This is a genomic window from Roseovarius litoreus (assembly GCF_900142765.1).
GTDB lineage: Bacteria > Pseudomonadota > Alphaproteobacteria > Rhodobacterales > Rhodobacteraceae > Roseovarius > Roseovarius litoreus.
Genome location: NZ_FRCB01000009.1, coordinates 57,196 through 113,122, shown reverse-complemented (window position 1 = coordinate 113,122; position 55,927 = coordinate 57,196). Strand labels below are relative to the sequence as shown.

The 55,927-nt window shown below is 63.5% G+C and carries 57 protein-coding genes and 1 pseudogene (2 of these 58 running past the window's edge); 31 read left to right on the top strand and 27 right to left on the bottom strand.

Annotated elements, in window-relative coordinates; translation table 11 throughout:
• From arfB to F3H35_RS15785, 4 genes are all read left to right on the top strand, one after another.
• Positions 1-231 carry the 3' portion of an alternative ribosome rescue aminoacyl-tRNA hydrolase ArfB gene (gene arfB, locus F3H35_RS15800; RefSeq protein ID WP_149780506.1) on the top strand. Its footprint begins 189 nt before the window's first position, so the window shows 231 of its 420 coding nt (coding positions 190-420); its start codon lies beyond the left edge, outside the window; it ends in the stop codon at positions 229-231.
• Positions 232-277: 46 nt separating this feature from the next.
• Positions 278-523, top strand: a complete 246-nt coding sequence (locus F3H35_RS15795) for a type II toxin-antitoxin system ParD family antitoxin (RefSeq protein ID WP_149780505.1) — start codon at positions 278-280, stop codon at positions 521-523.
• Positions 520-810 carry a type II toxin-antitoxin system RelE/ParE family toxin gene (locus F3H35_RS15790; RefSeq protein WP_149780504.1) on the top strand — a complete coding sequence of 97 codons (291 nt, stop codon included), beginning with the start codon at positions 520-522 and terminating at the stop codon, positions 808-810. The genes F3H35_RS15795 and F3H35_RS15790 overlap by 4 nt, the downstream gene beginning before the upstream one ends.
• Before the next feature lie 191 nt (positions 811-1,001).
• Positions 1,002-1,616, top strand: coding sequence for an NYN domain-containing protein (locus F3H35_RS15785; protein ID WP_149780503.1), 615 nt, complete (start codon positions 1,002-1,004; stop codon positions 1,614-1,616).
• Positions 1,617-1,620: 4 nt separating this feature from the next.
• Here F3H35_RS15785 and pncB read toward each other — a convergent pair whose 3' ends face one another.
• The 6 genes from pncB to F3H35_RS15755 form a co-directional block, all read right to left on the bottom strand.
• A complete protein-coding gene (pncB, locus tag F3H35_RS15780; protein ID WP_149780502.1) occupies positions 1,621-2,913 on the bottom strand; it encodes a nicotinate phosphoribosyltransferase in 1,293 nt (430 codons plus the stop codon).
• A 99-nt stretch (positions 2,914-3,012) separates the two neighbouring features.
• Complete coding sequence (locus F3H35_RS15775) at positions 3,013-4,008, bottom strand: helix-turn-helix domain-containing protein (protein ID WP_149780501.1); 996 nt, start codon at positions 4,006-4,008, stop codon at positions 3,013-3,015.
• 54 nt (positions 4,009-4,062) lie between these two features.
• Positions 4,063-4,635 carry a sarcosine oxidase subunit gamma gene (locus F3H35_RS15770; RefSeq protein ID WP_149780500.1) on the bottom strand — a complete coding sequence of 191 codons (573 nt, stop codon included), beginning with the start codon at positions 4,633-4,635 and terminating at the stop codon, positions 4,063-4,065.
• Positions 4,628-7,576, bottom strand: a complete 2,949-nt coding sequence (locus tag F3H35_RS15765) for a sarcosine oxidase subunit alpha family protein (RefSeq protein ID WP_149780499.1) — start codon at positions 7,574-7,576, stop codon at positions 4,628-4,630. Before F3H35_RS15765 ends, F3H35_RS15770 begins: the two co-directional genes overlap by 8 nt.
• Positions 7,573-7,860 carry a sarcosine oxidase subunit delta gene (locus F3H35_RS15760; protein ID WP_149780498.1) on the bottom strand — a complete coding sequence of 96 codons (288 nt, stop codon included), beginning with the start codon at positions 7,858-7,860 and terminating at the stop codon, positions 7,573-7,575. Before F3H35_RS15760 ends, F3H35_RS15765 begins: the two co-directional genes overlap by 4 nt.
• 14 nt (positions 7,861-7,874) lie before the next feature.
• Positions 7,875-9,125, bottom strand: coding sequence for a sarcosine oxidase subunit beta family protein (locus F3H35_RS15755; protein ID WP_149780497.1), 1,251 nt, complete (start codon positions 9,123-9,125; stop codon positions 7,875-7,877).
• Positions 9,126-9,236: 111 nt separating this feature from the next.
• Here F3H35_RS15755 and F3H35_RS15750 point away from each other — a divergent pair, with 111 nt between their 5' ends.
• Together F3H35_RS15750 and F3H35_RS15745 are read left to right on the top strand one after the other, a co-directional pair.
• Positions 9,237-10,172, top strand: coding sequence for a GlxA family transcriptional regulator (locus F3H35_RS15750; protein WP_223228445.1), 936 nt, complete (start codon positions 9,237-9,239; stop codon positions 10,170-10,172).
• A gap of 109 nt (positions 10,173-10,281) precedes the next feature.
• Entirely contained in the window at positions 10,282-11,001 is a 720-nt protein-coding gene (locus tag F3H35_RS15745) for a type 1 glutamine amidotransferase (RefSeq protein ID WP_149780496.1), read from the top strand.
• A gap of 6 nt (positions 11,002-11,007) precedes the next feature.
• On the opposite strand, the gene zapE is transcribed toward F3H35_RS15745, so the two are convergent.
• On the bottom strand, positions 11,008-12,072 hold the full coding sequence (gene zapE / locus F3H35_RS15740; protein WP_149780495.1) for a cell division protein ZapE: 1,065 nt from the start codon (positions 12,070-12,072) through the stop codon (positions 11,008-11,010).
• 131 nt (positions 12,073-12,203) lie between these two features.
• Between zapE and F3H35_RS15735 the strand changes: the two genes are divergently transcribed.
• Positions 12,204-13,457 (top strand): MFS transporter, encoded by a 1,254-nt coding sequence (locus F3H35_RS15735; protein WP_149780494.1) that lies wholly within the window; start codon positions 12,204-12,206, stop codon positions 13,455-13,457.
• Positions 13,458-13,583: 126 nt separating this feature from the next.
• On the opposite strand, the gene F3H35_RS15730 is transcribed toward F3H35_RS15735, so the two are convergent.
• The 4 genes from F3H35_RS15730 to F3H35_RS15715 are packed head-to-tail and all read right to left on the bottom strand — an operon-like array spanning position 13,584 to position 17,008.
• On the bottom strand, positions 13,584-14,507 hold the full coding sequence (locus F3H35_RS15730; RefSeq protein ID WP_149780493.1) for an alpha/beta fold hydrolase: 924 nt from the start codon (positions 14,505-14,507) through the stop codon (positions 13,584-13,586).
• Positions 14,504-15,421, bottom strand: a complete 918-nt coding sequence (locus F3H35_RS15725) for an ornithine cyclodeaminase family protein (RefSeq protein WP_149780492.1) — start codon at positions 15,419-15,421, stop codon at positions 14,504-14,506. The genes F3H35_RS15730 and F3H35_RS15725 overlap by 4 nt, the downstream gene beginning before the upstream one ends.
• A complete protein-coding gene (locus F3H35_RS15720; protein WP_149780491.1) occupies positions 15,418-16,038 on the bottom strand; it encodes an HAD-IA family hydrolase in 621 nt (206 codons plus the stop codon). The genes F3H35_RS15725 and F3H35_RS15720 overlap by 4 nt, the downstream gene beginning before the upstream one ends.
• Before the next feature lie 4 nt (positions 16,039-16,042).
• On the bottom strand, positions 16,043-17,008 hold the full coding sequence (locus tag F3H35_RS15715) for a DMT family transporter (protein ID WP_149780564.1): 966 nt from the start codon (positions 17,006-17,008) through the stop codon (positions 16,043-16,045).
• A gap of 241 nt (positions 17,009-17,249) precedes the next feature.
• Between F3H35_RS15715 and F3H35_RS15710 the strand changes: the two genes are divergently transcribed.
• Positions 17,250-18,587 (top strand): hypothetical protein, encoded by a 1,338-nt coding sequence (locus F3H35_RS15710; RefSeq protein ID WP_149780490.1) that lies wholly within the window; start codon positions 17,250-17,252, stop codon positions 18,585-18,587.
• A gap of 75 nt (positions 18,588-18,662) precedes the next feature.
• On the opposite strand, the gene F3H35_RS15705 is transcribed toward F3H35_RS15710, so the two are convergent.
• From F3H35_RS15705 to mbfA, 5 genes are all read right to left on the bottom strand, one after another.
• Positions 18,663-19,124: a YaiI/YqxD family protein gene (locus tag F3H35_RS15705; RefSeq protein WP_149780489.1), complete on the bottom strand. Its 462-nt coding sequence runs from the start codon at positions 19,122-19,124 to the stop codon at positions 18,663-18,665.
• Complete coding sequence (gene sthA / locus F3H35_RS15700; protein WP_149780488.1) at positions 19,121-20,590, bottom strand: Si-specific NAD(P)(+) transhydrogenase; 1,470 nt, start codon at positions 20,588-20,590, stop codon at positions 19,121-19,123. Before sthA ends, F3H35_RS15705 begins: the two co-directional genes overlap by 4 nt.
• Positions 20,591-20,593: 3 nt before the next feature.
• A complete protein-coding gene (gene fghA / locus F3H35_RS15695; protein ID WP_149780487.1) occupies positions 20,594-21,427 on the bottom strand; it encodes an S-formylglutathione hydrolase in 834 nt (277 codons plus the stop codon).
• 100 nt (positions 21,428-21,527) lie between these two features.
• Entirely contained in the window at positions 21,528-22,460 is a 933-nt protein-coding gene (locus F3H35_RS15690) for an AEC family transporter (RefSeq protein WP_149780486.1), read from the bottom strand.
• A 141-nt stretch (positions 22,461-22,601) separates the two neighbouring features.
• Positions 22,602-23,579 carry an iron exporter MbfA gene (mbfA, locus tag F3H35_RS15685; RefSeq protein WP_149780485.1) on the bottom strand — a complete coding sequence of 326 codons (978 nt, stop codon included), beginning with the start codon at positions 23,577-23,579 and terminating at the stop codon, positions 22,602-22,604.
• Between the two features lie 149 nt (positions 23,580-23,728).
• Between mbfA and F3H35_RS15680 the strand changes: the two genes are divergently transcribed.
• Positions 23,729-24,346 carry a TetR/AcrR family transcriptional regulator gene (locus tag F3H35_RS15680; RefSeq protein WP_149780484.1) on the top strand — a complete coding sequence of 206 codons (618 nt, stop codon included), beginning with the start codon at positions 23,729-23,731 and terminating at the stop codon, positions 24,344-24,346.
• Positions 24,347-24,395: 49 nt separating this feature from the next.
• On the opposite strand, the gene F3H35_RS15675 is transcribed toward F3H35_RS15680, so the two are convergent.
• From F3H35_RS15675 to F3H35_RS15655, 5 genes are all read right to left on the bottom strand, one after another.
• Entirely contained in the window at positions 24,396-25,580 is a 1,185-nt protein-coding gene (locus F3H35_RS15675; protein ID WP_149780483.1) for an amino acid aminotransferase, read from the bottom strand.
• Entirely contained in the window at positions 25,580-26,437 is an 858-nt protein-coding gene (gene sseA, locus F3H35_RS15670) for a 3-mercaptopyruvate sulfurtransferase (RefSeq protein WP_149780482.1), read from the bottom strand. The genes F3H35_RS15675 and sseA overlap by 1 nt, the downstream gene beginning before the upstream one ends.
• A 78-nt stretch (positions 26,438-26,515) precedes the next feature.
• A complete protein-coding gene (locus F3H35_RS15665) occupies positions 26,516-26,797 on the bottom strand; it encodes a hypothetical protein (RefSeq protein ID WP_149780481.1) in 282 nt (93 codons plus the stop codon).
• Between the two features lie 9 nt (positions 26,798-26,806).
• Entirely contained in the window at positions 26,807-27,283 is a 477-nt protein-coding gene (smpB, locus tag F3H35_RS15660; RefSeq protein WP_007811566.1) for an SsrA-binding protein SmpB, read from the bottom strand.
• Positions 27,284-27,367: 84 nt separating this feature from the next.
• Complete coding sequence (locus F3H35_RS15655) at positions 27,368-28,459, bottom strand: CaiB/BaiF CoA transferase family protein (protein ID WP_149780563.1); 1,092 nt, start codon at positions 28,457-28,459, stop codon at positions 27,368-27,370.
• A gap of 205 nt (positions 28,460-28,664) precedes the next feature.
• On the opposite strand from F3H35_RS15655, the gene F3H35_RS15650 reads away from it, so the two are divergent.
• Positions 28,665-29,171 carry a CoxG family protein gene (locus F3H35_RS15650; RefSeq protein WP_149780480.1) on the top strand — a complete coding sequence of 169 codons (507 nt, stop codon included), beginning with the start codon at positions 28,665-28,667 and terminating at the stop codon, positions 29,169-29,171.
• Positions 29,172-29,184: 13 nt separating this feature from the next.
• Here the strand turns inward: F3H35_RS15650 and F3H35_RS15645 are convergent, their stop codons facing one another.
• Positions 29,185-29,877, bottom strand: a complete 693-nt coding sequence (locus tag F3H35_RS15645; protein WP_149780479.1) for an SGNH/GDSL hydrolase family protein — start codon at positions 29,875-29,877, stop codon at positions 29,185-29,187.
• A gap of 163 nt (positions 29,878-30,040) precedes the next feature.
• Between F3H35_RS15645 and F3H35_RS15640 the strand changes: the two genes are divergently transcribed.
• The 18 genes and pseudogenes from F3H35_RS15640 (at position 30,041) to F3H35_RS15555 (ending at position 46,079) form a co-directional block, all read left to right on the top strand.
• Positions 30,041-30,973, top strand: coding sequence for an ABC transporter ATP-binding protein (locus F3H35_RS15640; RefSeq protein WP_149780478.1), 933 nt, complete (start codon positions 30,041-30,043; stop codon positions 30,971-30,973).
• Entirely contained in the window at positions 30,970-31,731 is a 762-nt protein-coding gene (locus F3H35_RS15635) for an ABC transporter permease (RefSeq protein ID WP_149780477.1), read from the top strand. Before F3H35_RS15640 ends, F3H35_RS15635 begins: the two co-directional genes overlap by 4 nt.
• A gap of 114 nt (positions 31,732-31,845) precedes the next feature.
• Complete coding sequence (locus F3H35_RS15630) at positions 31,846-32,643, top strand: S49 family peptidase (RefSeq protein ID WP_149780476.1); 798 nt, start codon at positions 31,846-31,848, stop codon at positions 32,641-32,643.
• A gap of 168 nt (positions 32,644-32,811) precedes the next feature.
• The gene (locus tag F3H35_RS15625) at positions 32,812-33,777 is read left to right on the top strand and encodes a calcium/sodium antiporter (protein WP_149780475.1); all 966 of its coding nucleotides are present in this window, start codon (positions 32,812-32,814) and stop codon (positions 33,775-33,777) included.
• Between the two features lie 10 nt (positions 33,778-33,787).
• Positions 33,788-34,573 (top strand): annotated as a pseudogene (locus F3H35_RS15620) (SDR family oxidoreductase); the annotation flags it as partial.
• A gap of 289 nt (positions 34,574-34,862) precedes the next feature.
• Positions 34,863-36,731, top strand: coding sequence for an excinuclease ABC subunit UvrC (uvrC, locus tag F3H35_RS15615; RefSeq protein WP_149780473.1), 1,869 nt, complete (start codon positions 34,863-34,865; stop codon positions 36,729-36,731).
• Positions 36,732-36,778: 47 nt separating this feature from the next.
• Positions 36,779-37,360 (top strand): CDP-diacylglycerol--glycerol-3-phosphate 3-phosphatidyltransferase, encoded by a 582-nt coding sequence (gene pgsA, locus F3H35_RS15610; RefSeq protein WP_149780472.1) that lies wholly within the window; start codon positions 36,779-36,781, stop codon positions 37,358-37,360.
• Positions 37,361-37,364: 4 nt separating this feature from the next.
• Positions 37,365-37,610, top strand: coding sequence for a molybdopterin converting factor subunit 1 (gene moaD / locus F3H35_RS15605; protein ID WP_007811588.1), 246 nt, complete (start codon positions 37,365-37,367; stop codon positions 37,608-37,610).
• A gap of 5 nt (positions 37,611-37,615) precedes the next feature.
• Positions 37,616-38,059 (top strand): molybdenum cofactor biosynthesis protein MoaE, encoded by a 444-nt coding sequence (locus F3H35_RS15600; RefSeq protein ID WP_149780471.1) that lies wholly within the window; start codon positions 37,616-37,618, stop codon positions 38,057-38,059.
• Positions 38,060-38,249: 190 nt separating this feature from the next.
• Complete coding sequence (locus F3H35_RS15595; RefSeq protein WP_149780470.1) at positions 38,250-38,546, top strand: SCP2 sterol-binding domain-containing protein; 297 nt, start codon at positions 38,250-38,252, stop codon at positions 38,544-38,546.
• A gap of 346 nt (positions 38,547-38,892) precedes the next feature.
• Positions 38,893-39,771: a LysR family transcriptional regulator gene (locus tag F3H35_RS15590; RefSeq protein ID WP_149780469.1), complete on the top strand. Its 879-nt coding sequence runs from the start codon at positions 38,893-38,895 to the stop codon at positions 39,769-39,771.
• A 92-nt stretch (positions 39,772-39,863) separates the two neighbouring features.
• Positions 39,864-40,682, top strand: a complete 819-nt coding sequence (locus F3H35_RS15585) for a putative hydro-lyase (protein ID WP_149780468.1) — start codon at positions 39,864-39,866, stop codon at positions 40,680-40,682.
• A 32-nt stretch (positions 40,683-40,714) separates the two neighbouring features.
• Positions 40,715-41,746 (top strand): TRAP transporter substrate-binding protein, encoded by a 1,032-nt coding sequence (locus tag F3H35_RS15580; protein ID WP_149780467.1) that lies wholly within the window; start codon positions 40,715-40,717, stop codon positions 41,744-41,746.
• Between the two features lie 41 nt (positions 41,747-41,787).
• Complete coding sequence (locus F3H35_RS15575) at positions 41,788-42,336, top strand: TRAP transporter small permease subunit (protein ID WP_149780466.1); 549 nt, start codon at positions 41,788-41,790, stop codon at positions 42,334-42,336.
• The gene (locus tag F3H35_RS15570; protein WP_149780465.1) at positions 42,333-43,616 is read left to right on the top strand and encodes a TRAP transporter large permease; all 1,284 of its coding nucleotides are present in this window, start codon (positions 42,333-42,335) and stop codon (positions 43,614-43,616) included. Before F3H35_RS15575 ends, F3H35_RS15570 begins: the two co-directional genes overlap by 4 nt.
• Positions 43,617-43,626: 10 nt before the next feature.
• Positions 43,627-44,388 (top strand): LamB/YcsF family protein, encoded by a 762-nt coding sequence (locus F3H35_RS15565; protein WP_149780464.1) that lies wholly within the window; start codon positions 43,627-43,629, stop codon positions 44,386-44,388.
• A 7-nt stretch (positions 44,389-44,395) separates the two neighbouring features.
• Positions 44,396-45,085, top strand: coding sequence for a 5-oxoprolinase subunit B family protein (locus tag F3H35_RS15560; protein ID WP_149780463.1), 690 nt, complete (start codon positions 44,396-44,398; stop codon positions 45,083-45,085).
• On the top strand, positions 45,078-46,079 hold the full coding sequence (locus F3H35_RS15555) for a 5-oxoprolinase subunit C family protein (protein WP_149780462.1): 1,002 nt from the start codon (positions 45,078-45,080) through the stop codon (positions 46,077-46,079). Before F3H35_RS15560 ends, F3H35_RS15555 begins: the two co-directional genes overlap by 8 nt.
• A gap of 26 nt (positions 46,080-46,105) precedes the next feature.
• Here F3H35_RS15555 and F3H35_RS15550 read toward each other — a convergent pair whose 3' ends face one another.
• The gene (locus tag F3H35_RS15550; RefSeq protein WP_149780461.1) at positions 46,106-46,783 is read right to left on the bottom strand and encodes a DUF2848 domain-containing protein; all 678 of its coding nucleotides are present in this window, start codon (positions 46,781-46,783) and stop codon (positions 46,106-46,108) included.
• 914 nt (positions 46,784-47,697) lie between these two features.
• Between F3H35_RS15550 and F3H35_RS15545 the strand changes: the two genes are divergently transcribed.
• The gene (locus tag F3H35_RS15545) at positions 47,698-49,047 is read left to right on the top strand and encodes an aminotransferase class III-fold pyridoxal phosphate-dependent enzyme (RefSeq protein ID WP_149780460.1); all 1,350 of its coding nucleotides are present in this window, start codon (positions 47,698-47,700) and stop codon (positions 49,045-49,047) included.
• Positions 49,048-49,146: 99 nt separating this feature from the next.
• On the opposite strand, the gene F3H35_RS15540 is transcribed toward F3H35_RS15545, so the two are convergent.
• Both F3H35_RS15540 and F3H35_RS15535 read right to left on the bottom strand, forming a co-directional pair.
• Positions 49,147-49,434, bottom strand: a complete 288-nt coding sequence (locus tag F3H35_RS15540; RefSeq protein ID WP_149780459.1) for a sll1863 family stress response protein — start codon at positions 49,432-49,434, stop codon at positions 49,147-49,149.
• Between the two features lie 492 nt (positions 49,435-49,926).
• Positions 49,927-53,523 carry a hydantoinase B/oxoprolinase family protein gene (locus F3H35_RS15535; RefSeq protein WP_149780458.1) on the bottom strand — a complete coding sequence of 1,199 codons (3,597 nt, stop codon included), beginning with the start codon at positions 53,521-53,523 and terminating at the stop codon, positions 49,927-49,929.
• 127 nt (positions 53,524-53,650) lie between these two features.
• Here F3H35_RS15535 and F3H35_RS15530 point away from each other — a divergent pair, with 127 nt between their 5' ends.
• Positions 53,651-54,067: a TIGR01244 family sulfur transferase gene (locus tag F3H35_RS15530; protein ID WP_149780457.1), complete on the top strand. Its 417-nt coding sequence runs from the start codon at positions 53,651-53,653 to the stop codon at positions 54,065-54,067.
• Between the two features lie 9 nt (positions 54,068-54,076).
• Positions 54,077-54,805, top strand: coding sequence for a 2-dehydro-3-deoxygalactonokinase (locus F3H35_RS15525; protein WP_149780456.1), 729 nt, complete (start codon positions 54,077-54,079; stop codon positions 54,803-54,805).
• Positions 54,806-54,906: 101 nt separating this feature from the next.
• Here F3H35_RS15525 and F3H35_RS15520 read toward each other — a convergent pair whose 3' ends face one another.
• Together F3H35_RS15520 and F3H35_RS15515 are read right to left on the bottom strand one after the other, a co-directional pair.
• Positions 54,907-55,836, bottom strand: a complete 930-nt coding sequence (locus F3H35_RS15520; protein ID WP_149780455.1) for a metal ABC transporter permease — start codon at positions 55,834-55,836, stop codon at positions 54,907-54,909.
• Positions 55,833-55,927, bottom strand: the end of a protein-coding gene (locus F3H35_RS15515) for a metal ABC transporter permease (protein ID WP_149780454.1). 1,105 nt of this gene lie beyond the right edge of the window; 95 of the gene's 1,200 nt are visible here — the last part of the coding sequence; its start codon lies beyond the right edge, outside the window; it ends in the stop codon at positions 55,833-55,835. Before F3H35_RS15515 ends, F3H35_RS15520 begins: the two co-directional genes overlap by 4 nt.

The window sequence follows — 55,927 nt, the reverse complement described above, 5'->3', positions numbered from 1 at the left end:
TGGACCAAGGAGGGCGCGATCATCATCCAGGTGGAGGAGACCCGATCTCAGGCCCGCAACCGCGAGATCGCCCGCGAACGGCTGGCCGAGCTGATCCGCAAGGCGTTGGTGGCGCCCAAGCGCCGGGTGGCCACAAGGCCGACACTGGGATCGAAGAAACGGCGGCTGAAGGCCAAGAAGGTACGCGGCGAGGTGAAGGCGATGCGCGGGAAGGTCGAGGGGGAGGATTGAGCCGGGTACCAAGGATTGGTATATTGGGTAGCGAAGGAGACAGGCCATGGCGCGCAACACCTCGGTCGTTTTGAGCGATCACTTTAACGATTTCATAACCCGTGCGGTGGAAAGTGGGCGCTATGCGTCGGCCAGCGACGTGGTGCGTGCAGGGTTGCGGATGTTGGAAATGGAAGAGGAAAAGCTGGAGCGGCTTCGGGCGGCGATCGCCGAGGGCGAGGCGAGCGGACCACCGGAAACCTTCGATTTCGATGAGTTTCTGGCGGAGATGCATGCCAAGCATCTTGCATGAAGGCGCTCGAACTTTCCCCAAAAGCGCGAAACGATCTGGAAGATATCTGGCTATATAGTTTTTCGGAGTGGGGCCGTGCGCAGGCCGATGCTTATGTTGCGTCCCTTCGGAGCGTGATCAAAGGCTTGCAGGATGGTCAGACGGTGTCACGTCGCGCAGATAATGCCAAGCCGGGTTATCGCCTGGCAGTGGCGGAACGTCATCTGGTGGTGTTCAGACAGACGCCGGACAAGATCATAGTTATCCGGGTGCTGCATCAGCGGATGGATGTGGATCGGTGGATTTGAAGTACCGCTCTGTGCGAATCGTCGGCGCCGAAGGTGTTGCATTTTTGACTCTACACATTCTCCCATTCTTTCTTATATGCTGCCCATAGAGATTGGAAAATCTCTGAATACAAAAATAGACTCCGTACCATTCGCCGTTTATCAAAGTTTATGGGCAACCATAACGCGAATGTACGGAGTCGATTTTTTTCATGGATCATCGATATGCGATATTGATTGATGGTGGTTTTTTCACAAGAAAACTGAAACAGCGCCTGAATAAAACGCCGGATGTAGACGACGTTTTACACGCGATCGATGAGCTGAAAGAAAATGAACTTCTTTCGGGATTTGAGTTACTTAGGACGTATTATTACGATGCGTATCCTGCATCGGGTAAAGTGAAGCACCCTGTGACAAAACAAACGGTAAATCTTGCAGAAACAGACGTATTTACGCGCAACAAAGCATTTCTCCAAAAATTGGAACTGCAGCCAAACATATCTTTGCGCGCCGGAGAGCTGTCGCCGAGAGGTTACAAACTCAACTATAGGGTTATGCACCAAGATGATCTGGCCAGTCGGCCTTTGGAAGAAAAAGACTTCATGCTCGACATAGAACAAAAGGGCGTTGATCTCAGGATCGGTCTGGATATTGCCCGATTGTCTTTACGCCAAATGGTTCGGACAATCGTTGTTGTAACTGGGGACAGCGACTTCATACCCGCTTTCAAATTCGCGCGCCGCGAGGGCGTGCGAGTCATACTCGCCCATATGGATCACGGTGTGAAACGAGAGCTAAAAGCTCATACTGACGGTTTCATTTGATACCCTAAACCTCAACCGCCATCGCCTCTTGCTGGCCCACGCCGAAGACGCGTTTGTAGCGGGCGACTTCGTCAGCCGGGCCCATTGCCTTGTTGGGGTTGTCGGAGAGTTTGACGGTGGGGTGGCCATCGGCGGCCACCGCCTTGCAGACCAGCGAAAAGGGCGCGAGGGCGTCGCCTTCGGTCAGGCCACGGAAATCGTTGGTCAGCAGCGTGCCCCAGCCGAAGCTGAGTTTGACGCGGCCATGGAAGCGGCGGTGCAGTTCGATGATCTTGTCGGCGTCCAGACCGTCGGAGAAGATGATGAGTTTCTTGCGGGGATCCTCGCCACGGTCCTGCCACCAGCGGATCGCCACCTCGGCGCCGGTTGCCGGATCGCCGGAATCGATGCGGATGCCTGTCCAGCCGGCCAGCCAGTCGGGCGCGGCGCGCAAGAACCCTTCGGTGCCGTATGTATCGGGAAGGATGATGCGCAGATTGCCCGAATGCTCCTCGTGCCAGTCGGCCAGCACCTTGTAGGGGGCCTGCGCCAGTTCGGCGTCGGTTTCGGCCAGGGCGGCATAGACCATGGGCAGTTCATGGGCGTTGGTGCCGATCGCCTCGAGATCGCGGTTCTTGGCGATCAGGCAGTTGGAGGTGCCGACGAAACCGTCGCCCAGGCCCTCGCGCATGGCCTGCACGCACCAGTCCTGCCAGAGGAAGGAATGGCGGCGGCGGGTGCCGAAATCGGCGATGCGCAGATCGGGGAGCGGGCGCAGGCGTTCGACCTTTTCCCACAGCTTGGTCATGGCTCGGGCATAGAGCACCTGCAGTTCGAATTTCTCCATACGGCCGAGAACGGCGCGGGCGCGCAGCTCCATCAGGACGGAGAGGGCGGGAATTTCCCACAGCATGACCTCGGGCCATTTGCCTTCGAAGGTGAGTTCGTATTGGCCGTCGCGCTTTTCGAGATGGTAGGGCGGCAGGCGGAGGGCCTCGAACCATTCCATGAATTCGGGGGTGAACATCTGGCGTTGGCCATAGAATGTGTTGCCCCGCAGCCATGTGGATTCCCCCCGGCTGAGCGAGAGAGAGCGTATGTGATCGAGTTGCGCGCGCAGCTCGCCCTCGTCGATCAGCTCGGCCAGGCGGACGGATTTGGTGCGGTTGATGAGGCTGAACGTGACGATGGTGTCGGGCTTGTTGCGAAAGACCGACTGACACATCAGCAGCTTGTAGAAATCGGTGTCGATCAGGGAGCGGACGATCGGGTCCATCTTCCAGCGGTGATTGTAGACGCGGGTGGCGATGTCGACCATGCCGGCCTCCGGTATGTTGGGTCCGGGCCGGTTAAATCAAAGGGGGATGAGGCTGGCAAGGGCGCACGTCATCCGGCGCGCCCCCATGCGCGGGGCGGATCAGGCGGCGGCGCTGCCGGCAAAGGCGTGGCGGCGGACCTGATCGGGGGTTTGGCCGTATTTGCGGGTGAACCATTTCTTCATCAGGGTGACGTTGGAAAACCCGCAGGCCACGGAGACTTCGTTCACCGGCAGGGAGGTCTGGGCGAGAAGGCTGTGGGCGCGATCGAGCCGCAGATCGCGATAGACCTTGAGGGGGGTCTGTTCGAGCAGATCGCGGAAGCCGCGTTCGAGCTTGCGGGGGGAGACGTCGAGGAGGCCTGCGATCTGACCGACGGTCAGGGTATCCTCGAGATGGTCGAGCATGATCTGCAGCGCGTCGCCGATCACCTCGTCGCCCTGGGCCATGCGCTTGTAGCGCCAGTGTTCGCCGGCGCCGGTTTCGGCCTCGGGTTCGCTGAGGCCGAGATATCGCGACAGGGCGGCGCGGGTGAATTCGCCGTCGCGCGCGCCCACCAGCTCGACGATCATGCGCATGGCGGCGGCAGGGCTGATGGCGCTGCTCAGCGCGTTATGGTGGCAGGTGGCGCCTTGGGCCAGGTCCAGACCACGGCCCGTTTCCTCGACGCCGGGGCGGAAATTGGGGTGCACGGCAAGGCGCTTGGTCCCCAGCACGCCGGCGGCCAGCGGCACGAAGACGGCGGAGCCGACGACGCAGACGCGGGCGGCGTTGCGGATGCAGGCGCGCAGGGCGGTGAGGTGGGATTTGGCGGGGCGCCAAGGATGCTCGGTGCCGCCGATCAGGACAAGCGTCTGGTCGGGGCCACAGATCGGCGCGGCGTCGCAGGCGTGATCGTCGGCGCGCAGATGCGTCCAGCCATAGGCCTCGTGACCCAGAAGCCGGTTCGCGGAGCGCAGCACGTCGATGCAGGCTTCGGCGGCATAGGCCACGCCGCTGTCCTGACTGAGAAACACGAAATCTCCCGACAGGCTGCGACGGGCATTGCTGGTGCCGACAGCGGCGGAGGGGGCTGGTTCCAGGTTTTCAAGATACATGGTTATCTTCCTTTCCCTGTTGTGACACGGAGCCCTGAATTCCGCGTGGTTGGCTTAAGTGATGTTTTCGATCGAGGTTTCGATGGCATGCAGGAAAGAGCCTGCGGAGGAACTGGCGGATAAAAGAAGGAACGCGTCAGGCCCGGTGCGGATGATGAGCGCGCCCAGATGTTCCATCACGGTCCGCGCGGCATCGTTTTCGGCAAAGGCATCCGGGTGCAGATCAATCGGGCAGATCCGTTCCAACGCCACACGGGCGCGCGGACCGCTCAGCGACAGGCCGGTCCAGACATCGGTCTGATCGGTGGTGTAGACCTTGCCCTTGAGCTTGCCCGCCACGACGCGTTCGGCATCGGGGGTGGCATGGGTGAAGATCACCAGAGCCATGTCCAGCCCCAGCCGGACCAGCCGCGCGCCTTCCTTGGAGACCGCCGATTTCCCCGGATCGGGCAGGTCGATGCCATAGGCCGATTTGATCGCCTTCTTGGCGGCGTCCTCGGCGCCGAGGGGGAGGGCCAGCGACACGATCGCCAGATCGGCGGGCGCGGTCAGGCTCAGATTGCCGAAGGTGGTGTCATAGCCTGCAAGCGGCGGCGCGGAGGTGAGGGTGAGGGTCAGGTCAGGCACGGAGGCGCTCTCCTTCCGGGTCGATGAAATGGGCCGAGACGATCTCGACCTCAATCTCGCTGCCCATGAGCGGGTTGACGGCGCGGACGATCTCGCCTTGGCGCTGATCGCCGCGCTTGATGAAGCCGAGGCCGATGGAATGGCCCAGAGAGGGCGAATAGGCCACCGAGGTCATCCAGCCCTGATCGTTGTCCATACTGGCCTTGTCGCCGCGCGTGATGAAATGCGAGCCTGCCGCCAGCTTGTCGGCGCGGTTGACCGGCCGGAAGCCCACCAGCTTGATCGCGTCGTCGCGGATCATCTCGGGGCGTTGGCTGAGCACGGCGCCGATGCTGTCCTTTTTCTGGCTGACCATGCGGCCCATGCCAAGATTATGCGCGGTGGTCTGACCGTTGAGTTCATTGCCTGCCGCATGGCCCTTTTCGATGCGCATGACGCTAAGCGCCTCGGTGCCGTAGGGGGTGGCGTCATATTCGGCCCCGGCTTGCATCAGCACGCCCATCATGGCGTTGCCATAGCGCGCGGGAACGGCGATTTCATAGGCCAGTTCCCCCGAGAAGGAGATCCGGAAGAGCCGCGCGGGCGTGCCGCTGCAGACCGTCACCTCGCCGCAGGCCATGAAGGGGAACGCCTCGTTCGAGATGTCATGCTCGGCGTCGATCACCTTGCGCAAAAGGTTGCGGGCATTGGGACCGGCGACGGCGAATTGCGCCCAGCCATCGGTGGTCGAGATCAGGTGCACATCCAGATCGGGCCAGAGGCACTGGCGCGCGAATTCCAGCCGGCGGAACACCAGCACGGCATTGGCCGTGGTGGTGGTCATCACGTAGTGATTTTCGGACATCCGCGCGGTGGTGCCGTCGTCATAGGCGATGCCATCCTCGCGCAGCATCAGCCCGTAGCGGACCTTGCCCACGGCCAGCGTGGCGAATCCGTTGCAGTAGATGCGGTTGAGAAACTCGCCCGCGTCGCGGCCCTGAATGTCGATCTTGCCAAGGGTGGTCACGTCGCAGATGCCGACGGAATTGCGGGTGGCCGTCACCTCGCGGTCGACGCTGTCGCGCCAGCCCTGCTCACCGGGGCGGGCATACCACTGGGCGCGCAGCCAGTTGCCCACCTCGACGAAGGTGGCGCCGTTTTCCTTGGCCCATTGATGCGAGGGCGTCAGGCGGTAGGGGCGGAAATCGCGGCCACGGGACCGGCCACCAAGCGCACCCAAGGGCACGGGCGTGTAGGGCGGGCGGAAGATCGTGGTGCCGGTTTCGGGGATCGTCTTGCCGGTGCATTCGGCCATGATCGCAAGGGCCGGGATATTGGCGGTCTTGCCCTGATCGGTGGCCATGCCAAGCGTGGTGTAGCGCTTGAGATGTTCGACCGCGCGGAAGCCTTCGCGGTAGGATTGCTTGACGTCCTTGACGGTCACATCGTTCTGCTGATCGAGCCAGGCGCGCTTGGTGCTTTCGCGCACATGCCAGAAGGCGGCGCCGCGATGCGGCTCATCCTCGGCGCGGGGTGTGGCGGTGTGGCTGGCGGTGAAGCCGAGCTGTTCGATCTGGGCATTGGCGGTGGCCTGCCCCTCGGCCAGAGCGGCGGCAAGGGTGAGCGCGCCATTGGCGGCACCGGCCACGGCCATGCCGGGCGGCAGGGCGTCACCGGGCACGAAGGCGTTGATGTCGTCACGCCAGACGGGGCGACCGCGCTGGTGGCAGGTGAGGTGAACATTGGGGTTCCAGCCACCCGAGACGGCAAGGCAATCGACGGGGATCACCTGACCATCGGTGAGGGTGATCGACTTGATCCCCTTGCGGCCCACGGTATCCACCACGCCCACGCCACGGATATGGCGCGCACCGGGCACGTCGAGGGGGGCGGGGGCATCGCGGCTGTCGATCACGGCGGGCACATGAACGCCGCGCGCCGCCAGATCGGCGGCGGTGCGCCAGCCGTCGTCGTTATTGGTGAACACCGCGACCTCGTGACCCGGGGTCACGCCGTAGCGGTTGAGATAGGCGCGCACGGCACCGGCCAGCATGATGCCGGGACGGTCGTTGTTGCCAAAGGCGATGGGGCGCTCGGTGGCGCCAGCGGTCAGCACGGCGCGTTTCGAATAGATCCGCCAGAGGATCTGGCGCGGCTTGCCGCCCGCATCGGCCAGGTGATCAGTGCAGCGTTCCAGAGCGCCGTAGGTGCCGTGATCGTAGGCGCCATAGACCGTGGTGCGGGTCATCAGGCGGACATTGTCCATCGCGGCCAGTTCGGCCACCACGCCTGCGGCCCAATCGGCGCCGGGCATGCCGTCGATTTCGAGCGTCTCGGCGTTGAGGCGGCCACCGGGGCGGAAATCCTCGTCAGCGAGGATCACCCGCGCACCGGCCCGGCCAGCGGCCAGAGCGGCGGCAAGACCCGAGGGACCGGCGCCGATCACCAGAAGGTCGCAATGGGCGAAGCCCTTGTCATAGCGGTCGGGGTCGTCCTTCATCGACAGGCTGCCAAGGCCCGCCGAGGCGCGGATCACCGGCTCGTAAAGCTTTTCCCAGAAGGCGCGCGGCCACATGAAGGTCTTGTAGTAGAAGCCCGCCGAGAGGAAGGGCGACAGAAGATCGGTCACGGCCATCAGATCGAACTCGAGCGAGCCGCGATGGTTCTGGCTGGTGGCGGTCAGGCCGTCGAAGAGCTCGACCGTGGTGGCGCGGGTGTTCGGCTCCTGATGGGCGCCGGAACGGAGTTGCACGAGGGCGTTGGGTTCCTCGGAGCCGGCGGTGAGGATGCCGCGCGGGCGGTGATACTTGAACGAGCGGCCCACAAGGCGCTGCCCGTTGGCCAGAAGCGCGGAGGCGAGCGTGTCGCCGGGATGGCCCTTCATCCAGGTGTCGTTGAAGCGGAAGCTGAGTTCGGTGGCGCGGTCGACCTGACCGGCGGCGATGCGGTTCTTCTGGCTCATTTGCTGCGCCCCCGTTGGCGGGCCACGTCGCGGGCCAGTTCGACCGATGTGATCTCATGCGTGACGGTGTCGCGGGTCACCACGAGCCACGAGCGGTCGCCCTGTTCGTGATACCACAGCTCGCGGTGCAGACCGGCGGGGTTGTCGCGCAGATAGCCGTATTCGTGGAAACGCTGCATCGCGTCCTCGGCCTGCCAATCGGGACGGTCGATCAGCGACACATCGCCCAGATAGACGAATTCGGCGGCGTCGCGGGGACCGAGAAGCGGATGGTCGATGATCATCTGTCGTGCCTTTGTTAATGCAGGTTGGGCTGGTTGCCCTGCCCCTTCTCGTCGATCATGTTGCCGGTCATGAAGCGGTCGAGCCGCATCTGGGTGGCGGTGGGATGCGGCGTGTCGCGGGCCAGAAGATGCGCGTAGCAAAAGCCGCTGGCGGGTGTGGCCTTGAAGCCGCCGTAACACCAGCCGCCGTTGAAATAGAGCCCGCCGATATGGGTCTTGTCGATGAAGGGAGAGCCGTCCATCGACATGTCCATGATCCCGCCCCAGCTGCGCAGGAGGCGGGCGCGGCCGATCATCGGCATGATGGCCATGCCGCCTTCGGCCACATCCTCGACCACGGGCAGGTTGCCGCGCTGCGCGTAGGAATTGTAGCCGTCGATATCACCGCCGAAGACCAGACCGCCCTTGTCGGACTGGCTGACATAGAAGTGACCCGCGCCGAAGGTGATGACGCCGGGCAGCACGGGTTTGAGACCTTCGGTGACGAAGGCCTGCAGGACATGGCTTTCGATGGGCAGGCGCATGCCGGCCTTTTCCATCACGCGGCTGGACGAGCCGGCGACGCAGACCGCGACCTTTTTGGCGCGGATAGCACCCCGGGTGGTCTGCACGCCACGGCAGGTGCCGTTTTCGATGTCGAAGCCGGTCACTTCGCAATTCTGGATGATGTCGACGCCGCGCGCGTCGGCGCCGCGCGCATAGCCCCATGCGACCGCGTCGTGGCGCACCGTGCCGCCGCGCCGCTGGTAAAGCCCGCCCTTGATCGGGAAGCGGGCATTGTCGAAATCGAGGAACGGCAATTCGCGGCGCAATTGCGCGGCATCGGCCAGTTCGGCATCAGCGCCCGCAAGGATCATCGCGTTGCCGCGCCGCACGAAGGCATCCCGCTGCGCATCGGTGTGAAACAGGTTCAGGATCGACCGCTGGCTGACCATGGCGTTGTAGTTGAAATCCTGCTCCAGCCCTTCCCAGAGCTTGAGCGAGAATTCGTAGAACGGCTCGTTGCCCGGCAAAAGGTAGTTGGAGCGGATGATGGTGGTGTTGCGCCCGATATTGCCCGAGCCAAGCCAGCCCTTTTCCAGAACGGCCACATTGGTCAGGCCGAATTCCTTGGCGAGATAATAGGCGGTGGCAAGGCCATGCCCGCCGGCGCCGACGATGACGATATCGTATTCGGATTTCGGCTCGGGTTCGCGCCAGACGGGTTTCCAGCCCTTGTTGCCGGTCAGCCCCTCACGAAAAATCCGAAATGCAGAGTAGCGCATTGGCATCGCTTCCTATCAGTGGTCCAGTTTACAATGACCGGTCTTCGAGAAATGGACTTTTCCGAAACGGACGGTTATTTTCATTTTATGGACGAGATTGGTACAAAAACCGTGACCACCCGGCGAATCGGCATTCTGCCGGTCGAGGGGTTCGCGATGATGTCCTATGCGTCGCTGGTGGAGCCGATGCGCGCGGCGAACCTGTTGGCGCGCCGGGTGCTTTACGACATGGTCAATGTTTCGACCGGGCCTGAACCGGTGGCGAGTTCCGGTGCGGCGGTGGTCATGCCACAAGCGCGGGTGGGCGACGATCTGGATCTCGATTACCTGTTCGTGGTCGCGGGCGGCGATCCGACGGGATATGACGACCGGCGGGTGATGACATGGCTGGCGAGGCTGGCGCGCGAGGGTGTGCCGCTTGGCGGCGTGTCGGGCGGGCCGATCATCCTTGCGCGCGCCGGGCTGATGGCGGGGCGGCGGATGACGGTGCATTGGGAACATGCCGCGGCGCTTGCCGAAATCTCGCCGCATCTGCTGATCGAGAGGACGCTTTACGTGATCGACCGGGATCGGGTGACCTGTGCCGGGGGCACCGCGCCGATGGATCTGATGCACGCGCTGATAAGCCAGCATCACGGCGCGCCCTTTGCGCGGCTGGTGAGCGACTGGTTCATGCATACCGAGGTGCGCCCGTCGATCGGGCCGCAGCGTGCCGGGCTGGTCGATCGGGTGGGATCGAACACCCCGGCGATCCTCGATGCGGTCGAGGCGATGGAGGCGCATGTGGCCGAGCCGCTGTCGCTGGAGCGGCTGGCAGCCTATGCGGGCCTGTCGCCAAGGCAGTTGAACCGGCTTTTTCAGGACAGGCTGGGCCGGTCCACGATGCGCTATTACCGGGAGTTGCGGCTGGACAAGGCGCAGAGCCTGTTGCGCAATTCGCCGCTGAGCCTGACCGAGATCGCGCTGGCGACGGGGTTTGCCAGCTCGTCGCATTTCTCGCGGGTCTATGCGCAGCATTTCGGAGGGCCGCCCTCGTCCTACAGGTAGGGGCAGAAACCGGCATGGTGGGCGCGAATTGCGCAAAGCCCCGCTGGATGCTTGCCCAAGGCGCGCAGCGCCCCTACCGTTGGCGCGACCGATCCCATTGGAGGCCCGCATGCATATCCTTGTTCTGCAACATGAGCGCGTCGAACATCCCGGCATCTTCCGAAAGTTCCTGGCCGAGGATGGCCATACATGGGATGCCGTCGAACTGGATGAGGGCGAGGCGCTGCCCCAGATCGACGGCTATGACGCGCTGTGGGTCATGGGCGGGCCGATGGATGTCTGGCAGGAGGAAGCGCATCCCTGGCTGGTGGCCGAAAAGGCCTATATCCGGGAGGCGGTGGAAGAGCGCGGGATGCCGTTTCTGGGCCTGTGTCTTGGGCATCAACTGCTGGCCGAGGCGCTTGGCGGCACGGTGGGCAAATCCGGGCGCCCGGAGGTGGGTGTGCTGGATGTGATGCTGACCGAGGCGGGCGCGAGCGGCGTTCTGTTCGACGGGCTGCCCGAGGTGTTTCCGGCGCTGCAATGGCATGGCGCGGAGGTGACGGCCCTGCCGCCCGGTGCGCAGGTTCTGGCGACATCGCCGGATTGCGCGGTGCAGGCGATGAAATGGGGGACACGGGCCTATTCAATGCAGTTCCACATGGAGGTCGAGCCGGACACGGTGCGGGTCTGGGCCGATATTCCGGAATATGCGGGTGCGCTGGAGGCGGCTTTGGGCGCGGGCGCCGTGGAGCGGCTGGAGGCGGACTGCGCGGCCAGGATGACCACGTTCAACGATATGGCCGAGCGGCTGTATATCAACTGGTTGCAGGCGACGGCCAAGACCTGAGCCGGGTCAGGCGGCACCCCAGCCGTCGGATTGCATTTCGCGCAGGCGGCTGGCGGTGCGTTCGAATTCGAAACTGCCCTCGCCTTCGAGATAGAGATATTCGGGATCGGCGGCGGCCGAGCAGATCAGTTGCACCTTTGCCTCGTATAGCGCGTCGATCAGGGTGACGAAGCGCTTGGCCTCGTTGAAGTTGGAGCGGCCGAGCTGGGGGATGTTTTCCAGCACCAGCACACGCGCGGCGGCGGCAAGGGCAAGGTAATCGGCGGGGCCGAGCGGCTTGCCGCAGAGGTCATAGAAGCTGGCGCGCGCCACGCCGTTGCGGAAGGCGGGGATCGTGACCTCGCGTTTCTGGACATGCAGGGTCAGCGGCGGGGTGGGCTGCGCATCGGTCAGCTCGGTCCAGAGGGTTTCGAGCTGTGCGCGCGTGTCGGGACCGAGCGGCGTGAAATAGGTGGGGCTGCCCGAGAGCCGATCCTGACGGTAATCGGTGGGACCGTCCATCTGGTGCACGACCATGCGGGTCTTGATGAGGTCGATGAAGGGCAGGAACAGCTGCCGGTTGAGACCGTTCTTGTAGAGGTCATCGGGCGGGCGGTTGGAGGTGGTCACCACCACCACGCCGGCATCGAAAAGCGCCTGAAACAGCCGGCCCACGATCATCGCGTCGGTGATGTCGGTGATCTGCATTTCGTCGAAGGCCAGAAGGCGCAGATCGTCGGAAACGGATTTGGCGACGGGGGCCAGGGCATCCTCCACCCCGCGCTGGCGGGCGGTGTGCATCCCGGCATGGATTTCCTGCATGAAGGCATGGAAATGCACGCGGCGCGCGGCCACCGGCACGGTTTCCACAAAGAGGTCCATCAGCATCGACTTGCCGCGCCCCACCCCACCCCAGAGGTAAAGACCGGGAGGGGTTTCGGGCGCACGGCGACGGAACCATCCCTTGGGCGCAGGTTGGGCGAGGGCATCGCGGATACGGTCGAACTCGGGCAGCACGGCGCGCTGCGCGGGATCGGGGGTCAGCGCACCCGTGGCCACCTTTTCGGCATAGAGATCGGTCAGACTGCTCATGGCGTTCCGCATAGCGCGACACGCGCGGCAAGAAAAGCCGTCGCTTTGGTGATGGGTGGCATCACGAGACCTGAATTGACGCGGGCCGGGCATTGCGCATTATGGCGCGGCGCAAGATCAGGACGTTCCCCATGAAACCATCCGCCCCGCTTTTCACGCCCGTTCTGATCGCGGGCTGCGCCATAATGCTGGTGTCCTTCGCGGTGCGCGCGTCTTTTGGCGTGTTCCAGATCCCGATTGCGGAGGAGTTCGGCTGGCTGCGGGCCGAGTTCAGCCTGGCGATTGCCATACAGAACCTCGCCTGGGGGATCGGGCAGCCGATCTTCGGGGCGCTGGCGGAACGGATCGGGGATCGCAAGGCGATCGTGCTGGGGGCTGTGACCTATGCCGCCGGGCTGGTGCTGTCGTCTTTCGCGGTGACGCCGGAGGCGCATCAGCTTTATGAAATCCTTGTCGGCTTCGGTATCGCGGGCACCGGGTTCGGGGTGATCCTTGCGGTGGTGGGACGGGCCAGTTCCGAGGAAAACCGCTCGATGAGTCTTGGCATCGCCACGGCGGCGGGATCGGCGGGGCAGGTGTTCGGCCCGCCGGTGGCCGAGGCGCTGTTGAGCGTGATGGACTGGCAGATGGTGTTCCTCGTGTTTGCGGGCGCGGTGCTGGCGACACTGGCGTTCCTGCCGATGATGCGCAGCCCCGCATCCGCCAGCCGCACCGAGCTGGAAGAGAGCATGGGCACGGTTCTGGGCCGGGCGTTTCGCGATCCGTCCTTCACGCTGATTTTCGTGGGGTTTTTCAGCTGTGGGTATCAACTTGCCTTTGTGACGGCGCATTTCCCGGCCTTCGTCACAGAAATGTGCGGGCCGATCATGGCGGGCGGCGTGCTGCATTCCATCGGGGTGACGACGACATCGGCGCTTGGCGCGATGGCTATCGCGGTGATCGGGCTGGCCAATATCGCAGGCACGCTGAGCGCGGGATGGCTGGGCAAGAGGTATTCGCGTAAATACCTGCTGGCAGGCATTTACGCCGCGCGTACCGTGGTGGCGGCGGTGTTCATCCTGGTGCCGATGACGCCCACAAGCGTGCTGATCTTCGCGGCGGCGATGGGATCGCTGTGGCTGGCCACGGTGCCCCTGACCAGCGGGCTGATTGCGCATATCTACGGCATCCGCTATATGGGCACGCTTTACGGGATCGTGTTCTTCAGCCACCAGCTTGGCAGTTTCCTCGGCGTATGGCTGGGCGGTCGGATGTATGACCTGCATGGCGACTATACGCTGGTGTGGTGGATCGGCGTGGGGGTGGGCGCGTTCTCGGCGCTGGTGCATCTGCCGGTGCGCGAGCGCCGCAGCACGCCACCGCCACCCTTGGCCATGGCGAGCTGAAGGGACCCTAGCCTAAAGCGTTCCGCCTTTAACCTGAGGCATCAGCGACAGGCGGAACGCGCGCAACGATTGAACGGAGCACTGCATTTCGCGAAAATCTGTGAGTCAGGTTTTTCGCGAAACGCTTTAGCGGGTCAACAGGACATCGAGAAGATCGACCACCTCGGCGTCATGGGTATAGGCGAGCGCATGGCTTGCGCCCGCGATCATTTCCTGCCGGGCATCGCGGTTCCATTCAGCCAGCCGCCCCATGCCGGAGATCGGGATCACCTCGTCCTCGCGCGCCCAGATCGCCAGAACCGGCAGGCCGGCCGAGGCGATGGCACGGTGGGCGGGGGCCATATCCTCGTCGAGGGCGCCACGCATAGACGACAGGACCGCCCCACGAAATCCGCGCCAGCGCAACTGGGCCTGCTGGAGATCGACGACGTTGTCGATGCTGGTGTCGAGACCACGCTCGGCTTCCGTGGCGGAGCGGAACTGGCGGCCATAGAGCGCCATGAACAGCCATGCCCCCAGCCATTCGTGATTGACCACAAGCCGCGCGATGGGGCCAAGATCATGGCCCATGCCGGCGGGCGCCAGCAGCACAAGCTGGCGCAGTCGATCCGCATGGCGCGCAGCAAAAGCGGCCGCGATGACGCCCCCCATGGAATAACCCATGAGGGTGATCGGCTCGTCAATCTCGAGCGCATCGAGCAGGTCTTCGAGCTGGGTCACGAAAAAATCGCTGTCCTGAGCGCCGCGTGGTCGCGCCGACCAGCCGCGCCCGTAAAGATCATAGACCAGCACCCGAAACCCCAGACGCCCCAGACCGGCGGCGATGGGATACCACACGAAAGAGGGTGTCGTCAGGCCATGCACGCAGACGATGAGCGGCCCGGACTGCGCGCCGAGCCATTGGTAATGCGTGGGCCCGAGCGGGAGATCGGCCATTTGGCCCGGCGCATCGGCACGGTCCGCATTCGACAGGGCCGGCCGCAGGGCTTCGGCCAGAAAGGGTGCCAGCAGGACCGTCAGGACGAGGACCGCGAGCACCCACCAGATCATTGCGAGCCCTGCCAGGCGTCGAGAATATAGCGGCTGGTCATCAGGTCGAGATGCGCGCCGCCGCCATTCTTGAAGAGGGTGATCTCGTCCTCGGAGCGGCGCTGGAACGCCGCGGGCTGGTAGTAATCCGCGATCAGCGCGTCGCGGGTGATGATGCCTGTCTCGAGCGGAATCTTGATCTCGCCGATATGGCCCACCGTGGTGTCGAAACTGTCCACGAACACCCGCGCACGGCTGATGGCGGTGTCGTCGGCCTCGCGCATGTCGGGGCGGTAGGCGCCGATCAGGTCGATATGCTGGCCGGGCTGCAGCCAGTCGCCCTTGAGGATCGGATCGGTGGACATGGTGGCGCAGGTCACGATATCGGCGGCGCGCACGGCGGCCTCCAGATCATCGGCCACCTGCAAGCCGGGGCAGTCGGCGGTCATCGCTTCGGCATTTGCCCGCGTCCGGTTCCAGACCGTGAAGCGGGCGTCTGGGAAGGCGGCGGAATAGGCCTCAACCAGCGAGCGGCCCACGGTGCCGGCGCCGACGATCAGGATATTCCGGCTGTCGGGGCGGGCCAGTTTGCGCGCGGCATAAAGGCTGTCGCCGGCGGTCTTCCACTTGGTCACGAGGTGAAAATCCACCAGAGCCGACAGGGTGCCGCCCACATCGTCATAGAGATTGACCGCGCCGTTGACCATCGGCGCGCCGCGCCCCGGATTGCCGGGGAAGATCGTCGCGGTCTTGACGGCCATGCCCAGCCCGTCGATCCAGGCGGCGCGATTGAGCATCGTATCGGGGTCACGGTAAAGGAACGTGTCGGCGATCTCGGCGCGGGGGAGTTTGTGACCCGCCTCGAACGCATCGCAGAGTGCCAGCCAGTCAAGATGCGCTTCGCCTTCGTCGAAAGGGATGATGGTGATGCTCATGCGGCCTCGTCCTTGGTCAGTAATCCGTAGTCTATCAGAGTTTGCGCCCAATCGGCAGGGTCTGCAAACAGATGGGTTTTCCAGCCGCGCGCCGCGGCGGCGGAGATGTTGTCGGCGCGGTCATCTGCGAAGAGCAGGCTTTCGGGCGCAAACCCGCAATCGGCCTCGACGGCCGCATAAATGGCCGGGTCGGGTTTGGCGAGGCCCATCTCGCCCGAGATGTAATGGCGGTCGAACTCGGTCAGGAAGGGGAATTGCGCGGCGCTGAGCGGAAAGTTCGCTGCGCCGAAATTGGTCAGCGCGAAGACCGGAACGCGCCGGGCGCGCAGGGCGCGCAGCAGGCGGACGGAATGGGGGATGTCGGGTTGGGCGATGGCGGTCCAGTCGGAGTGAAACAGCGCGATTTCGTCGTGCCAGTCGGGATGGGCGGCGGCGGTCTCGTGGATGACGGTGGCGAAATCCTCACCGCTGTCGATCCGGGTCATCATGGCGTGGACGTCGAACGCCTCGAAGAGTTGAGCGGCCCGCGCCACACCGATGCGTTCGGCCATGCGCCGTTCCGGCTGCCATTCGATCAGGACATTGCCGATGTCGAAAATGACGGCGTTGATGGTCATGCGATTACCTTCTGCGGGGGGCCTTGGCGGCCAATGTGCGGCCCTTGGTGGACTCGCGCCAGATGAGATAGAGGCCCGAGCCGATGATGAGCGCGATGCCGATCCATGCGGTGGGCGCGGGCCATGTGCCGAAGACGGTGACGCCCCACATGATCGCCATCGGCATGGCGACATATTCGAAGGGCGCGGCGAAAGCGGCCTCGGACAGCCGGTACGCCTGGGAGATGAAGAAGCCGCCGAACACGCCGGATACTCCCAGCATGGCGAGGATCGGCCAATCCTCGGGCGCGATGGGACCCCATGCGCGCAGCAGGAATTCCAGCGACGGATGCCCAGAGCCCGCAAAGCTGCCATGGCCGAGGGTCAGGCCGAAGATCACGCTGGCCACGATGAAGGTGGACTGAATGTAGAAGGCCATGGTCGCCGCACTTTCGGTGCCGCCGATCTTGCGGGCGACGATATGCATGACCGCATAGAGCGTGGCCGCCGCGATCGGCAAAAGCGACGCCAGTTGAAACGCCGTGGTGCCGGGCTTGACGATCACCATCACGCCGATGAAGCCCACGGCGATCGCCGCCCATCGGCGCGCGCCCACGGTTTCACGCAGGAAGATCACCGAGAAGATGGTGATGATGAGTGGCGAGACGAAGAACACCGCCACCGCATCGGCGATGGGCATCGCCGCCAGACCCAGAAAAAGGCACATATTGGCGAAGACCACGCAGACCCCGCGCAACAGATGCGCCCCGAACCGCCGCGTGCGCATGACGCGCAGCCCACCGGCCAGCGGCATGATGACCGCCAGAAGGATCAGCGTGCCGATCACCGAACGGATCAGGATCACCTGATGCAGCGCATAGCGGTCGGACAGGAACTTGATGCCGACATCGTTGAGCGAAAAGCACATCACCGCGGCAAGCGCGAAAAGCGCGCCCATCAGGTTGGATCGCTGAATGGCAGAGGTGGTCATGAAGATCCGCAGCTTGTCCTGTGGGGGATACATGAGAGGAGCGGTCGCGGTTTGTAAACCCCCGGGGGGCGGTTCGGTGGATGAGCGGATGACGTGCAGGCCCGGAGGGGATTTGAGTATTTGGGGAACGATGAAAGGGGGCACCCGAACGCCGTGGTCACACCAAGACCAAGTCAGGGATGGACGGTTTCTCTTTTCAGGGTAAGGTTTACCACCTCAAGTTGCAGAAAGGGTGTGTTGTATGAGTATTTTGCCGGCCATGATCAAGCAAGGAGAGCAGGCGCGGTTGTTTCCCGTTCTTGCAGATACAAGCCGCGAAGGCAGAATAGCCTCGATTTTCCTTGCGCTGTTGCCCACCATTCCCGCCTTGGCGGAGAGTGTTCTTGGCACGACCGGTTTGCGGATCGGGAAGCGAACACGGATTGGCACGTATACTGAAATCGTGCTGAAGGATGCGTCGGAGATCGGGAACAGGCCGGATGGTCTGATCGTTGTCGAGACCGGGAAAACGACATGGACCGCACTTGTCGAGGCCAAGATAGGAAAGGCGGAACTCGATGCCGATCAGGTCTCGCGGTATCTGGAGGCGGCCAAGGCGAACGGGATCGATGCGGTCATCACGATTTCCAACCAGTTCGTGGCGCGCGCCGATGTCTCTCCGCTGAGCTTACCCAAAAACACATTGAAGAAAGCAGGACTCTTTCATTGGTCATGGACGTGGATTCAGACCCAATGCGATCTGATTTCCTACCAGAAAGAGGTTCATGATCATGAACAGGCGTTTTTGCTGCGGGAATTCCATAGGCTTCTGAAACATCCCGCGACCGGGATCGAACGGTTCACCCAGATGGGGCCACATTGGAAAGAGGTCGTGCAAGCAGTGGCCACTCAGGAAGTCCTCAAAAGAACCAGCGCGGAGGTCGAGGAGACCGTGAATTCCTGGTTTCAGGAACTGCGGGACATGAGCCTATTGCTTTCAAGTCATGTGGGGCAGCCCGTGACCGAGAAAATTGATCGCAATTTACTTGGAGAGTCTTCGGCGCGCGTGAAGGAGGGGTGCCGGACGCTCACCGAGCAAAGCAGGCTTTTCGGGTCCTTTGTGGTTCCCGGTGCAGCATCGGATATCGAGGTTTGCGCCGACCTGATGCGCCGGTCGATTGTGTTCAGCATGAAGCTGAAAGCGCCACAGGATAGGAAATCGACCAAAGCCCGGGTCAACTGGCTTTTGCGCATGCTCAAGGACGATGATCCCCGGCTGGCGATCCGCGCCCATTGGCCTGGCAGAAAGCCTCCGTCTCAAAAAGACGTTTCGGTCTTGCGCGCGGACCCGGAGGCCCTTGAAGAGGAACGGTCGGATGCTGCTCCGCATTCTTTCGACGTCTTGCTGATTGAAGTCGATGCGAAACGTTTTGCCGGTCGCAGGACGTTCATCGAGACATTGGAAGCATGTTCGCGCGATTTCTATGATCTGGTGGGCCAAAATCTGCGCGCATGGCAAACGCCTCCCCCGAAACCGATCAAGACACCAGAGGCAGAGCCTGACGCTGCGGATCGTCATGAGGCCGAAGACGAGTCTTGAGCCGGGACAGGTCCGCATCCGCAAAGGAAGGGGGAGGATTTGAGTATTTGGGGAACGATGAAGGGAGGGAGAGGATCAGGCGCCGGGGCGATGGGTGGCGGCGGTGCGGAGGGCGCGTTCGAGGGCATCGAGGAAGCGGGAGCGGTCGGCGCGAGAGAAACTCTTGCCGCCGCCCTGGCGGAATGGATCGGCGGCGCGCAGATCGGCCATCAGGTCGCGGGTGGCCAGGACGTTGCCGATATTGGCCTCGGTCAGAGGCTCGCCGTTATGCTTGAGCACCAGCGCGCCGGAGGCCACGCATCTGGCGGCCAGAGGAATGTCGCCGGTGATGACCACATCGCCCGGTCCGGCACGGTCGGCGATCCACTGGTCGGCGACGTCGGGGCCTTCGGGCACGATGACCGTTTCGACCAAAGGGTTCTGCGAGGGGCGCAGGCCCCCGTTCGAGACGATGAACATCTGCACCTTGTGGCGGGTGCCGACCTTTTCGACCTCGGCCTTCACGGGGCAGGCATCGGCGTCGACATAGATGCTCATCGCGAGGAATCCGCGGATGTGTCGCCCGGCAGGGCCGCAGGGGCGGCGGGGGGATCGCGGCGGACCTTGTATTCCTCGGGGATGGGCATGCGGTTGAACGCATCGAGACCGGCGATCTTGTAGGCTTCGGCGAGGGTGGGATAGTTGAAGGTGTTCTGCACGAAATAATCCACCGTGCCCTTGAGATTGAGCACCGCCTGGGCGATGTGGATCAGCTCGGTCGCGCCTTCGCCGACGATCTGCACCCCCAGCACACGGCGGGTTTTCAGGCTGAAGAGCATTTTCAGCATGCCATGTTCCAGCCCCATGATATGGCCGCGCGAGGTTTCGCGGAAGCGGGCGACGCCGACCTCGTAGGGGATGCCACGCTCTTGCATCTCTTCTTCGGACATGCCGCAGGTGGAAATCTCGGGCACCGAATAGATGCCATAGGGAAACCAGGGGCTTTCCGGCAATGTGGGCGTGTCGAGCGCATGGCAGGCGGCGACGCGGCCCTGTTGCAAGGACGTCGAGGCCAGCGAGGGATGGCCGATCACGTCGCCTGCGGCGTAGATATGCGGGATGTCGGTCTGGTAGGTCTTGCGGTCCACCGACAGGCGGCCACGGTGATCGGACTTCAGCCCGGCGGCGGAGAGGTTCAGACCGTCGGTCGCGCCCATGCGGCCCGCAGCGAAGAGCAGCATTTCGGCGCGGACATGGCGGCCATTGGCGAGACTGACCTCGACATGGCCGGGGGTTGTCTCGATCCGGTCGATGGCGCTGCCGAGGCGCAGATCGACGCCGTTTTCGAGGATCTGGTGGGTGAAGTCCTGAATGATGGCGCGGTCGATGAAATCGAGAAAGGTCTCGCGCGGTTCGATCAGGGTCACACGGACGTCGAGCGCGGAAAACATCGTGGCGTATTCCACGCCGATCACTCCGGCGCCCACCACGATCAGGCTGCGGGGGATCTGGGCGAGGTCGAGAAACTCGTCGCTGTCCACGACGCTGCTGCCGTTGAAGGGCACGGTCTCGGGGCGGTAGGTTTTCGTGCCTGTGGCGATCAGGAAGCGGTCGGCGGTGAGGATGGTCTTTTCGCCGGCTTCGGTGGCGACCTCGATCTCGTGCGGGCCGGTGAAGCGGGCGGCGCCGTTCAGAGTGTCGACATGGTTGCGGTTGAACTGGTGTTCGAGCACGTCGACCTCGTAATCGAGGGTCTTGTGCAGGCGCGCCTTGAGGTCATGGGCGCCGATATCGTCCTTGACCCGGTAGGAGCGGCCATAAAAGCTGCGTTCGCGCCAGCCCGAGAGGTTCAGCACGGTTTCCCGAAGGGTCTTGGAGGGGATCGTGCCGGTATGCACCGACACCCCGCCGAACCGGTCCTTGCGGTCGATCACCAGCACGCGACGCTTGAGCTTGCCGGCCTGAATGGCGGCGGCCCGGCCCGCCGGACCCGAGCCGATGATGATCAGGTCATAATGGCTCATGGATCACCCCGAATAGAGCGCCTCGGCATGGAAGCTGACATGGTCTTCCATGAAGGACGAGATGAAGAAATAGCTGTGGTCGTAGCCCGGCTGCAGTCGCAGCGTGGCGTGTTGACGGCGTTCGGCGCAGGCGCTGGCGAGCGCCTCGGGGCGCAGCAGATCGAGGAACTGGTCCGAGGTGCCGGTATCGATCAGCACCGGACCGTCGAAGCCCCGGTCGCGCATCAGGAGGCTTGCGTCATGGGCAGCCCAGGCGGCTTCGTCTTCGCCGAGATAGGCGGTGAACTGCTTGCGGCCCCAATCGCTGGCGGTGGGATTGCAGATCGGCGCGAAGGCCGAAACGCTGGTGAAGCGGCCCGGCAGGGACATCGCCAGCGTGAGCGCGCCATGCCCGCCCATGGAATGCCCGGTGATCGCCTGACGATCGGGATCAATCGGGAAATTGGCGGTCAGCACGCGGGGCAGGTCATCGGCGATGTAATCCCACATGCGGTAATGCGGCGCCCAGGGGTCTTGCGTGGCGTTGACGTAAAAGCCGGCACCCTGCCCCAGGTCATAGGCGGCGTCATCGGCCACGCCGTCGCCCCGGGGGCTGGTGTCGGGAAACACGAGCGCGATGCCCTGTTCGGCGGCCCAGCCCTGAGCGCCGGCCTTGGTCATGGCGTTTTCATGGGTGCAGGTCAGCCCCGAGAGATACCAGAGCACCGGCACCGGGCCGTCGCGCGCCTCGGCGGGCAGAAAGAGGCCGAAGGTCATGTCGCAGCCGGTGGCGCGGGAGGCATGGGTATGGACAGATTGAACCCCGCCGAAGCAGGCGTTTTCCGATACGGTTCTCATTGGTCATCCCCTTTTTGCGAGTTGCGTGCGGTGCGTCTTGCGGTTGGCGCGACAATGACCACGGGGCGGGGTCGCTTGGCAACCCCGCAGGCGGCATCTGTCAGTGAAGACCCGACACCCAACCGATCACCAGAGAGACGGTGATCACGGCGGAGGCGGTGGAGATCAGGATCGAGGCGGAGACCCGATGCGGCGCCACGCGGTAATGCTGCGCGATGATATAGACATTGCCCGCGACCGGCAGGGCGGCGGCCGAGATCATCACGGCGGCGGCGAAGGGCTCGACCGGGAAGAGCACCAGAGCTGCCAGCGCCACGAAGGCCGGATGCAGCACCAGTTTGCAGAAACTGAGCCAGCCGGCCACCATGGGACGTTCGGCAGATTTCGAGGCCAGCGACGCGCCGATGGCGAACAGAGCCCCCGGCGTCGCGGCGCCGCCGAGGATCGACAGAAACTGGTTCATCGGATCCGGGATCGGCAGGCGCAGCCCGGACCAGGCGAAGCCCAGAACGATCGACACGATCATCGGGTTCTTCACCAGTCCCAGACCGACGGTGCGCAGGATGCCAAGGCTCATGCGGGCATCACGCGAGCCGGTCACGAGGATCACCACCAGCGAGCCGAACACGATGAGGTCCACCGCCAGCACCAGCATCACCGGGCCGATCGCCGCCTGCCCCAGAAGCAGCGTCAGCATCGGCACGCCGAGAAAGCCTGTATTACCGATCGCGGCGCATTGCGCCTCGATCGCGGTTTCCTCGATGCTGAGGCGGCGCAGGAAGGCCACGAGGGTGGCGATCAGATAGACGAAGGCGGTGCCCCAGAGATAGGCGGCCACGAACGTCCAGTCGAGCACCTCGGCGAAGCTGAGATTGGCGGAGAAGCGGAACAGCATCGCCGAGAGGGCGAAGTAGAACACGAATTTCGTGAGCCAGGCGGTTGCGGATTCGGTGAAGAACCCGGTGCGCCCGGCGCCATATCCCAACCCGACGATGAGGAAGAAGGGCAGCGTCTGAAGAAAGACATCCAACATGACCGCTTCGTAGCAGGTTGGATCGGACGGTCAATCTCGCAACTGGTGTTTCGAGATGGGGGCCAGCCCCCGCCGTTGAAATCCCGGGGGATTTCAACGACTCCCCCGGGATATTTTCGGCCAGAAGAAGCGCCGGACGGTCTAGCCGCTGCCGATGAGCACCCCGGCGGCGAACACCAGCGCGCCGCCGAGCACCACCTGGAAGGCGGCGCGGAAGAACGGCGTCTGCATGTAGCGGTTCTGGATCCAGGCGATGGCCCACAGCTCGATGAAGACGACGATCACGGCGATCACGGTCGCGGTCCAGAAATCGGGGATCAGGTAGGGCAGCGCGTGGCCGAGCCCGCCGAGCGTGGTCATCACACCCGAGGCCAAGCCGCGCTTGACCGGGCTGCCGCGGCCCGACAGCTCGCCGTCGTCGCTGGCCGCTTCGGTGAAGCCCATCGAGATGCCCGCACCGACCGAGGCCGCGAGCCCCACGAGGAACGTCGTCCAGGTATCCTGGGTGGCAAAGGCGGTGGCGAAGATCGGCGCCAGGGTCGAGACCGAGCCATCCATCAGCCCGGCAAGGCCCGGTTGCACCCATGTCAGGATGAACCTGCGGTGGGCGGTGCTGTCTTCGCTGTCGCGGCTGGCGCCGTCGAGATGGCTTTCGGCAAGGTCGGTGGCGCGGGTCTGGTGGCCGGCCTCGGCGGCGGCGAGATCGCCCAGAAGCTTGCGGGTGCCGGCATCGGTGCTGCGTTGGGCGGCCTTGAGATAGAAGGCTTCGGCGTCCTGCTCCATCGCTTCGGCTTCGGCGCGGATCCTGTCCAATCCGAGATTTTCCATCAGCCAGACGGGGCGGCGCGCATAGAAGCCTGCCACATGCTCGCGGCGAATGAGGGGGATCACCCCGCCGAAGCGGCGCTCATGCAGATCAATGAGGGCGCGGCGGTGGGTGTCTTCCTCGGCGGCCATGCCATCGAAGATCGCGGCGGTGTCGGGGAAATCGGCGCGCAGGCGTTCGGCGTAGCTGCGGTAGATGCGGGCGTCATCTTCTTCAGAGGAAATGGCGAGGGCCAGCACCTCTTGTTCGGAGAGGTCGGAAAAGCGGCGGCGTGACATCACTCCGGGGATCATGGTGAACATCCTCTTTTAGAATGATTCTAAGGTAGTGAAATTCGGAAAAGGTGCAAGTGCGATCTGTGCTTGCAGGCGGTCAGGGGTGTCGAGACGCTTGCGATACAGTCTGTGCAAGACTAGATTGATCCGGCTTGGGGGATCACCGCATGACGGCCATGGCTGCTGAAATCAAGAAGGGTCGAAAATTCGATCAGGTGCTTGACGGCGCACGCGAGGTGTTCATGCGCGACGGCTTTGAAGGGGCCAGTGTCGATGAGATCGCCCGGGTGGCAGGGGTGTCCAAGGCGACGCTCTACAGCTATTTTCCGGACAAACGGCTGCTCTTTTCGGAAGTCGCCCGCCTCGAATGCAACCGGCAGGCCGAGGAGGCGATGGCCGAGTTCGATCTGAGCGATCCGGTCGCTGTTGTGTTGCACGAGGCCGCCAACCGGATCGTGCGCTTCTTCCTGTCGGATTTCGGGCAGCAGGTGTATCGCATCTGCGTTGCGGAATCCTATCGGTTTCCCGAGCTTGGCCAGCGGTTCTACGCGTCGGGTCCGGCGCTGGTGCGCGAACGGATGTCGGCGATCCTGCAGCCCTATATCGACCGGGGCGAGCTGGTGATCGAGGACATGGATCTTGCGGCTGACCAGTTTGGACAGCTGTGCAAGAGCGATCTGTTCGTGCGCCGCCTGTGCGGGATCAGCAAGGAGACCAGCGAAGCCGAGATCAAGCGGGTGGTCACGGGCGTGGTCGAGATGTTCCTGGCGCGCTACGGCGCCTGATCCTTCAATGCGCCCAAGGCCCGCCCCGGATGCCGGAAGGGGCGCCCGGTCAGGCGCCCACCTCGATGATCGCTTGGGCCAGTTTCGGCACGGTGTCACGGTTCAGACCGGCGATATTGATGCGGCTGTCGCCGACCATGTAGATGCCATGCTCGGCCCGCAGACGTTCGACGATCTCGGGCGAGAGACCGAGCCGGGAGAACATCCCGCGATGCTGGGCGATGAAGCCGTAGCGATCCGACCCGGACAGGCGGCGCAATTCGGACGACAGCTGTTCGCGCAGCGCCAGCATCCCGTTGCGGACGTCTTCGAGTTCGGCCTGCCAATCGACGCGCAGCGCGTCATCGGTCAGCACCAAGGACACCATGCGCGCGCCGTGATCGGGCGGGAAGGAATAGTTCTGCCGGTTGAGATAGGCGAGGTTGCCCTGTGTCACGGCATGCAACCCGCGCTCCTGCGCCACGGCCATCAGGAGGCCGGTGCGTTCGCGGTAGATGCCGAAATTCTTGGAACAGCTGGCCGCGATCAGCACCTCGGGGCAGCCCGAGGCGACCATGCGGGTCGCTGCGGCATCGGCCTCGAGACCGTCGCCGAAGCCCTGATAGGCAATGTCGATCATCGGCACGACGCCCTTGGCGTTGACCAGATCGATCACCGCCTGCCATTCCGGGCCGGTGAGGTTGGCGCCGGTGGGGTTGTGGCAGCAGCCATGCAGCAGCACCACGTCGCCGGCGCGCATCTGGCCGAGATCCTCCATCATGCCGGCGAAATCGACCCCGCCGCTTTCAGCGTCGAAATAGCGATACATCACCGTTTCGATCGCCATATGCTTGAGGATGCTGAGATGGTTGGGCCATGTCGGATCGGAGACGAAGACACGCGCAGAGGGGTTGGCCATGCGGATGAGATCGAAGGCCTGGCGGACCGCGCCGGTGCCGCCGGGCGTGGCCACGGCGGCAACCTGATCGCGGGCCACGGCATCGCCCAGCACAAGGCCGATCATCGCGTCCGAAAAGGCCGGATCGCCGGCGAGGCCTGTATAGGCCTTGGTGGTTTCCTGCTCCCACCATTGACGCTCGGCCTGTTTGACGGCGCGCATGATGGGGGTCACGCCTTCGGCGTTCTTGTAGACGCCGACGCCAAGGTCGATCTTGTCCTCGCGGGGGTCGTCCTTGAACGCCTGCATCAGGGCGAGGATCTTGTCTTTGGGTTGTTCGTTGAGATGTTCGAACATCACTTGTCTCCGGTGGCGACGGGCACGGTGGGAAAGGCGCCCCATTCGGTCCATGATCCGTCATAAAGCGCATGGTCGGTCTTGCCGATCCGTTCCAGCGCAAGGTTGATGATGGCAGCGGTCACGCCCGAACCGCAGGTGGTGATGGCCGGCTTGTCCAGGTCAGCACCTGACGCGGCCAGCACGGCGCGCAGGCCGTCGGCATCCTTCATGGTGCCGTCATCGTTCAGAAGGTCACGGTAAAACACATTCTTCGAGCCGGGGATATGGCCCGAGCGCAGCCCGGCGCGCGGTTCGGGCTCATCGCCACGGAATCGGCCGGGAGAGCGGGCATCGAGAATCTCGTAATCGCCCAGCTTGGAGGCGGCGGCCACTTGCGTGACGTCCTTGACCATCTGGTTCTGGCGGCGCACGGTCATGTGCCGGTCGCGCACGACGGGGGGCATGTCGTCCACGGGGCGGCCCTCGGCCTGCCATTTGGGCAGGCCACCGTCCAGAACGGCGATGTTGTCCTGACCCATAAGGCGGAACAGCCACCAGACGCGCGCCGCAGAAAACAGGCCATGCGCGTCATAGACCACCACCTGATGACCATCGCCCACGCCCATGGCGCGCAGGCGGGACATGAATTTCTCGACCGGCGGGGCCATGTGCGGCAGCTCGGATCGGTGATCGCTGATATCGTCGATATCGAAAAACCGGGCGCCGGGAATATGCGCGGCCAGATATTGGGACCGGCCATCGCGCCCATCACCGGGCAAGAACCATGTCCCGTCCAGAACGCGAAGATCCGGATCCTTGAGATGGCTGGCCAGCCAGTCGGTTGAAACAAGCGTCTTGGGATCGTCATGTGCCATGGTCAGCCCCCGGTTTGCGGACGCTTCATGCCTATCGCGCAGCGCGGTCAAGGGCAAGCGCCCCGGTGCCGTCAGCGCCTATTTGACCAGGAGCCTGCGCGCCATCCCGAGAGACATCAGCACAACCGCGCCCCCAAGCCCGCCCATCAGCGCCTGTGTCGCGATCATACCGGCATCGCCGCCCCCCAGCAAACGGGCAAGGGCATCGGCGCCAAGGGTCTGGGCCGCCTGCCAGCCCAGCAGACCGCCCAGCACACCGGCGGCGGCATTCACCACGAACCCCAGACCGAGCGCGCGATAGACCGCCGCCGCCAGAATGCCGCCTGTGGCGCCTGAGAAAAGGGCGATCAGAAGCTCCATGCGCCGCGCTCAGTTGTTTTCTTTCAGCAGGCGCTGCTTCTGGCGCTGCCAGTCGCGCTTGGCCTGAGTTTCGCGCTTGTCATGGGTTTTCTTGCCCTTGGCGATCCCGATCTTCAGCTTGGCCATGCCGCGATGGTTGAAATAGAGGACCAGTGGCACGAGCGTCATGCCCTTGCGCTGCGTCTCGTTCCAGAGCCGCGCGAGTTCCTTGCGCGAGACCAGCAGCTTGCGGCGGCGGCGTTCCTCGTGCTGGAAGGTCTTGGCCTGCTCATAGGGCGCGACATAGGCATTGATGAGCCACAATTCGCCATTGTCGACGGTCGCATAGCTTTCGGCGATGTTGGCGCCGCCCTGGCGGAGCGATTTGACCTCGGAGCCTTCGAGGATGATGCCGCATTCAAGATCGTCCTCGATCGCATAATCGAAGCGCGCGCGCCGGTTCTCGGCGACGACCTTGTAGTTGGGGTTGTCCTTCGGCTTGGCCATATCGGGTGTCCTGTGGCGCGGCAATGCGAAGGGCCAAGATAACGGCTTGGCCGGGATGATCCAAGGGGGCGCGCGCGGGGGATGTCAGATCAGGCCGCGGCGCGCCAGATCGGCGCGCAATTCGGACCCATGCGCGCCGCGCGCCGGCACGGGGCCGGGAACAGCAGCAGCACCGTCGAAACGGGGTGCTGTCGCGGGCTGCCGCAAGCCTTGCGCATCGGTCCAGGCACCGCGCGCCGCCATATGCGGATCGCGTGCGGCCTCGGTTGGAGACAGGACCGGGGCGGCGCAGGCATCGCTTCCCTCGAACAGGGCGGCCCAGTGATCGCGGGGCTTGGCGGCGAACAACGCGGCAAGGCGCGCGGTCTGATCGGGCCATTGGGCGGCATCCATCTGATCGGCAAAGGCCGGATCGTCGGACAGGCCCATCAGGTCGAGAAAGGCGGCATAGAATTTCGGCTCGAGGCACTGAACGGCGACATGCCCGCCACAGGCGCAGGCATAGGTGCGGCACCAATGCGGGCCGTCCAGAAGGCTTTGGCCACGCCTGTCCGACAGGTTTCCGGAGGGCGCCATCGACATCAAGAGCGCCATCATATGCGCCGAGCCGTCGACAATCGCGGCGTCCACCACCGTCCCCTGCCCGCTGCGCGCGGCAGCCAGAAGCCCGGCCAGAATCCCCGCCACCAGATACAGCGCGCCGCCCCCCACATCACCGACCAGGGTCGGCGGCGTCAACGGTGGCGCATCGGGCGCCGAGGCATACCAGAGCGCGCCCGAGGTGGCGATGTAATTCAGGTCATGCCCCGCCATCTGCGCCTTGGGTCCCGACTGCCCCCAGCCGGTCATGCGGCCATAGACAAGCCGTGGATTGCCGGCGCGGCAGGTGTCGGGACCAAGGCCCAAACGCTCCATCACGCCGGGGCGGAAGCCTTCGATCAGGGCGTCGGCGGTCGCGATCAGCGCGCGGGCAATGGCCAGATCGGCAGGGTCCTTGAGATCGAGCGTGATGGATTTCTTGCCCCGGTCCAGCAGGTTCACATCGCCCGCCACGGGATTGCCCGGGCCGGGACGGTGAATGACGATTACCTCGGCGCCCAGATCGGCCAGCATCATCGCGGCGAAGGGGCCGGGGCCGAGCCCTTCGATCTCGATCACGCGGATACCCTGTAACATCATGTCCTGTCTCCGGTCGGTGCGATGCGGCCAGCCTAAAGCGTTTCGCGGCAAACCTGAATCGCAGAATTTCGCGACATGCAGCGCGCTGTTCAATCGTTGCACGCGTTCCGCCTTTGGCTGAGGGACGGGCGCAATGGCTGCTTGGCGCTGTCGTGCGGTTGGTCTACCTTGGCGGCGAAGACGCGACACAAGGAGCCGCCCCATGAAGATGAGTGACGAACGTATTATCGAGGCCGACCGCGCGACCGTTTGGGCGGCGCTGCTGAACCCCGATGTTCTGAAGGAATGCGTTTCGGGGGCCGAAGAGGTGACCGGCAATCCACAGGATGGCTATGAGGCGACGGTCACCCAGAAGGTCGGGCCGGTAAAGGCCACGTTCAAGGGCGCCGTGACCGTGTCGAACATGGTCGAGCATGAAAGCCTGACGCTGACCGGCGAGGGCAAGGGCGGCGCCGCCGGCTTTGCCAAGGGCGGTGCGGATGTGCGACTTGAAGAGGTGCCCGAGGGCACCAAGCTGATCTATGACGTGGAGGCCAAGGTGGGCGGCAAGCTGGCGCAGCTTGGCAGCCGGATCGTCGACGGGTTCGCCAAGAAGATGGCTGACAAGTTCTTTGAAAGGCTGACCGAGGTGATCGAAGGACCCAAGGACGATGACGCGCCCGAGGAGGCCGAAAAGAAAGGCTGGCTGAAGCGGCTGATCAAGAAGTAAGGCGGCGGCGGGGTCAGTCGTTGAGCGAGATGATCCCGGCGATCCGCGCGCCGATTTCGCGGCTGGCCTTCTGCGAAGGGTGAATGAGGTCGATCGCGTGATAGGACCGGTCGCCATGCGGCACCAGATCGGCCAGCGACAGGAAATGCACCCCCGCGTCCAGAGCCGCAAGACGCGCCAGGCGACGGTCCATTTCGTCGCCTTCGTCGGCGCAGCCTTCGATCGGGGATCGCACGCCCGGCGTGCGCAGATAGCCCACGAAGATCACCTGTGCGCCAGTCGCGCGCAGGGTCGAGACAAAGCCCGGTATCCGACCGCTGCGCCCATCTTTCGAGACAAGCTGATTGATGCGATGTCCGCAGGCGCCACAGCCGCACCCCATCCAGATGTCATTGCCGCCACCATTGAGCACGATCCAGTCCCATGGCCCTTCGCGATATTGCTGCGCGATGTTCAACCCGGCGCTGCCCGAGATCGGCAGGGCGTAGAAGAACCGCGCGCCCGTGACCGAGCGATCGATCACCGGCTCGGACAATTCGGCCTCGATCGCATGGGACACCCCGCGCCCCTGCCCCTTGTGGAACGCCAGCAGCGAGTCGCCCATCAGAAGGATGCGCGAGTCCTTGGTGACGGGTTCGCCGCAAGCGGCAAGCAGGATCAGGGCAAAAAGCGAAAGCAGGCGGGTCATCATGTTGGGCCGGGTCATCCGTTTTGCATGCTTTCCTGATATCAGTCCGTAGAGGTTAAGGAACGGTTTATCCGACAGGAGTTTTACCATTCTGCAGTGGCGCACACAAAAGCCTGCGCCTCCGGCGGATTGCACTCGGCCATTAAACGCCTAGCTTCGGGTCAGGAAACGGAGGTGCGCAATGGCATCCATAGTCGAGGTCGAGGGCCTGCAGAAAACGTATGACGGCGGGTTCGAGGCGCTCAGGGGCGTGTCGCTCGGGATCGAAGAGGGCGAGATACTTGCCCTGCTTGGCCCGAATGGCGCGGGCAAGACGACACTGATTTCGGCGCTCTGCGGTATCACCACGCCGACAGGCGGGACCGCGCGCGTCGGCGGGCATGACATCGTGAGCGAGTATCGCAAGGCCCGCGCGATGATCGGGCTGGTGCCGCAGGAGGTGGCGCTCGAGCCGTTCGAGAAGGTCATCAACACGGTGCGCTTTTCACGCGGTCTTTTCGGCAAGTCGCGCGACGAGGCGCTGATCGAAAAGCTGTTGCGGCAGCTCTCGCTGTGGGACAAGCGCAACAGCCGCACGCGCGAATTGTCGGGCGGCATGAAGCGGCGGGTGCTGATCGCCAAGGCATTGGTGCACGAACCCAAGGTGTTGTTTCTGGATGAGCCGACAGCCGGTGTGGATGTCGAGCTGCGCCGTGATATGTGGCGCGTCGTCGAGGGTCTGAAGGCGGAAGGTGTCACGATCATCCTGACCACCCATTACATCGAAGAGGCCGAGGCCATCGCCGACCGGGTCGCCGTTATCAACCGCGGCGAGATATTGCTGGTCGAGGACAAGATCGATCTGATGCGGCGCATGGGCCGCAAGACGCTGCGCATCGACCTGTCAACGCCGATAGATGCCGTACCAGAGGGGCTGGCGCATTATGATCTGGAACTCTCGCCCGAGGGCGACGCGCTGAGCTATCACTATGACACGCGCGGGCAGGACGGCACCGGGATCACCCGGCTGTTGCAGGCGCTGGCCGCCGAGGGGCTGACGCTGCGCGACGTGCACACCTCGCAATCGAGCCTCGAAGAGATCTTCGTCGGTCTGGTCAAGGAGGACGCGGCATGAACCTTCGCGCGATCAGGGCGATCTATATCTACGAGATGAAGCGCTTCATGCGCACGCTGATGGAAAGCCTGCTGTCGCCGGTGATTTCGACCACGCTTTATTTCGTGGTGTTCGGATCGGCCATCGGCAGCCGAATAGATCAGGTCGAAGGGGTGAGTTATGGCGCGTTCATTGTGCCGGGGCTGATCATGCTGACGGTCATGACGCAGGCGATCAGCAATGCCAGTTTCGGGATCTACTTTCCCAAGTTCATCGGCACGATCTATGAGCTTCTGTCAGCGCCGGTGAATTTTCTGGAGATCGTGCTGGGATATGTCGGGGCGGCGGCGACCAAATCGCTGTTGATCGGGGTGGTGATCCTGATCACCTCGGGGTTCTTCGTGGAGATCGACGTGCTGCATCCCGCCGCGATGCTGGGGTTTTTGGTGCTCACCTGCCTGTCCTTCTCGCTCTTCGGGTTCATCATCGGCATCTGGGCCGAGAACTTTCAGCAATTGCAGATCATTCCGCTGCTGGTCATCACGCCCTTGGTGTTTTTGGGCGGATCGTTCTATTCGATCTCGATGCTGCCCGAGGCATGGCAAACGGTGAGCTACTTCAATCCGGTGGTCTACCTGATCTCGGGGTTCCGCTGGTCGTTCTTCGGTCAGGCGGATGTGCCTGTGGGCCTGAGCCTGCTGGCAATTGCGGCGTTTACCGGGATTTGCCTGCTGATCGTCTGGCTGATCTTCAAGACCGGCTACAGGATAAAGTCCTGAGCCGGGCTGCGGCGTGACTTATTTGCCCGATAAGGCGCAGTTTTTGTGTCAGCGCGCGAAATGGCCGGTCCGGTCGCCTTGTTTGTGCAAGGAGGGCAATCTACATCGGTCATCATGAAAGAGCGTATCCCCTTCCTGAACCGTGGGCCGGTGGTCTCGGTGATCCGGCTGAGCGGCACGATCGGCGCCGGCAGCCGCGCACAGTTGAGCGACGAGGCCTTGGCCCCGTCGATCGAAAAGGCGTTCCGGCGCGGCAAGCCAAAGGCGGTCGCGCTGTTGATCAATTCGCCCGGCGGATCGCCGGTGCAATCCTCGCTGATCGCGTCGCGCATCCGGCGGCTGGCCGAGGAAAAGGACATCCCCGTGCATGCCTTCGTCGAGGATGTGGCGGCTTCGGGCGGCTATTGGCTGGCGACGGCGGCAGATCACATCTGGGTCGATCCGGCCTCGATCGTGGGGTCGATCGGTGTCATCTCGGCGGGGTTCGGCGCGCCGGTCCTGCTGGCACGGCAGGGCGTGGAACGCCGGGTGCACACATCGGGCAAATCGAAAAGCTTCCTTGATCCGTTCCTGCCGCAGAAGGACGAGGATGTGAGCCGTCTCAAGGATATCCTCGAGCAGATGCACAAGGTGTTCGAGGCGCAGGTCACCTCGCGACGGGGCGACCGGCTGGCGCAGAATGACGATCTGTTCACCGGCGAGTTCTGGCTGGGTCAGCGCGCGGTGGAGCTGGGTCTTGTGGACGGGATCGGGCACGTGGCCCCCAAGATGAAAGAGCTTTACGGCGACAAGGTGCGCTTTGCGCAATACGGGCGCAAACGCGGCCTGTTCCAGCGGTTCGGCATGAGCCTCGCACAGGACGGCATCGCCGCCATCGAGGAGCGGGCGTCCTACGCGCGTTTCGGCCTCTGACGTGATCGTCAAGATCGTCATATTGTTCCTTGTCGCCATGGGTGTTCTGGCGATGTTCGGGAAACTGCGCTTTCCGGGTCAGCAAAAGCTGGCTTCGGCCAAATGTCGGAAATGCGGGCGGTTCCGTATCGGCAAGGGGCCCTGTCCCTGCACGAAAGGCAAAAGCAAATGATGCCTTGGTTACTGTCGGTTTTGGGGCTGGTGATCCTGCTTCTGGCCGGTGATGCGCTGGTCAAGGGTGCGGTCAACCTGAGCCTCCGGGTGGGGATTCCGGCCCTGATCGTCAGCCTGACCATCGTGGCATTCGGCACCTCGGCGCCGGAGTTGCTGATTTCGGTGAACGCGGTGCTGGACGACAAGCCGGGGCTGGCGCTTGGCAATGTGGTGGGGTCGAACACGGCCAATATCCTGATGGTTCTGGGGGTGCCCGCCATCCTGTCGGTTCTGCACACAAGCGAGTGTGACACGCGCAAGACCTATGTCTTCATGCTGGTGGCGTCGGTCCTGTTCATCGGGCTGGCGTTTCTCGGGGAATTCACGCTGGTCTCGGGGCTGATCCTGCTGGCGGCGCTGGCCTTCGTTCTGACCGATGCCTTTCTGGAAGCCGGCCGCCATCGCAGCGCCAATGCCGCCCTTGCCCTGTCGGAGGCTGACGGGATCGAGGAGGTGGAGGGTGCGGACCCGGACATGCCCTGGTGGCAGATCAGCGTCTTTCTGGTGCTGGGGCTTGTGGGCCTGCCGCTTGGCGCCGATCTGCTGGTGGACAATGCCTCGATCATCGCGCGGCAATATGGGGTCAGCGACACGGTCATCGGCCTGACGCTGGTCGCACTTGGCACGTCGCTTCCCGAATTGGCCACCACGGTCATGGCCGCGCTGCGCAAGCAGGCGGATGTCGCGCTTGGGAACGTGATCGGCTCGAACATGTTCAATCTGCTGGCGATCATCGGGATCACGGCGGTGATCGGGCCGATCCCGGTCGATCCAGAGTTCCTGCGGTTCGATCTGTGGGTGATGCTGGCGGCGTCGCTGCTGATCGTTCCGTTCGTCTTTTTCAAGCAGGATATCGGCCGCGTGTGGGGTGTGATCTTGACGGGGCTTTATGTGGCCTATGTCGTGATCGTGCTCTCATGAAGAAAGGCGGCGCGGCATGACGACAGCATTGGTGACAGGGGCCGGAAAACGGCTGGGGCGCGCGATGGCGCTGGAACTGGCGCGGCGCGGGCATGATGTGGCGGTGCATTACGCCTCGAGCCGCGATGAGGCCGAGGCCGTCGCCGCCGAGATCCGGGGCCTAGGGCAAAACGCCGTGACCGTGCAGGCCGATCTGCTGGACGAGGCGCAGATACAGCGCCTTTTGCCGGAAGCCGCAAGCAGGCTCGGGGCGCCGATCACCTGCCTGATCAACAACGCGTCGATTTTCGAGTATGACAATATCCAGAGCGCCACCCGCGACAGCTGGGATCGGCATATGGAAAGCAATCTGCGCGCGCCCTTCGTGCTCACGCAGGCGATGGCGGCCCAGGTGCCCGCGCCCGACCAGTGCGAGATGGGCGAGCCGGTGGCGCGCGGGCTGGTCATCAACATGATCGACCAACGGGTGCGCAAGCTGACGCCCGAGTTCATGACCTATACGCTGGCCAAGATGGGTCTTTGGGCCTTCACCCAGACCGCAGCACAGGCGCTTGCCCCCCATATCCGGGTCAATGCCATAGGCCCCGGTCCGACCCTGCAGGGGCATCGACAGACCGAGACGCATTTCCAGAGACAGCGTCAGTCCACCGTTCTGGGACGCGGCGCCAACCCCGCCGACATCACCGCCGCGCTGGCCTATTTCCTCGATGCACCGGCGGTGACCGGACAATTGCTCTGCGTTGATGGCGGGCAGCATCTGGGATGGCAGACACCGGATGTGTTGGGCGTCGAGTGACATATTCCGGCCAGACTTGTGCACCGCAAAGATGACCGACAAAAACCTGTTACAAAATTTTTAATGTTTTCAATATTTTGTCACTGGTTAAAGTTTTTTCTGAATGTTTTCAATGCCTTGGTTTATCGCCTATTTTTTGTGCAATCCAACGAAGGCATGTTAGAACAAAGGAAAATTTCCCTGCCCCCAAACTTGCCCCCACAGTTATCCACAGGTTTCGTGGACAGCTTTCCTCTTGCCCGCAGCGCGATAAGATTGCAGCCACAGAAGAGAATCATATCCGAGCCATATGCCCGAGCAGACATCTGATATCGCGCCCAAGACCGGCCACGACGTCATCCAGTCCTACCTGAAGACGCTCGACTCGTCTCCAGGGGTCTACCGCATGCTCGATGCGCAGGCGCGGGTGCTCTATGTCGGCAAGGCGCGCAATTTGCGGGCGCGGGTGTCGAACTATGCCCGCCCATCGGGCCATACAGCGCGCATCGACAGGATGATCCGCGAGACCGCGTCGATGATGTTCCTGACCACCTCGACCGAGACCGAAGCCCTGCTTCTGGAACAAAACCTCATCAAGCAGCTCAAGCCGCGCTACAACGTGCTCTTGCGCGACGACAAGAGCTTTCCGAACATCCTTGTGACCGGGCATGATTTTCCGATGATCAAGAAACACCGTGGCGCCAAGAAGGAGAAAGGCCATTACTACGGCCCCTTTGCCAGTGCCGGCGCGGTGAACCGGACCCTGTCGCATCTGCAGCGCGCGTTTCAGTTGCGCAATTGCACCGACACGCAGTTCGAAAGCCGCACCCGCCCCTGTCTGCAATACCAGATCAAGCGCTGCACCGCGCCCTGTGTCGGCTATATCGACAAGGCCGATTATGCGGCGGCGGTGAAGGATGCCGAACGCTACCTGTCAGGCCGCTCCACCGAGATCCAGACAAAGCTGAAGGCCGAGATGGCCGAAGCTGCCGAGGCGATGGAATACGAACGCGCCGCGGCGCTGCGCGACCGGATCAAGGCGCTGACGCAGGTCCAGACCGCACAGGGCATCAACCCGCGCACCGTGACCGAGGCGGATATCCTGGCGCTGCATCTGGAAAAGGGGCAGGCCTGCGTTCAGGTGTTCTTCATCCGGGCCGGGCAGAACTGGGGCAACCGTGATTTCTATCCGCGCGTCGGGGCCGATGTGGAAGAGGCCGAGGTGCTCGAGGCGTTCATCGGCCAGTTCTATGACAGCAAGGACCCCGCACGACAGTTGATCCTGTCTCACCCGATCGAAAATGCCGATCTGATGACCGAGGCTCTGAGCGGCAAACTGGGCCGCAAGGTCGAGCTTCTGGTCCCGCAGCGCGGTGAAAAGGCCGAGTTGGTGGATGCCGCCCTGCGCAATGCCCGCGAAAGCCTTGCCCGCAAGATGGCCGAGACGGCGACACAGGCCAAGCTGCTCAAGGGACTGGCCGAGGCGTTCGATCTGCCGGATCCTCCCAAGCGGGTCGAGGTCTATGACAACTCGCATATTCAGGGCGCGCACGCGGTGGGCGCGATGATCGTGGCGGGGCCGGACGGCTTCATGAAGAACAGCTATCGCAAGTTCAACATCCGGGGCGATGAGCTGACGCCGGGGGACGATTTCGGGATGATGAAAGAGGTGCTGACGCGGCGGTTCAAACGCCTGCTCAAGGAAGACCCCGAGCGCGATCAGGGCCATTGGCCCGATCTGCTGTTGATTGATGGGGGTGCGGGACAAGTCAGTGCCGTGGCTCAGATCATGCGCGAGCTGGGGGTCGAGGACATCCCCATGGTCGGCGTGGCCAAAGGGGTGGATCGCGACCACGGCAAGGAAGAATTCCACCGAACCGGCAAGCGACCGATGGCGTTGCAGCGCAATGACCCGGTCTTGTATTTCATCCAGCGGATGCGCGACGAGGCGCATCGCTTTGCCATCGGCACCCATCGGGCTAAACGGGCCAAGGCGGTGGGGGCCACGCCGCTGGACGACATTCCCGGTGTGGGGGCTGCACGCAAACGCGCTTTGCTCGCGCATTTCGGCAGCGCCAAGGCGGTGAGTCGCGCCAATCTGTCGGACCTCAAGGCCGTGGAGGGCGTATCCGAGGGGCTGGCCCAGAAAGTCTATGATTTCTTCCATGAAAAAGGCTGATCCCGTGGCGCTTCCCCTTTGGTCGCGTTGCGGGTAGAACCTCACGCATGACGTGGAACCTGCCCAATCTGCTGACCGTTCTGAGGCTGCTGGCCGCTCCCGGCGTGGCGGTGATGTTCCTGTATTTCCATCGTCCCTGGGCGGACTGGTTCGCGCTGACGCTGTTCATCAGCGCCGCGATCACGGACTGGTTCGACGGTTATCTTGCAAGGGCTTGGAAACAGACGACAAAGCTGGGAGCGATGCTAGACCCCATTGCTGACAAGGCGATGGTGGTGATCGCGCTGATGGTGATCGTGGGATATTCGAGCATGTCGCCATGGCTGGTGTTGCCGGCGACCTTTATCCTGTTCCGCGAGGTGTTCGTGAGCGGGCTGCGGGAGTATCTGGGGGATACGGCCGGAACGCTCAAGGTCACGCAATTGGCCAAGTGGAAGACCACGGCGCAGATGGTGGCGATTGCGGTGCTGTTTGCGCAGGGCGTGTTCGAGCATTATTTCGGTGCGGATACGCCGGGCGCGGTGTTGCTGGGCCATGCGGGGCTGTGGCTGTTGTGGATCGCGGCTGCGCTGACATTGGTGACAGGCTATGATTACCTAAGAAAATCAATGCCTTACCTGAAGGACTAAGATCATGGATGTGCTCTATTTCGCGTGGGTCAGGGAACGGATCGGGCGGCCCAAGGACCGGATCGAGACGCAGGCCGCCACGGTGCGCGATCTGGTCGAGGAGTTGCGCGCCCGCGAAGAGCGCTATGCCGCCGCGTTCGAGGATCTGAGCGCGCTGCGGGTGGCGGTGGATCAGGAGCTTTCGGATTTCGACGCCTCTCTGGCCGGGGTCCGGGAAGTGGCGTTTTTCCCACCAATGACAGGGGGTTAGGCGATATGGACATCCGTGTTCAGGAGGCCGCTTTCGATCTTGGGGACGAGGCCCGCGCCTTTGCCGAACGGCAAAGGGGGATGGGGGCTGTGGTGACGTTTACCGGGATCGTTCGGGATCTGGATGGGGGCGATCTGGACGTGATGGAGATCGAGCATTACCCCGGAATGACCGAAGCGGCGATTGAAAAGATCGGACAAGAGGCGCTAAGCCGCTGGAATCTTGGCGATATTCTGGTGATTCATCGCTATGGACGGCTGCGGCCCGATGATCTTATCATGATGGTGGCCACCTCGGCGCGGCACCGGGTCGATGCATTCCAAGGCGCTGAATTCCTTATGGATTTCCTGAAATCCCGGGCGCCGTTCTGGAAAAAGGAAGTCACCGGGCAGGACGCCGCCTGGGTCGCGGCGCGCGACGAGGATGAGGACGCTCTGAGCCGCTGGTGAGCAGGCGCTTTGCGTAGGGTTCGTACGAAACCTACGCGGGTTTGGGACGATCCGAGGGTCGATCCTGCGAATTTGTGTCCATCCCGTACACAAATGCCCTTTTGGTGCCCCTGCGTGACCCAAGGTTCCGCTTGCCGGGGCCGCTGATCCGGGGCACCGCTTGTGCGAGTTTCAGACGGGGGACGAGGCCATGAGCGACCTGATCCAGAGCTATATCGAGACATTGACACCCAAGGTGGCCGGCACGCTGCGCGGCACGGCGAAGCTGGTGATTACCGGCGAGGGTGCGGTGATGCTGGACGAGACCGGCGCGCGGGCCTGCGACGCGGCCGATGAGGCCGACGTGGCGCTGATCGCCAGCGACGCGGTGTTCCGGGCGATCCTGTCGGGCGATCAGAACCCGGTGATGGCGGTGATGGGCGGCAAGCTCAAGGTCGAGGGCAGCGCGCAACGGGCGCTGAAGGTGAGCGGGATATTGGTGGGGTGAGGCGTGGGGTGATTTCTTGGCTATGACACCTCAGCGCCGATGATCATCCCGACGGGCTGTCGAGTTTCGCACCGATAGCCTAGAAACCTGCTACGCCCTCCCAAACCCGCCACGTCACAGCACAAGACCGCCCTCGCCTGTCCGCGGGCTGGCGATGCAACGGTATTTCGGGGCGCTTAATGGCTGCCCTGTCATCGCATCACTCAATCGGCGCGCTGACGTCACCCAATCGCCTGCCCGGGGGGCGGACAGGCGATGGCGGGGCGCGGCGGACATCGGGCCTGGTGCATGTGCACGTATTTCTTAATCGCTTTGCGGCCCAAGTGATCCATTCTATGAATGGGTCATGACATTCGATCAGATCAAAACATTCCTCTGGGTGGCCCGTCTCGGCGGGTTTCGACGCGCGGCGGAGCGGTTGAACCTGTCGCAGCCCGCCATCTCCACGCGCATCGCCAAACTGGAACAAGAGCTGCGGGTGCCCTTGTTCGAGCGCGGCATGGGTGAGTTGATCCTGACCAAACAGGGCACCTTGCTGTTGTCCTATGTCGAACAGATGCTGTTCGTCGAGGAAGAGATCAAGCAGCGCGTTGCAAACCCGTCCGAGACCGAAGGCCTGTTCCGCGTCGGCGCCTCGGAGACGATCGCGCAGGCGTGGTTGCCTGATTTCCTCAAGGCGCTCAGCGAACACTACCCCCGGGTGAACGTGGATCTCACGGTGGATATTTCTCTCAATCTGCGGTCAGCGCTGCTGGAGCGGAAGCTGGACCTTGCCCTTTTGATGGGGCCGGTGTCGGAATTTTCGGTGGAGAACGTCGATTTGCCGTCTTTTGATCTGCATTGGTACCGGGCCGCCGCCAACACGCAGACCGACCTCACCCAGATCCCGGTCATTTCATACTCCAGCCAGACACGGCCCTACCGCGAACTGATGTCGGAATTGTCGCGCCGGGTGGGGCCGAAATTGCGGGTCTTCACCTCGGCTTCGCTGTCGGCGAGCCTGAAGATGATCGCGGCGGGAATCGCTGTCGGGCCGTACCCCCGCGCGCTGGCGAATGATTTCCTTGCCTCCGGGCAGATCGTGGAATTCGATCCGGGGTTCCGGCCAAAGCCGCTGTCGTTCACGGCGTCCTATTTATCCGAGCCCCGCAGTTTTCTTGTTGAAAAAAGTGCGGAAATGGCGCGTGCGGTGGCTGTGGACTGGGACAGGTCGCATCCGAAGTAGATATAAAAAATCTATCACTACAGATATAAAATGATAATTTGATTGAGGGCCTAACCCCATGTGATGCTGAGACGGATAATCGGGGGGCCAGCGTGACCACAACCGCAGTTTCACATAGCGATCTGATTGGCGCCTCTGCCGCAGATGTCCGTGCCGCGATCCGCAGCGGCGCCTATACAGGCCACACGGCCGGGTTGGCGGCTGGAAAGCTGCAATGCAACCTTGCGATACTGCCGGAGCAATACGCGCTCGATTTCCTGCGGTTTTGTCTGCGCAATCCCAAGCCTTGTCCCATTGTGGGCGTCGGTGACAGCGGTGACGCAAAGCTGCCCACACTGGGCCGCGACATCGACATTCGCACGGATGTCGCCCGGTATCGCGTGTTCAGGGGCGGCACGTTGAGCGAGGAGGTTACCGACATTTCGGACGTCTGGACCGCCGATCTGGTGACGGTGGCTCTGGGGTGTTCGTTCACCTTTGAAAATGCGCTGGTGCGTCATGGTATTCCCGTGCGCCATCTGGAAACCGGCCGCAACGTGCCGATGTTCAAATCCAACATCGATCTGGTGCCTGCGGGGCGGTTTGGCGGGCAGATGGTGGTGACCATGCGCCCGATCCCCGCCGAACAGGTTGACGCCACGCGCGAGATCAGCCGCCGTTATCCGCAAGCCCACGGCGCGCCCATCGCGGTCGGCGACCCCGCGACCATCGGCATTTCCGATCTCTCCGCCCCTGATTGGGGCGACGCGGTCGAGATCAAGGACGGCGAAATCCCCGTCTATTGGGCTTGTGGGGTCACCCCGCAGAATGTGCTGCTGGACGCGGCACTGCCGATCTGCATCACGCATTCACCCGGTCACATGCTGATTGCCGATGTGGCCGAAGACGCCGAAACAACAATCCTCATCTAAAGACCGAAAAAACCAACAAGGAGACGAAGACCATGAAAAAAATGATCCCGATTATCGCCGCAACAGCGGCACTGGCCGCGCCGGCTTATGCGGAAAACCTGTCCGTTGTGGGCAGCTGGTCCGGCCTGCCGCTGCACAAGGAGTACGAAACGCCGTTCTGGTCCACCACCCTGCCCGAAGCGTCGGGTGGCGCCATCACGGTCGAGCTGACGACCCACAACCAGATGAGCCTTGGACTGGGCGATATTTATCCGCTGCTGGGACAGGGCGTCTACGATGTCGCCATGACCGTGGCCGACTATGCGGTGGCCGACGCGCCCGAGCTTGAAGGGCTTGATGTGCCGCTTGTGGCGCTGACCGCCGATGAGGCGCGCGCCATGGTTGACGCGGCCCGCCCCATGGTCTCGGACATCTATCGTGATCGTTTCAACAGCCACGTGCTGGCCATTGCGCCCTATCCGCCGCAGGTGGTGTTCTGCAACCATGAGATTGCGAGCCTTGCCGATCTCGAAGGTCTCAAGGTGCGCGCATCAGGCCGTATGACCGCCAAACTGCTCGAGGCTCTGGGGGCCGAGGGCGTGAACGTGTCCTTCGCCGAAGTTCCGGGCGCATTGCAGAACGGCGTCGTCGATTGCGCGGTCACCGGTGCAGGCTCGGGCTACAGCGCGGGCTGGTGGGAAGTGTCCACGCACCTGTTGCCGATCCCGCTGGGTGGCTGGGATTCGGTGGTCACCGCGATCAACCTGGACAAATGGAACAGCCTCGATGCCGACATGCAGGCGCTGATCACCAGCGAAATCGCCAGCGGCTTCGAAGATCCCGCATGGGACAGCGCGCAGAACGCCCTGGTCAACGACATCGCCTGCCTGACGGGCAACGGCGAGTGCCCGGCGGGTGATGCACGGTCCATGACCCTTGTGGAGGTCAGTGACGCCGATTTCGCCCGTGCACGCGAGATCCTCACCAGTGAGGTTCTGCCGGAATGGGCAGAGCGCGCGGGCGGCGACTGGGCACAACGCTGGAATGCCAGCGTCGGCCAGGTTGTCGGCGTGACAATCGAGTAAGGTCTTGCGACCTTGAGCGACTGACAGGGGACGTACCGACCATGGAACGCAAGATGATTCACGGCCTTCGGGTGATCAACAGGGGGGTGGCGCTGGCCGTTGGCTTTGGCTTGCTTGCCTGCGCGGCCTTTGTGCTGCTCGATATCATCATGCGCCAAACAGGTGCGTCCCTTGGCGGGACCGAGGAAATCGCAGGTTACGCCATGGCGCTCGCGACCTCGTGGGGCATGTCCTACACGCTGCTGGAGCTGGGGCATGTCCGCATTGACCTGCTGCGGTCACGCTTTCAAAGTTTCGGGCGCGCCTTGCTGGATGTTTTTTCGATGATCGTGATGTCCGGTGTGATCATCACCATCGCGATCAAGGCCTGGCCGGTTCTGGAACGTTCCCTGACGATGGGATCGCGGGCCAATACGCCGCTCGAGACGCCGCTCGCCTGGGTTCAGCTTCCCTGGTTTGCAGGCTGGGTCTGGTTTGCGGTCATGTCATGCCTGACAACGCTCGCCGCGCTCAGCCTGCTCATCAAACGCCGCTTCGAGGACAGCGAAGCCATGGTCGGCGCCTTTGCCGAGCAGGAGACACTGCAATGATCGGGTTTGTTTCTGTCGGGCTTCTGGGGCTGCTGGCCCTGTCCATTCCGGTTGGCATCGTCCTGTTCCTGCTGGGCTTCGGGGTTGATACCTTCTTTTCGAGTTTTCCATTGACGCGCGGTCTGGGCAACATGGTCTGGTCGTCGTCCAATTCCGCGACGCTGATCGCCATTCCGTTTTTCGTTCTGCTGGGAGAAGTGCTTGTGCGCAGCGGGGTCGCCACGCGCACCTATGCCGCGCTTGATCGCTGGGTCAGCTGGCTGCCCGGTGGATTGGTCCATGCCAATGTGGCGACCGCCACGATGTTTTCCGCAACCTCGGGATCGTCCGTCGCCACGGCAGCCACGGTGGCGACCGTGGCCATGCCACAGGCCGAAAAGCTTGGCTATGATCCCAAGCTCTTTTCGGGCGCGATTGCGGCGGGCGGCACGCTGGGGATCATGATCCCGCCGTCGATCAACCTGATTGTCTATGGGTTCCTGACGCAGTCTTCGATCCCGCAACTGTTTCTCGCGGGTCTGATCCCCGGTATCGCGCTGGCTTTGGCGTTCATGGCGGTCACGGCGATCATCTGTGTCATTCGCCCGGAGCTGGGCGGGGTACGCCGGACATTCCCGTTTGCGCAGATGCTGCGGGCGCTGATCGATCTGATCCCGATCCTGATCCTGTTCGGACTGATCGTGGGGTCGATCTATCGTGGCTGGGCCACCCCGACAGAGGCCGCCGCCGTGGGCGTTGCAGGCGCGTTCCTGATCGCTTTCGCCTTTGGCGGCGTGTCATGGGACATGCTGAAGAAAAGCCTGACCGGGACCATCAAGATCACCTCGATGATCATGCTGATCGTCATGGGTGCGGCGTTCCTGAATTTCACGCTGGCATCGGCCGGATTGGGCCGTGAGCTGACGGCATTCATGGAAGGGCTGGGCCTGTCGCCCTTGGGCTTCATCCTTGTGGTGGTCGTCCTTTATATCGTGCTGGGCTTTTTCATCGAAACCCTGTCGCTCATGGTGGTGACGATCCCGATCATCGTGCCCATGGTCCTTGTGCAGGGCTATGATGTGATCTGGTTCGGTATCCTGATGATCGTGCTGATCGAAATGGCGCTGATCACTCCGCCCGTCGGTCTGAACCTTTACGTTGTGCAAGGGGCGCGCAAGTCAGGGAGCCTGAACGAGGTCATGCTGGGCGCAATCCCCTACTGCCTGACGATGCTGGCCATGGCGCTTTTGCTGATCGCGTTCCCCAACATCGCGTTGTTCCTGCCCACCACCTTGCAATAGGACTTAGGCCATGCGCATCGACCTGAATTCGGATTTGGGCGAAGGATTCGGCCCTTGGGATATGGGCGATGATGCGCAGATCCTGTCCATCGTCACCTCTGCGAATATCGCCTGTGGCGGTCATGCCGGTGATCCCGAAACCATGTTTCGCACGCTTTCGCTGGCGCATGACAAGGGCGTGTCCGTGGGTGCGCATCCGGGATACGCTGACCCGATCGGGTTCGGACGGCGGGTGATCCCCATGTCCTTGGATGAGATCACGCGCATGTGCGCGGCCCAGATCGGCGCCTTGCAGGGCGTGGCCGCATTGGTTGGCGTGCCGGTGGCCTATGTCAAACCGCATGGCGCGCTGGCGAACCTTGCCGCAAGGGATCGCACCGTGGCCGATGCCATCATGGCTGCCGTTCACAGGATCGACCCGAATATGGCGGTTCTGGCGATCTCCGGCACCCAGACCGAACAAGCGGCCCGCGCGGCAGGCTTGAGCGTATATTCCGAGATCTTTGCAGATCGCGGCTATCTGTCATCGGGCCAACTGGTGCCGCGCGACCAGCCTGGTGCCATGATCCACGATGCCGGCGAGGCGGCGGCGCGTCTGGTGTCGTTCCTTGAAACCGGGAGGATGCCCGTGGTCGACGGTGACCCGATCGAGCTTGCGGCGCAGTCGATCTGCGTGCATGGCGACAGTCCGGGTGCCTTGGCGATGGCCCTTGAAATCCGCGACCGGTTGATGGCGCAAGGCGTTCAAATCGCGTCTTTCCTGGGCAACTGAGGATCACATGGCCCCAGAGTTCAAAGCCATCGCCGATCACGCATTGCTTGTGACCTTCGCTGACGAAATCTCGGACAGCGCGCATGGCGCGGTGCTGGCGCTGGATGCAGCGCTTGGTGCAGCCCCGCCAGAGGGCATGATCGAAACCGTCCCTGCCATGGTCAACCTGCTGGTGTCCTTCGACCCCATCGTGACGGATCATGACGCCATCAAGACCCATGTTCAGGGCTGCCTGCGGGCGACGATCGAGGCCCCGTCTGCGGGAACGTCCCGCATAGTGCAGGTGTGTTACGACGCGCCGTTTTCGCCCGATCTGGAGGCCGTGAGCGCGGCAACGGGCCTTGCGCCGGAGTCGGTGATACAGGCCCATCTGGCCGGAGATTTTCGCGTGCTGATGTACGGTTTCGCACCGGGATATGCGTACTTGTCGGGCGTCGCGAAGGCCATTCAGGTCCCACGCAAACCCGCGCCTGTGCGCGATGTCCCCGCCGGCAGCGTGATCATCGCCGGGCCGCAATGCCTTGTCACGACGCTGACAATGCCCACGGGCTGGTCGATCATCGGTCGATCCCCCACAGCGATCCTGACAGGCGATGCCGATCATCCGTTCCTCTTCGATGTCGGGGACCGGGTGACATTCGAACGGATCGATGCCGCGACCTTTGCAAAGCTGAACAAGGCAGGCGCCGATGGCTGAGGCAGCGTTCACCGTCGCCTTCGCAGGCCCGCTGGTCACAGTGCAGGATGCGGGCCGACCCGGGCACATGCGGTTCGGCGTTCCTGCATCCGGGGCCATGGACCGGCTGGCGTTTGACGCAGCCAATGCCGCGCTTGGCAACGAAAGCGGGCAGACGGGGATCGAAATCTCGTTGGGCGGATTGATCCTCCAATGCACCCAAGGGCCGGTGACAGTGGCCATTGCGGGTGGCGATTTTACCGTCCAGCTCGGCAGTCAGAAGACCCGCTCCTGGACGGTGCTGACGGTTCAAAAGGGCGAGCGTTTGTCGATCACCGCAGGCAAGGCGGGAAGCTGGGCCTATCTTGCCGTCGCGGGTCGGATCATGGCGCCCGAGTGGTTGGGCCGTCAGGCGACGCATTCGACATCCGGTTTCGGCGGCGGGGCCTTGCAAACGGGACAAACGATCACCCTGTCCGACGCATCCCTGCGCGAGGATCGTCTGGGTGACATCCGGAAGCCGGACTTTCAGGCATCCGGGCCGATCCGTGTGGTCACCGGTCCGCAAGATCAGCATTTCGCGAAAGAGACCGTGGCGCGGTTTCTGTCGGACAGCTTTACCGTCTCCGACGCCTATGACCGGATGGGAATGCGCCTGAAAGGGCCGGAGTTGCCCTTGGCCGGGGCGCTTTCGATCCCGTCGGAACCCATCGTGCGCGGGTCGGTGCAGGTCTCTGGCGACGGCGTGCCGACGGTGCTGCTGGCCGACCATCAAACCACAGGCGGCTATCCCAAGATCGCCACCGTCATTTCGCCTGATATCGACCGGTTGGCACAGTATCGCGCAGGCCAAAGCCTGCGCTGTGTGGAGATCACCAGCGCGCAGGCCGTGGCAGAGGCCCGCAGCTATGCCCTTGGCAAGGCGGACTATCTGGCCGAGGTTTCGGTGGCACGCGGGACTTTGGCGCAGCGATTAATGCGTGAAAACCTCAATCATGGCTGCGTTTTCGACTGACGCGTTCCGTGATGCGCCTTGGCGCGTCAGGCGACAATCGGCAGCGTCTCGACCGTGTAGGACAAGCCGATGGTTTTGCCACGGTGCGGGTCCGACACCTCCATCCGGTAGGACCGGGCGGGGCGCACGCCTCCGATTGCGGGGAAGGTGCCGCACAGCATTGCTGTCCCGTCGGCAAACCCGGCCCCAGCGCACAGCTCTTCTAGCGGGCGAATGCCGGCCAGGGTTCCCTCCTGATACAGAACCTCTTGCCCGTTCTCTTCGATCCAGCACCGCAAGCGGATATCATCGAGATGACCGGCAATGTCGTCAAAGTCCCACAAAGTGGATGAGACAGGTTTGGCACAAGCCTGCTTGGACGCGGCAACGGAATAAGCCTCCAGATCGCGATCCGTATGGTCGGATGCGAGGCCGAAATAGGTTTTGCCGCCCGCCCGGATCAACAGGGGTTCCACCTCGCCCGAAGAGCCTTCGCCCAGAACCTCGATCCTGTCCGATTGGGTCAAGAGCGCGGTTGAGACGCGATAGTACAGCGGCACCGAGCTGGGTGGCGCAATGCCAAGCTCGGACAGCTCATCAATGTGGTGCTGCACCGCCGCCTGGTCTCTGCCCGTCCATCCGGCGACGACAGCCGAGTTTAGCGTCAGGGTGATGCTCGGGTTTTCAAAATTGAAAACGATACCCACGGTTTCAGATCCTTTCATGATGATCGATGTGATTGGCGGTGCCAGAGGCAACGGGGTGATGAGCCATCGGATCGTAAATTTGCCGGTTGAGCAAGCGGCAGAAGCAGCGGCGGTTCAACTCATTGCTCCAGAAGTCTGTAAGAGTCCGCCGCGCAGGGTCGAGACCCGGACCGGATTGGCCTGCGCAGATGCCCAAAGCAGACATCCGACTTTGGCCCAAGGCGCAGCACCGGTCAGACCGATCTTCAAGCACACCAGAAGCCCAACGCAATCCCGCCACGTCGGCGCACAAGACCGCCCTCGCCTGTCCGCGGGCGGGCGATGCGACCGGGGATCGGGGCGCTTTATGGTTGCGGTGTCATCGCTTTGCTCGGTCGGCGCGCATGCATCGCCCAATCGCCTGCCCGGGGGGCGGACAGGCGATTGCGGGCGGCCTGAAGGCCGATATTCCGCCGGGTGAGGGGATTGAGCGGGGGGATGAAAAGAGGCGCTTGATGGTTGCGGTGTCATCGCTTTACTCGGTCGGTGCGCTTGCGTCAGCCAATCGCCTGCCCGGAGGGCGGACAGGCGATGGAGGGCGGCCTGAAGGCCGCTATTCCGCCGGGTGAGGGGATTGAGCGGGGGGATGACGTTGGGCGCTTGATGGTTGCGGTGTCATCGCTTTACCCGGTCGGTGCGCTTGCGTGACCCAAGCGCATTCCCGGGGGCTGTCTGAGGGCCGCTGTGCCGTCGGGCGCGAGGGATCATGCGCTTCGGGGCGAGCCGGGAGCGGGGCGATGTCTTGAAAAGACATCGGGGCGGAAACTTGCGAAGTTTCCGGCGCTTTGGGCCAGGGGCGGCACGCAGGGGCGGCGCGGGCTCTGGACAGGCGGGCCGCACGGGTGCAACAGTTTGATCAAATCCGCGACTCAGGCCTCAGAGGGAGCCTTCCGATGAAAGACGACAATTTCCTGCGAGAGATGAACGCCCGCCACCTGTGGCATCCGATGGGTCATCCCGGGGAGGCGCATCAGAACGCGCCCAAGATCATCAAGAGCGCCCAAGGCGTCGAGATCACCGATATCGACGGGCATAGCGTCGTCGATGCGGTGGGCGGTCTGTGGTGCGTCAACCTTGGCTATTCGAACGACGCGATCAAGCAGGCGATCTCGGACCAGCTGTGGAAGCTGCCCTATTACTCGGCCTTTGCCGGCACCAGCAACCCGCCCGCGATCGAGGCGTCCTATGCGGTGCAGGAGTTCTTTGCCGAGGATGGCATGGTGCGCGCCTTCTTCACCAGCGGCGGGTCGGACAGCGTGGAGACCGCGCTGCGCCTGTCGCGGCAGTATCACCGGCTGCGCGGAGAGCCGACACGGACCAAGTTCCTGAGCCTCAAGAAAGGCTATCACGGGACGCATTTCGGCGGCGCCAGCGTGAATGGCAACAACCGGTTCCGGATCACCTATGAGCCGCTCTTGCCGGGCTGTTTCCATCTGCCCAGCCCCTATACCTATCGCAATCCGTTCGGAGCGATCGACCCCGAACTTCTGGCGCAGAAGATCGCGGCGGCGGCGGTGGACGAGATCGAGTTCCAGGATCCCAGCACCATCGCGGCCTTCATCATGGAGCCGATCCAGGGCGCGGGCGGGGTGATCGTGCCGGATGCCAGCTTCATGAAGCTGATGCGCGAGATCTGCGACAAATACGGGATCCTGATGATCTCGGACGAGGTGATTACCGGTTTCGGGCGCAGCGGCGACTGGTCGGGCGCACGGCATTGGGGCGTCAAGCCCGACATGATGACCTGTGCCAAGGGCATCACCAGCGGCTATTTCCCGGTGGGCGCCACGCTGCTCAGCGAGAAAGTGGCCGATGTGTTCGAGAATGCCGGACCCGAGGGGGCGATCTGGCATGGTTATACCTATTCGGCGCATCCGGTGGGTGCGGCGGCGGTGGTGGCGTGCCTGTCCGAAACGCTGAGGCTGGACACCAAGACCAATGCGGCAGCGCGCGGCACGCAGCTTTATGACGGGGTGTGCCGGTTGGCGGAAAAATACGACATCATCGGCGATGTGCGCGGCGGGCACGGGTTGATGACGGGGATCGAGATCGTCAGCGACCGGGACGCCAAGACGCCAATGGACGCGGCCACCATGAAGCGCATCCACCAGACGGCCTATGAGGCCGGGGCGATGGTGCGGCTGGGGGCGCATAACATCCTGATGTCGCCGCCGCTGACCATCACCGAGGATGAGGTGAACCGCATCCTGAGCGCGCTGGACGCGGGGTTCGCGGCGGCCTGACACGGCACGCCTTGCGCGACAGGGACGACGGGTCCATTGGCCCGCCATCCCGTCATCGTGCGGACCGGTTGCGGGATTGCCGGGTTGCCCGGCGCGCCCTCAGCCGAAGCGGCGCCAGGCGTCCTTCATAGCGTCGGACATCGCCTCCCACGCCTTGTCGGCGCCGGCCTTGAGATCGTTCCACGCGGCCGCGTTGGCGTTCTGGATCTTCTCCAGCTCCTTTTCCATCTCGTCGCGGCGTTTCTTCAGATCGTCGATCTGGTCGTGATATCGCAGCTTGGCGTCGGCGCTGGCCCCTTCGGCCTTGGCGCGCAACTTGTCTATTTCCGCTTTCCATTCGTCGAGCTTGGCGTCGAGTTTCTGCTGATATGCTTGTTTCTCGTCCATGGGATCGCTCCTTTATTTCGTCAATCAATGTGCAATTGACGTAAGAAGGAGAGCGCCGGGCATCAATGGGCGTGGTCAATGCAAGCGGGAAACCACGCAGAAAAGGGCCGACGCGATGCGCCGGCCATTCACTCGTTACAATCTCGCATTACACCACCATACCTCATCGCGACCCGCACATACTCGCGCGCCGCGACGTTGATCCTCGATTGGCCTTATGGCGATCGAGGGGATCAAGACGCCAGCCAGCCCAGAGAGGTCACAGGGTAGGAAACCAACCGGACCAAAGGTCCGGAGACTCGTTAAGATCCTCTCCGTTAGGACCAACATGCGATATAACGGCTACTGCAGACGGTATCATAGCCCGTCTGTGCATTCTTCCTTTTAGGCGGCGTATGACGGGAAAATCTCCTGAAGAGAGCGGCCGAAACGAGTCAGTCCTTCCACCATGAGGCGAGATCACGGCGATCTGAACTGGTCCGTTCACATTGATCAGGACAATTGATCCGGGTCAGGCGGCACACCCCAGCCGCCACCCCCCGGAGTGGCCATGCAGAAGGCGGCCCCGGCGGGCAGATCGATCTCGTCATTGCCCTGCATCTCGCGGGTGGTGCCGTCAGGCCATTCGACCCAGTTGCGCCCCGTCGCCCCCGGCGCGCCACCGTCGCCGCCGAAGGGCGGCACCTTCCGGTGAGAGCACAGCGTCGTGACCGTGACCGGCGCCAGAAAGCGCAGACGCCGCAGCACCCCGTCGCCGCCGCGCCATTGCCCTGCCCCACCCGAGCCTGTGCGGATGCCGAACTCTTCAAGGCGGACGGGAAAGCGTTTTTCGAGGATTTCAGGATCGGTCATGCGGGTGTTGGTCATGTGGCTTTGCACCGCATCGCACCCGTCAAAGCCCGGCCCCGCCCCGGTGCCGCCGGCAATCGTCTCGTAATTCTGGAACATGTCATTGCCCCAGATGAAATTGTTCATCGTCGCCTGAGACGCGGCCATCACGCCAAGCGCCCCATAAAGCGCATTGCAGGTGGCCTGACTGACCTCGGTGTTGCCGGCAATCACGGCGGCGGGATAGGCGGGGTTCAGCATGGACCCTTCGGGCACCACGATCTCCAAAGGCTTGAGGCAGCCTTCGTTGAGCGGAATATCGGCCCCCACGAGCGTGCGGAACACATAGAGCACGACCGCCCGCGCGATGGATTTGGGCGCGTTGTAATTGCCCGAATGCTGCGGGCTGGTGCCGGTGAAATCGATCCGCGCGGCGCGGGCGGCGTGATCGACGGTGATCGCCACCTCGATCCTTGCGCCGTGATCCATCGGATAGCTGAAGCTGCAATCGCGCAGGCGGTCGATCACCCGGCGCACGCTTTCTTCGGCATTGTCCTGCACATGGCCCATATAGGCCTGCACCACGTCCAGACCGTAGGTCTCGACCACCTTGAGCAAGGCCTGCCGCCCGGTTTCATTGGCGGCGATCTGGGCTTTGAGATCGGCCATGTTCTGCGCGATGTTGCGGCAGGGCCAGCGCCCCGAGGACAAAATCGCCTCGGCCTCGAGTTCGCGAAGGCGGCCCTGATCGACCAGCTTGAAATTGTCGATCAGAACGCCTTCTTCCTCGATCCGGGTGCTGTCGGGCGGAGCACTGCCGGGGGTGCGCCCGCCGATATCGGCATGGTGCCCGCGCGAGCCAAGCCAGAAGGCGGGCGACCCATCGACGAAAACTGGTGTCACCACGGTGACATCCGGCAGATGCGTGCCGCCATGATAGGGCGAATTGAGCATGAAGGCATCGCCGGGCCGCAGATCGGGATTGCGGCGCATCACCGTCTTGATGCTGTCGGACATGGAACCCAGATGCACCGGCACATGCGGCGCATTGGCCACCAGATCGCCCGCCGCATCGAAGATCGCACAGGAAAAATCCAGCCGCTCGCGGATATTCACCGACCACGAGGTATTGGCCAGGGTGGCGCCCATCTGATCGGCGACCGACATGAAGAGATTGTTGAACACTTCGAGCAGCACGGGATCGGCCCGGGTGCCCGCGGCCTGCGCGCGGGACATGGCCCCGCTGCGTTCCAGCAGAAGATTGCCCATATGGTCGATGCGCGCCGACCAGCCGGGTTCGACCATGTTGGTGCCGGTGGGTTCGGTGATGATCGCAGGGCCGGTGATGGTGGCGGAAGGATCGAGCGCGTCGCGGTGATACAGCGGCACATCGCGGCGCGCACCGTCAAGATGCACCGGCACATGGGCCTCGGGCCGGCCTTCGCCCGACGGGCGATCGGCGATCGGCGCATGGCCGGTGCGACCGATGGCCTCGACGCTGAGCATGTCGAAGAAAATGGCGCGTTCGGGGCTGTGAAAGCCGAAGCGGCGGCGATGCGCCGCCTCGAAGGCGGCCTGCATGGTGGAGCGATCGGCAAAAGGCACCTCGAGCGCCTGATGCGAGCCGTCATAGCGCAGATATGCGCGGATTTCGGTGTCGATATCGGTGACGCCCTGCGCCTCGACCTCGCCACGGGCGCGACGCGCCAGGGTGGCGGCAAGATCACGGGCGCGGTCGATCTGGCTCAGGGGGGCATCCATCTGGGTCTCGCGCATGGCGCGGATCTCGGCCATGCCCATGCCATAGGCCGACAGCACCCCGGCATGGGGGTGGATCAGCACCTTGCGCATGCCCAGCGCATCGGCCACGAGACAGGCATGCTGCCCGCCCGCACCGCCGAAACATTGCAGCGTATAGCCGGTGACGTCATGGCCGCGCTGCACGCTTATCTTCTTGATGGCGTTGGCCATGTTGTCGACGGCGATGCGCAGGAAGCCTTCGGCCATGTCCTCGGGGCTGCGCGGCGCCTCGCCCGTCTCTGACGTGACGGTTTCGGCCAGCTCGGCAAAGCGCCGGCGCACCGCATCCAGATCGAGCGGCGCGTCACCATCCGGGCCGAACACGGCGGGAAAATGCGCCGGTGTCAGCTTGCCCAGCATGACGTTGCAATCGGTCACCGTCAAAGGCCCGCCGCGCCGGTAACAGGCCGGTCCGGGATCGGCGCCGGCACTTTCGGGACCAACCTGAAAGCGGCCATCCTCGAATGTGCAGATGCTGCCGCCACCCGCCGCGACAGTGTGAATATCCATCATCGGCGCGCGCATCCGCACGCCCGCCACCTCGGTGTCGAAGCTGCGCTCGTAATCGCCGGCATAATGGCTGACATCGGTGCTGGTGCCGCCCATGTCGAAGCCGATCAGCCGCTCATGCCCCGCCGCCTGCCCCGTGCGCACCATGCCCACGATGCCCCCTGCCGGACCGCTGAGAATCGCATCCTTGCCCTGAAAGAGCCGCGCATCGGTCAGCCCTCCCGAGGATTGCATGAACAAGAGCGCCTCGCAGGCCCGACCCAGATCGAGGGCGTCCTCGACCTGATCGACATAGCGGCGCAGGATCGGCGAGAGATAGGCATCGACCACCGCCGTATCGCCCCGCCCCACCAGCTTGGCCAGCCGGTTGACCTGATGGCTGGCGGTGATCTGGGTGAAGCCGATCTCGGCGGCCAGATCGGCTGCGCGGCGTTCATGCTCGGGGTTGAGATAGGCGTGCAGCCCGGCGATGGCCACGGCGCGGATGCCCTTGTCATATGCGGCGTGCAGCGCGATGCGCAGCTCATCAAGATCAAGCGGCCGCACCACCGCGCCGTCGGCATCCAGCCTCTCGTCCATCTCGACCACCTCTTCATACAGAAGATCGGGCCGGGTGATCTGCAGGTCGAACAGCCGCGGCCGCGCCTGATAGCCGATCTTCAGAAGGTCGCGGAACCCCCTCGTGATGAGCAGCAGGACCCGTTCCCCCTTGCGCTCGAGCAAGGCGTTGGTGGCCACGGTGGTGCCCATCTTCACCGCGCGGATGGCGCCCTTGGGAAACGGCCCCTTGACGCCCATGATCTCGCGCATCCCCTGTACGGCGGCATCGCGGTAGCGATCGGGATTCTCCGACAGGAGCTTGTGCGTTCGGACGCGACCCTGTGGATCAAGCGCCACGATATCGGTGAACGTGCCGCCCCGATCGATCCAGAATTCCCAGGCGTCTTTCATGACCGTTCCCTTAAGTCATTGACATAACATGGTTTGGCGCAAGCCCTGTAAATGTCAATGACGCGGGAGCATTGAAATTTCGTGCGATCTGGGCGCATATGGAACCGCCAGCCAGAGAGGACGCGCGATGGATATACGCAGCATCACCGAAGACTTCGCGGTCAGCCCGCAGATCGCGCCCGAAGACATCCCCGAGATCAAGGCCGCCGGCTTTCGTTCGATCCTGTGCAACCGCCCGGATCACGAGGATTACGGCCAGCCCCTGCAGGACGAGGTGGCCGAGGCGGCACGGGCCGCCGGGCTCGAGATGCGCTGGGTGCCGATCGTATCGGGCATGGTCACACCCGACGCCGCCGAGGCCTTCCGCGCGGCTCTCGACGAGATGCCGGGACCGATCCTGGCCTATTGCCGCTCGGGCACACGCTGCACGATGCTCTGGAGCCTGACGAAATTCGACGAGTTGGGCGGCGCGCGGATCGTGGAAGCCACCCGTGCTGCGGGCTATGACATGGCGGGTCTCGTCCGGCAGCTCGAACGGCGCTGAGCACTTGCGATGACCGCCTGGATCGCCATCTGCCGCGACAGCGCCGGGGTCACCGCACATGCGATGGAGGGCGCGCGCCACCTGCGCCATGCCAAGGGCATCGACGAGGCCGCGGCCCTCGCGCATCTGGCGTTCGACGCGGGCCGCATCCTCCATATCGGCGACGGCCCGCCCGACAGCCTGCCCGCCGCCATCCTGCCGCAGGGCGGCCATGGCCTGCCGGGCTTCGTGCAGGATAGTCCTGCGGATGTCATCGGTGCGCAGGTGCGGCTTTGGATCGCCGGGTTCCTGCGCCTGCATCGCGACTGGGACGGGGTGATCTGCGCCATCGACGGCGATATCAGCCATTGGCTGCATCTGAGCGCGGGTGAGGCCATCAGCGCGCAAAGCTTCCTGACACAGCAGCTTGTCTCGGCGCTTGGCGGCACTGTGCCGCCCGCGCGCGACGCTCTCGAAGACAGCCTCAGCCGGCCCGAACGGCTGGCCGCCCATTTGCGTGCCGCTCAGGTCTCGAACCGCCGCGATGCCCTGACCGGGCATCTTCTTGGCGCGGAATTGGCTGCCGCACGGCCCTATTGGCTGGGTCAGCAGGTGGCGGTGCTGACGTCACCGGATGATCCCACCGGCCACGCCGCCGCATTGGACGCGGAAAGCGTCCCCGCGACGATCCATGCCCCCTCCGAGCTTGTCGCGCACGGGCTGGCGGCGCTGGCCGGGGCATTTGGCCTTGATGCCTGACGTTTCTTCTGGCCCAAAATATCCCGGGGAGCGCGAGGGGCTGGCCCCTCGCTCCGCCACTTGCCAAAGGCGCGCGGAATGCCGACCTGCCGCGCGCGGCCTCAGCCGTCCGCCGGGGCGCCCGAACGGTGGCGATGCGGCCCGAAGAGCGCCGCCAGCCCGAGGATGACACCCGACAGCGTGGCGATCATGCCCGCCGCGCTGATGGCGTGCTGCCCGCCGAGCCAAAGCGGGCCGTAGCCTGCCAGCACATAGCCCAGCACCGCCGACATGGCCGCGAAAAGCACGCTCCAGCCGATCTGCGCTTCCAGCCGGTCGGTCATCAGCCGGGCGGCGGCGGGCGGACAGATGAACATCGCGATCACGATGATCGATCCCACCGCATCGAATGCCGCCACCGCCGCGATGGCCGCGACGATCACCAGCCCGAGGCTCAAGGCCCGGACCGGAAGGCCAAGCGTGCGGGCGAAACCCTCGTCGAAGGTCGACAGTTTCAGCGGTCGCCACAGTATGGCGGTGAACAGAATGACGAAGCCCAGCGTCAGCACGATCCGTGGCAATTCCGGCGGCAGGGCGCGCAGCGCCTCGGGATCGGTGAGCGAGGACCAGCCGGTCGCATCCAGCCAGATCAGGCTTTCCAGATTGCCGTAAAGCGCGTGCTGCACATCGAGATGCACCTGGGACGTATCGCTTTGCTCGAGAAGCAGCACGCCACCGGCGAACATCGCGGTGAACACGACACCCATCGCCGCACCCGGCTCGATCCGGCCAAGGCGGCGGATCGCCTCGATCAGCAGCACCGCGACAAGGGCCGCGGCACCCGCGCCCAGCATCATCGGCCAGGCCGCCACCGTGCCGGTCACCAGAAAGGCCAGCACGATCCCCGGAAGGACCACATGGCTGATCGCATCGCCGATCAGGGCCTGCCCACGCAGCAGCAGGAAATTGCCCGGCAGGGCGCAGGCAATGGCCGCACAGATGCCGATCAGCATCGGCGTCAGCGAGAGCGAGACGAATTCCGCACCCATCAGCGCGCCGCCTCGGGGCCAAGGCCACGATCCAGTTCGGTGATCTGGTCCGCGGTGAGGACTCGTTCCAACGGGGTCAGCCCGTCATAGCGGG

Coding starts and splice junctions, on each gene's coding strand:
- moaD (WP_007811588.1), top strand. CDS start 37,365: ATGGATGTGCTCTATTTCGCGTGGGTCAGGGAACGGATCGGGCGGCCC.
- F3H35_RS15630 (WP_149780476.1), top strand. CDS start 31,846: ATGAAAGAGCGTATCCCCTTCCTGAACCGTGGGCCGGTGGTCTCGGTG.
- F3H35_RS15755 (WP_149780497.1), bottom strand. CDS start 9,125: ATGCGCTACTCTGCATTTCGGATTTTTCGTGAGGGGCTGACCGGCAAC.
- F3H35_RS15665 (WP_149780481.1), bottom strand. CDS start 26,797: ATGGAGCTTCTGATCGCCCTTTTCTCAGGCGCCACAGGCGGCATTCTG.
- F3H35_RS15580 (WP_149780467.1), top strand. CDS start 40,715: ATGAAAAAAATGATCCCGATTATCGCCGCAACAGCGGCACTGGCCGCG.
- F3H35_RS15745 (WP_149780496.1), top strand. CDS start 10,282: ATGCATATCCTTGTTCTGCAACATGAGCGCGTCGAACATCCCGGCATC.
- F3H35_RS15600 (WP_149780471.1), top strand. CDS start 37,616: ATGGACATCCGTGTTCAGGAGGCCGCTTTCGATCTTGGGGACGAGGCC.
- F3H35_RS15655 (WP_149780563.1), bottom strand. CDS start 28,459: ATGTTACAGGGTATCCGCGTGATCGAGATCGAAGGGCTCGGCCCCGGC.
- F3H35_RS15555 (WP_149780462.1), top strand. CDS start 45,078: ATGGCTGAGGCAGCGTTCACCGTCGCCTTCGCAGGCCCGCTGGTCACA.
- F3H35_RS15765 (WP_149780499.1), bottom strand. CDS start 7,576: ATGAGCCAGAAGAACCGCATCGCCGCCGGTCAGGTCGACCGCGCCACC.
- F3H35_RS15640 (WP_149780478.1), top strand. CDS start 30,041: ATGGCATCCATAGTCGAGGTCGAGGGCCTGCAGAAAACGTATGACGGC.
- zapE (WP_149780495.1), bottom strand. CDS start 12,072: ATGAGCAGTCTGACCGATCTCTATGCCGAAAAGGTGGCCACGGGTGCG.
- F3H35_RS15560 (WP_149780463.1), top strand. CDS start 44,396: ATGGCCCCAGAGTTCAAAGCCATCGCCGATCACGCATTGCTTGTGACC.
- F3H35_RS15735 (WP_149780494.1), top strand. CDS start 12,204: ATGAAACCATCCGCCCCGCTTTTCACGCCCGTTCTGATCGCGGGCTGC.
- F3H35_RS15730 (WP_149780493.1), bottom strand. CDS start 14,507: ATGATCTGGTGGGTGCTCGCGGTCCTCGTCCTGACGGTCCTGCTGGCA.
- F3H35_RS15625 (WP_149780475.1), top strand. CDS start 32,812: ATGATGCCTTGGTTACTGTCGGTTTTGGGGCTGGTGATCCTGCTTCTG.
- F3H35_RS15645 (WP_149780479.1), bottom strand. CDS start 29,877: ATGACCCGGCCCAACATGATGACCCGCCTGCTTTCGCTTTTTGCCCTG.
- uvrC (WP_149780473.1), top strand. CDS start 34,863: ATGCCCGAGCAGACATCTGATATCGCGCCCAAGACCGGCCACGACGTC.
- F3H35_RS15715 (WP_149780564.1), bottom strand. CDS start 17,008: ATGACCACCTCTGCCATTCAGCGATCCAACCTGATGGGCGCGCTTTTC.
- F3H35_RS15545 (WP_149780460.1), top strand. CDS start 47,698: ATGAAAGACGACAATTTCCTGCGAGAGATGAACGCCCGCCACCTGTGG.
- smpB (WP_007811566.1), bottom strand. CDS start 27,283: ATGGCCAAGCCGAAGGACAACCCCAACTACAAGGTCGTCGCCGAGAAC.
- F3H35_RS15790 (WP_149780504.1), top strand. CDS start 520: ATGAAGGCGCTCGAACTTTCCCCAAAAGCGCGAAACGATCTGGAAGAT.
- F3H35_RS15530 (WP_149780457.1), top strand. CDS start 53,651: ATGGATATACGCAGCATCACCGAAGACTTCGCGGTCAGCCCGCAGATC.
- F3H35_RS15785 (WP_149780503.1), top strand. CDS start 1,002: ATGGATCATCGATATGCGATATTGATTGATGGTGGTTTTTTCACAAGA.
- F3H35_RS15795 (WP_149780505.1), top strand. CDS start 278: ATGGCGCGCAACACCTCGGTCGTTTTGAGCGATCACTTTAACGATTTC.
- sseA (WP_149780482.1), bottom strand. CDS start 26,437: ATGGCACATGACGATCCCAAGACGCTTGTTTCAACCGACTGGCTGGCC.
- pncB (WP_149780502.1), bottom strand. CDS start 2,913: ATGGTCGACATCGCCACCCGCGTCTACAATCACCGCTGGAAGATGGAC.
- F3H35_RS15570 (WP_149780465.1), top strand. CDS start 42,333: ATGATCGGGTTTGTTTCTGTCGGGCTTCTGGGGCTGCTGGCCCTGTCC.
- F3H35_RS15525 (WP_149780456.1), top strand. CDS start 54,077: ATGACCGCCTGGATCGCCATCTGCCGCGACAGCGCCGGGGTCACCGCA.
- F3H35_RS15595 (WP_149780470.1), top strand. CDS start 38,250: ATGAGCGACCTGATCCAGAGCTATATCGAGACATTGACACCCAAGGTG.
- F3H35_RS15550 (WP_149780461.1), bottom strand. CDS start 46,783: ATGAAAGGATCTGAAACCGTGGGTATCGTTTTCAATTTTGAAAACCCG.
- F3H35_RS15575 (WP_149780466.1), top strand. CDS start 41,788: ATGGAACGCAAGATGATTCACGGCCTTCGGGTGATCAACAGGGGGGTG.
- mbfA (WP_149780485.1), bottom strand. CDS start 23,579: ATGATCCCCGGAGTGATGTCACGCCGCCGCTTTTCCGACCTCTCCGAA.
- F3H35_RS15690 (WP_149780486.1), bottom strand. CDS start 22,460: ATGTTGGATGTCTTTCTTCAGACGCTGCCCTTCTTCCTCATCGTCGGG.
- F3H35_RS15535 (WP_149780458.1), bottom strand. CDS start 53,523: ATGAAAGACGCCTGGGAATTCTGGATCGATCGGGGCGGCACGTTCACC.
- F3H35_RS15775 (WP_149780501.1), bottom strand. CDS start 4,008: ATGTATCTTGAAAACCTGGAACCAGCCCCCTCCGCCGCTGTCGGCACC.
- F3H35_RS15680 (WP_149780484.1), top strand. CDS start 23,729: ATGACGGCCATGGCTGCTGAAATCAAGAAGGGTCGAAAATTCGATCAG.
- F3H35_RS15725 (WP_149780492.1), bottom strand. CDS start 15,421: ATGAGCATCACCATCATCCCTTTCGACGAAGGCGAAGCGCATCTTGAC.
- F3H35_RS15720 (WP_149780491.1), bottom strand. CDS start 16,038: ATGACCATCAACGCCGTCATTTTCGACATCGGCAATGTCCTGATCGAA.
- F3H35_RS15675 (WP_149780483.1), bottom strand. CDS start 25,580: ATGTTCGAACATCTCAACGAACAACCCAAAGACAAGATCCTCGCCCTG.
- F3H35_RS15635 (WP_149780477.1), top strand. CDS start 30,970: ATGAACCTTCGCGCGATCAGGGCGATCTATATCTACGAGATGAAGCGC.
- F3H35_RS15760 (WP_149780498.1), bottom strand. CDS start 7,860: ATGATCATCGACCATCCGCTTCTCGGTCCCCGCGACGCCGCCGAATTC.
- fghA (WP_149780487.1), bottom strand. CDS start 21,427: ATGAGAACCGTATCGGAAAACGCCTGCTTCGGCGGGGTTCAATCTGTC.
- F3H35_RS15710 (WP_149780490.1), top strand. CDS start 17,250: ATGAGTATTTTGCCGGCCATGATCAAGCAAGGAGAGCAGGCGCGGTTG.
- F3H35_RS15565 (WP_149780464.1), top strand. CDS start 43,627: ATGCGCATCGACCTGAATTCGGATTTGGGCGAAGGATTCGGCCCTTGG.
- F3H35_RS15590 (WP_149780469.1), top strand. CDS start 38,893: ATGACATTCGATCAGATCAAAACATTCCTCTGGGTGGCCCGTCTCGGC.
- pgsA (WP_149780472.1), top strand. CDS start 36,779: ATGACGTGGAACCTGCCCAATCTGCTGACCGTTCTGAGGCTGCTGGCC.
- F3H35_RS15540 (WP_149780459.1), bottom strand. CDS start 49,434: ATGGACGAGAAACAAGCATATCAGCAGAAACTCGACGCCAAGCTCGAC.
- sthA (WP_149780488.1), bottom strand. CDS start 20,590: ATGAGCCATTATGACCTGATCATCATCGGCTCGGGTCCGGCGGGCCGG.
- F3H35_RS15650 (WP_149780480.1), top strand. CDS start 28,665: ATGAAGATGAGTGACGAACGTATTATCGAGGCCGACCGCGCGACCGTT.
- F3H35_RS15705 (WP_149780489.1), bottom strand. CDS start 19,124: ATGAGCATCTATGTCGACGCCGATGCCTGCCCCGTGAAGGCCGAGGTC.